This window comes from Hoeflea marina (assembly GCF_003182275.1).
Taxonomy (GTDB): Bacteria; Pseudomonadota; Alphaproteobacteria; order Rhizobiales; family Rhizobiaceae; genus Hoeflea; species Hoeflea marina.
On record NZ_QGTR01000002.1, the window covers coordinates 678,103 to 724,138 of the forward strand.

Below are 46,036 nucleotides of genomic sequence, written 5' to 3' on the forward strand. Positions count from 1 at the left end.
TCGATCCCGTCCGGCGTGGCTGCCTTGAGCTGTGCCGCGAAATCGTCGGCCTTGTGGTCGAGGCACGCGTCGAAGCCCAGGTCCTTGACGGCGTAAGCGCATTTGTCCGCTCCGCCGGCGACGCCTATGACGCGGCAGCCGAGGATCTTGCCGATCTGGCCCACCGTGGCGCCCACAGGGCCGGTGGCGGCGGCCACGCAGATCGTCTCGCCGGGCTTCGGCTTGCCGATCTGGGTCAGGCCGGCCCAGGCGGTGAAGCCGGGCATGCCCATGATCCCGAGCGCCCAGGACGGATGCGCCGGCTCGCGGCCGAGCGAGGTGACGCCGGTGCCGTCGGAAAGCGCGTAGTCCTGCCAGCCGTTGAAGCTGAGAACCCAGTCCCCCTCGCTGAACGCATCGAGATTCGACCTGACCACCCTGGCCACCGTGCCGCCGACCATAACGGCATCGATCTCCACCGAGGCCGCATAGGACTTTGCGTCGCTCATCCGGCCGCGCATGTAGGGATCGAGCGACAGGAACTCGGTGCGAAGCAGCATCTGGCCGGGGCCGGGCACGGGAACATCCACGGTCTCGAGCCGAAGGGTGTTCGCGTCCGGCTCGCCCTTCGGGCGACTGGCCAGCACGAAGCGGCGGTTGTGATCGGGGGATTGGGTCATGGGGATTGGTCCCGGAAATGAGGGCGCGGCCGGAGGCCGCGCGATTGAATCGGAGCGCGCGAGGGGCGCCGTCTAGTTCGGCAGGGCGTAGGCGATGATCGAGTCGCCCGCCTTGGTGCCGGTCGACCCGTGTCCACCGGCGACCACCACCAGATACTGGCGGCCATCGCGGCCGAGATAAGTCGCCGGCGTCGCCTGACCGCCGGCCGGCAGCCGCGACCGCCAGATTTCGGCGCCTGTCTGCAGATCGTAGCCCCGGACGTAATAATCAAGGGTGCCCGACAGGAATGCGACGCCGCCCTTGGTGACGATCGGTCCGCCGATGCCCGGGACCCCCATTTCGAAGGGCAGCGGCACCGGCGCCAGGTCGCGCACCGTTCCGTTGACGTGCTGGTAGACCGTCTTGCCGCTGGTCAGGTCAACGCCCGCGACATAGCCCCAGGGCGGCTGCTGGCAAGGCAGGCCGGTGGGCGAGGTGAATGTGCCCATCTTGGCCGCAAAGGGCGAACCGAGATTCTCGTTGAAGACGGGCTGACCCTCCGCGGTCACAACCCGTGTGGTGTCGTCCGGGCGCTTGATCATCTGCGAGGTGAAGGCGAGATAGACCGGCATGGCGAACATCACCTGCCGCTCGGGATCGACGGCGACGCCGCCCCAGTTGAAGGTGCCGAAATTGCCCGGATAGACGATGGTGCCCCTTTCGCTGGGCGGGGTGTAGCGGCCCTCGTAGTTCAGCTGGTTGAAGCGGATGCGGCAATAGAGCGTGTCGAGCGGCGTCGCCCCCCACATGCTGGCCTCCGTCAGCGGCTTGGGATTGAACGAGATGGTCGAGATCGGCTGCGTCGGGGCGGTGGTGTCGCCCTCGACGGCGCCGGCAGGGGCGGGCGCCTCGGTCACCGGCAGGATCGGCTCGCCTGTTCGGCGGTCGAGCACGAAGATCTCGCCCTGCTTCGTCGGCTGCACCAGCGCCGGAACGGCCGCGCCGTCGATGGTGAGGTCGATCAGGCTCGGCTGCGCCGGAACGTCCATGTCCCACAGGTCGTGGTGAACCGTCTGGTAGGTCCAGCGCAGTTCGCCGGTGTCGGCGTCGAGCGCGATCACCGAGGACGAGATTGCCTCCACTTCGGCGCTGCGGTTGCCGCCATACTGGTCGGGTGACTGGTTGCCCATCGGCAGGTAGACGAGGTTGAGCTCGGGGTCGTAGGACGACACGCTCCAGGAATTGGGCGCGTTCTCCGAATAGGTCTCGCCTTCGGCGATCGGCGCAGTCTGGTCGGGCTTCTTCGAATCGAAGTTCCACAGCAGTTCGCCGGTGTAGACGTCATAGGCTCGGATGACGCCCGAGGGCGATGTGGTGGAGGCATTGTCGTTGACAGTGCCGCCGACGATCACCGCCCTGGCGGTGACCACCGGAGGCGAGGTGGAATAGGCCGAGCCCGGGGTGATGTTGGGCATGTTGGCCCAGAGGTTGACGGTGCCGTCCTCGCCGCCGAAGCCCGGGCAGATTTCGCCCGTCTCCGCGCTGATCGAGATCAGTCGGCCATCGGATGTCGGCACGAAGATGCGGCGGATGCAGTCCGCTCCCGGCGCTGCGGCCGGTACGGAGGCCGGCTCGCGCTCGACCCGTGGATTGGGCGCGGACGGCGCGGCCTGGCCGGTGACGACATTCTCCGCCACGCCGGCGGCCTCCGTGGTCACGCCGGCTGCGCTTTCGTCGGCCAGGCGTGCTTCGCCGGCCGGTGTCTCGGTCGCCTGGGGAGTCCCTGCCGCCGCCGGCGCTGCGGCGGTTTCGGTCGTATCGGCTGCAATGGGGCCGGCGCCGGCCCCGGTGGCCGCAGAGCCGGTATCGGTCAGTGCGGCCCTTGCGGCATCGCTGGCGCCGTCGAAATAGCTCACGCCGCGGCAGGTCATGTGCTGCGTCGTTGCCGTCGGCGGCTGCTTGAGCAGCGGGTCGAAGCGCCATTTCTCCTCGCCCGTCACGGGGTCGAGCGCGATCACCGTCGAGAACGGGGTGCACACATACATGGTGTCGGCGACCACCAGCGGCGTCACCTCATAGGTGGTTTCCACCGGGTCGGTGTCGGCGTTCCGGACCTGTCCGGTCTGGTAATGCCAGGCGACTTGCAGGTCGGCGACATTGTCCGGCGTGATCTGGCCGAGCGGCGAATAGCGCCGCCCGTACGGGGTGCGGCCGTAGGCCTGCCATTCGCCGTCGGGAACGCCGGCGGTCTTAATCACCGGGCTTTGCTGCATGCGCTCGTCGCTGAAGGCGCCCGCGGTGTCGTGGGGCTGCTCGCGCACGGCAAAGGCAGCCACCAGGCCGGCGATGACGATTGATGCCGCAAGCGCGGCGCTCGGCAGTCCGTAGCGCCGGCGCGGCATGCCCTGCGGATGCAGCGAGCGCACCACCGGCGGTATCATGAGGACGATGCCGATGATCACCAGCAGGGTTCCCCGTGCCGACAGTGCCCACCAGTCAAGACCGACTTCCCAGACCGACCAGGCGAGTGTCACCACCAGGGTGGCGGCGTAGAGCGCAAGCGCTGCGGGGCGTCGTGTCCAGAGCAGAAAGGCGCAGGCCAGCAGCGCGAGCCCCAGGGCGATGAAAAACCACGACCCGCCGAGCCATGCCAGCCAGATGCCGCCGCCCCCCAGTGCCAATCCGATGACCATGAGGATGATCGACATGAGGGTGGTAAACATCAGCGCAGTCCTAAATTGATTTTGAACAATCACGCCCAACCGACCTGTGTCCGGGGAACAGGTTCGCGCGGCATGGCGTGCCGTGCACTCTCAACGAATGAATGAACGAAAGGTTCCGTGATCGATGGGCGGCGGCGGAAAAAGACCGTCCGCGCGCCGCGACGCGCGAAGCGCCCCCGCGGAGAGGGCGCTCCGGGTTCGGCAGGGGCGGTCCGCTCAGGCGGCGGCGCTGGCCGGCAGGTCGAGCGGCAGGGTCGGGCGGCTGGCGAGCGCCTTTTCGACGATGCCGCTCACCCGGGCGCGCTCGGCGCCCTGCAGCGGCATGCGCGGCCCGCGCACCCGGTCGTTGGACTTGATCGCGATGGCTTCGGCAAGCTTGATGTTCTGGACCAGATTGGTGGAGACATCGAGGTCGAGCAGCGGCCGGAACCAGCGGTAGATTTCGCGTGCCTCGTCGAGGCGGCCGGCGAGCACCAGGCGATGGATCGCCACGGTCTCCTTCGGGAAGGCGACGACGAGGCCGGCGACCCATCCATGCGCGCCCATCACCAGGCTTTCCATCGCCAGGTTATCGACGCCGGTGAAGACGTCGAAACGGTCGCCGAAGCGCGAAAACACGTCGGTGATGCGACGGATGTCGTCGGTGGATTCCTTCATCGCCACGAAGCGCTTGTCGCCGGCAAGTTCCTCGAACATGTCGAGCGTCACGTCGACGCCATAGGCGACCGGGTTGTTGTAGACCATCACCGGCCGATCGCCGGCCTCGGCCACGGCACGCAGATGCATGAGCGTCTCGTGCGGCGCCGACTTGTAGGGCACGCCCGGCAGCACCATGAAGCCGTCGGCGCCTGCGGCGGCCGCATCCCTCGCGCGGGAGCCTGCCCGCCGCGTGGCGCTTTCACAGATCGTCATCAGCACCGGCTTGCCGCCGGCCACCGACCTGGCGAGCTTGAGAATTTCGATTTTCTCCGATGGCTCAAGCGTCATGGCCTCGCCCAGCGAGCCGCAGACGATGATGCCGTCAACCCCGGCCTCCATCTGCAGGCCGAAGCAGCGCTCCATTTCCGCATGGTCGAGCTCGCCATCGGTTTTGAATTTGGTTGTCACGGCCGGAAAAACACCACGCCACATCTGCAAGCCCTCCATCTGGAATTGATATATCAGCAGGATGTCGAGCTTCTTGCCTTTTGTCAAGTCCTGATATATCAGTTGGACAGTCATCAGGAGCAGTCATGGAACCGACGCAATCCCACGCCCATGCAGCCTATCGCGATCTCGAGCAGCGTATCGTCACGCTGGACCTGCGCCCGGGCATGAGTGTGACCGAGCGACAGCTCATCGATCTCGTCGGACTGGGCCGCACCCCGGTTCGCGAGGCGCTGCAGCGGCTTTCCTGGGAAGGCCTGATCGAAATCCGGCCCCGCTCCGGAATCCTCGTCACCGACATCAGGCCGGAGGACTACCAGCGCGTGATGGAACCTCGCCTGGTGCTCGAGCCTGTGCTGGCGGCCAGCGTCGCCCGCCATGCGGACGCCGGCCACCGGCAGCGCCTGGCCGTCATCATCGACGCCATGGAGGACGCGGCAAGCGATGGTGATGTCGAGAGTTTCCTCAAGGCCGACAAGGCTTGCGACGAGGTGCTCGCCGATGCATGCCCCAATCCCTTCATCACCCGTGTGCTGACGCCTCTGCAGACCCATTCGCGCCGGCTCTGGTTCCGTTTCGGCGCCGCGACCGGTCCCGCCATCTCGGCCGGCCTGCACATCGCCGTGATGCGTGCGATCTGCGCGGCCGACGAGCCGGCGGCGGAGGCCGCCATGCGCGCGCTGATGCGCCATCTGCGCGACGAGGCCGCCGGCCATTTGCAATAGGTGCTGCAGAGCCTGCAAAATCCGGCCGGTCCGGCCATGCTGGCCAACATCTCCCGTTCGCAGTCCGGACCACGACGCGCGTCGGCCCTCTCGGGAGCCGGTCGATTCAATTCTCGATGGGTTCCGCGCATAAATCGGACCGGCAACGGTTGCTTTTGCCCGCTCGGGCGAGATCTGGCTCAGGAGCCGACGGAAGAGCGCGGCTGACGCAGACGTGACCCGAAAGGAAAAGAGCGATGAAGTCCACCACCCTTTTCACAGCGACCTCCTTGCTCGCGGGGGCAGTGTTAGCCCTGCCGGCCTTTGCCCAGAACGCACCGGTCGACGCCCGCCCTGCCAATGCCCCTCAGCAGCAGCCGCAATCGGCTGATCAGACCCGTGCGCCCCAACCGCAAACGTCGCCGGAGATCGCCTCCGAAGTCGTCGCCACCGGCCTGCCGCGTCTTTGGGCGCTGGAGTTTCTGCCCGACCGGCGCATGCTGGTGACCGCAAAGGCGGGCGCCCTGCACGTCATCTCCCAGGACGGCGAGGTTGGCCAGGCGATTTCGGGCGTGCCGGATGTCGATGCCTCGGGCCAGGGCGGGCTCCTCGATGTCGCGCTGGCGCCGGACTTCGTCGAGACCGGCCGGATCTTCCTGTCCTTCTCCGAGCCGCGCGACGGCGGCAACGGCACCTCGGTCGCCTCCGCCCGGCTGGTGCTCGATGACGATGGCGGCGGAAGGCTCGAGGATCCGTCCGTCATCTTCCGCCAGACGCCCACCTATGACGGACGGGCGCATTACGGGTCGCGTCTCGTCTTCGGTCCGGAAGGTGAACTCTATGTCACGGTCGGCGAGCGCTCCGACGCCGAGGTCCGCGACCAGGCGCAGGACCTGTCGAGCGGCCTGGGCAAGATCTTCCGCATCGACCAGTCGGGCGCGGCCTGGCCGGGCAACCCGTTCCTGGATCAGGAGGGCGCGCTGCCCGAGATCTGGAGCCTTGGCCACCGCAACCTGCAGGCGGCGGCGCTGGATGGCGAGGGCAGGCTGTGGACGGTCGAGCATGGGCCGCGCGGCGGCGACGAACTCAACCGCCCGCAGGCCGGCCTCAACTATGGCTGGCCCGAGGTGACCTACGGCATCGACTACAGCGGCGAGCCGATCGGCGACGGGGTGACCGCCACAACAGCCACCGAACAACCCGTCTACTACTGGGACCCGGTGATCGCCCCCTCGGGCATGGCCTACTATGAAGGCAGCCAGTTTCCCGAGTGGAAGAACGCCTTCCTGATCGGCGGGCTCGTCACCCGGGATGTGGTGGTGGTTCACCTGGACAACGACAGGGTCGCGTTTGAAGACCGCGTGCCGATCGGTGCAAGGGTCCGTGACGTGAAGGTCGGTCCCGATGGTGCCGTCTATGCTGTCACGGAAAGCCGCTCGGGCTCCTCCGAGATCCTGCGGCTGACCGCGGCGGATTGATCCTGTCGCCCCGCGTCGCGGCCTGATCGGGGCCGCTTCGCGGCAGCGCTTGCCTCGCAGCCGGATCCGGCGGCCTGCTTCGGATACAGCGGTGGTGGTTGGCGGCGGGATCGGCTAGGCTTCGGGTGAGTGAACGTGACACGAGCCGGAAGGACCGCCAGCCATGAGAGTTATCGTAATGGGGGCCGGTGTCATCGGCGTCACCACCGCCTATTATCTGGCCAGGGGCGGCGCGGAGGTGGTGGTGCTCGACCGGCAGGCCGGGCCGGGCCTCGAGACCAGCTATGCCAATGCCGGCGAACTCAGCTACGGCATGACCTCGCCCTGGGCGGCCCCGGGCGTGCCGCTGAAGGCGCTCAAATGGCTGTTCATGAAGCGTCGGCCGCTGTTCATCTGGCCGCTGATCAGCCCGACCATGTGGATGTGGGGCCTGCAGATGCTGGGCAACTGCAACGACGAAAGCTACCGCCTCAACAAGGGCCGGATGGTGCGGATCTCCAACTATTCGCGCGACGTCATGCCCGAACTGATCGCCGAGACCGGCATCGAGTATGACGGCCGCGAGCAGGGCACGCTGCAGCTCTTCCGCACCGCCAAGCAGATGAAGGATTCGCGCGCCGACCAGGAGATCCTGGCGGAATATGATTCGCCCTACGAGGTGCTCGGCCGCGACGCCTGCATCGAAGCCGAGCCGGCGCTGGCCGAGGTGCGCAACAAGTTCGTCGGCGGATTGCGGCTCACCGCCGACCGCACCGGCGACTGCCGAATGTTCACGATCGCGCTGGCGGAAAAATGCGCCGAAATGGGCGTCGAGTTCCAGTACGGCCAGTCGATCCGCGCCATCGCGGTGGAGAACGGCCGCATCGCCGGCGTCGACACCGAGATCGCCGGGCGCATCACCGGCGATCGCTATGTCTGCGCGCTCGGCAGCTACGGCCCGAAGATCCTCAACCCGATCGGCGTCAAGCTGCCGGTCTACCCGGTCAAGGGCTATTCGGTGACGCTGCCGGTCACCGACGATGCGTTCGCGCCGCAATCGACCATCATGGACGAGACCCACAAGGTCGCCATCACCCGGCTGGGAGACCGCATCCGCGTCGCCGGCACCGCCGAGATCGCCGGCTACTCCAACCGGCTCGGCCCACACGCGACCAACACCGTCAAGCATGTGATCAGCGACCTGTTCCCCAGGGGCGGCGACATTTCCAAGGCGGAAGGCTGGACCGGGCTCCGGCCGATGACGCCCGACGGCACGCCGGTTCTCGGCCCCTCGCGCTACGACAATCTCTACCTCAACACCGGCCACGGCACGCTCGGCTGGACCATGGCCTGCGGCTCCGGCCGCGCCGTGGCCGACCAGGTGCTCGGCAAGACCCCGGAAATCGATTTCGAGGGCCTGACGGCGGCGCGGTATGGGTGAGGGGGGTGGCCACGCGCGAAAGTTCATGCTGTATATCAGGTCAGAAACACTAAACGTTGTTCCTGCCTTGCCTTTCTAAGGTAGAACTGCGAACGTCGGTATCAGTATTGTAACTTCGATGGGCGGGCATGTAGAAATCTATAGCAGATTCGTGGAGAAATGGAAATTTCTGTACCCTCGGTAAACACTGCTGTTTATTTCTTGCCTATTGGCCCAAAATTCATTGGGGCGAAAAGCCGGCGTTATGTAAACTGGGGTAATAATATGAAGGATCCTATTTTTTTTGGGCATTGGCGACACATGCTTAAACTTGCAAGGGAACAGGCAAAAAATTCTCCGCGCCGCGAAGCCGACAGACTTTCATGTCATTCGGCATCAATTATACTCAGCAAGACCTGTCTTGAAATCTATCTGAATGAATTTTATTTCATTCAAATTCATGAAAGAAATTTCTCCGAACGTGATACGTATTTCTCAAAAAAAAAGAAGAGAATGACAAAACTAGGTTACAAAAACTTTGTAGATCTTCACATTTGCGAAAGACTAGAAGTTTCGCTTCCTGCGGTCTCTCCGGAGCTCATGGCGGACGTGTCTCTTCAAAACCAAATCCGAAATTACTGTATTCATTACACCGCTTCCGATGTGAAGCAGCAACTCGAGTTGGAGTTCAGAGCGCATCCCGTGCTCGGCGGTATTTTTGAGTTTGACGTAGGATCTCTGCAGGAGATGTATATAAATGATAAGACCGCGTTGTGGTGCAATAACGTTTCGTTAAAAGCGATAATTACAATCGAAGAAGGACAGTCAAAAGCAAACTCAAATTCTGAAATCTACATTCAGAATTGTCTAGAAATAATGGATAAAGGCTAACTATGGGTGATTTTGCGCAGACACTTGGTTTCTTAGGCCTCTCAAGTCCTATTGAAAACCAATTAGATACTTGCAGCTTTTGGCAGGGCCGGGAAGATACGGCATTTGATGACCGCGTAGTGAATATTCTACAGGTAAGATCTTTCTCATCGAAGGCACAGCTTGAGAGGGAGCTCGATACGGTAAAGATAATGCCATCCGCTGCTATACTTACTACAATTCAGGAGCGCGATAGAATAAAAGAAATACTTTTAGAGCGTAACATAAAGCGCGTTGATACTGAGGATGAAATCCTCTTTAGGAATGCTGAACGAAAATTTGGTAGCCGAAGTGCCTGGCCAACTGAGGAGATATATATTCAGCCAACAATCAAGGATATGAAAACGCGTGAGAATCATGATGCGACAAATGCAGTAGTTGGATGGATAAGAGCGGAAACGTCTTCGGATCGCGTCGCTATCATCACGGGGAGTGCTGGATTCGGGAAAACAACGTTTTGCAAGGAAATTGTAAATACGGTTCAATCACGAAAAAATATTACTCGTCTACCGATATATATTGACTCTAGTCATTGGCGTAAACTGGTAAATGAAAGGCGTTTTTCTGTTCGAAGCGCTTGCTCAGAGGCGGTTGCCAACGCTTATCCGAACTCCGCGATTGGTGATGATGCGATTGAGCATTTGATTTCTCGAGGCGCAATTCTACCCATCTTTGATGGCTTGGACGAGCTTTGTACGGATGCTTATACCGAGGCGTCGGTCGCTGATATTATTGATCAAATAGAGAGTCTGTTCGAGGAAGATAGTGCCGGAAAGGCTATTTTTACAAGTCGGTCAACGTTCTGGGCGGACGTACGAATGTCTGAACGAATGAAGCTTCATGAGTTTGAGGTACTTCCTTTTGATGCCGGCCAGAGAGAGGCGTTCTTGGAGCGCTGGTTCAAATTGCATTCGGGTGACCGGAAGTTCGTGGACCAAACACTTTCTATAGTTGATAGTAGCAAGGCGACTTCATCTAGTAAAAATTACGTTTCCGCCGTCCGGTTCTCACAGTCGCCATATATTCTTCGTCTCGTGTGCCTTAGTGCAACCCATCGTAAAGGGGGAGACTACGATAAAGAAGAATTCTTGAACCGGTTAGACCCACTCGACGGTATTATTATTGCGGCTGGTAACCGAGAAGTTCGAAAGAGCGGAATATCATTTCCGACCCAGTGCGGAGTTTTGTTTTCGTTGAGCCTTCTTCACGGAGATGTATTTTCGGTCGAAGAATTTACTTCTATAATGCAGCTATATGATCTTGATGAGGACGCTCTTGAGGGGATGCTTTCTCATCATTTTATCAGCAATTATGGAAATCGTAAGTCATTTCTGTTCCACGGAATGAGCGACTATCTCAGAGCGAAGGCGCTCGCTGAGTATATATTTAAGGACAATGATAATTTTATTGGAATTGACGAATATTTTTCGCAAATTAACAATCTTAAGGACACTTCGGCAGAATTGTTTTCTGATATTGCATCTTTCTATGCGACGATTTCAACATTTAAAGAGTATTTTCTGGCTGTGAGGGTCCAGCAGCATTATCGAGGGCGTTCGGCGCAGGGTCTTCTTCTTTTATTAGCCTGTTGTGGTAAGAAAACGTTCCACCTAAATCGATCGGAAGTGGGAACGCTAATTTCTGAAATATTCATGTCAGGTAAGAAACGATTTCAGAACTTGGAATTTGCATGCCATTTTGAGGGGTTTGAGTTTTCGGGATTTGAATTTTCCCATTGCATTTTTGAGAATGTTGTTTTCCGTGACTGCAATTTTGATACGGACACGAAGTTCGTAGGTTGTTCTTTTGGTGGTGACTTCGAAGTGTTGAACTGTGAGAACTTCGATGAAGTACGGGATGAAGGCTGCATCTTTAAGACGATGCAAGCACGTTCAACATTTGATAATCGGAGCTCGCGCGCATCAACCAGAAAAGTTACCATCAACGACATCAAGGTCCTTGTGCGCGAGGCGCTCCGACTTCTGAATTCGCGAGACAACACCTTCTTAGATGTCCGACGTGAAGGGGTGCTTTCTCGACTCCAGAAAAAGAACTCCTATCTGGCAGCGGAATTGTTGGAGACGATGGAGAAGTGTGGTGTTCTCAGGGTCAGGAATGGTATGAAAGGCCACCGGGCAAGGGTCGAGGTTTGCAGTATCAGCGATGTTCTCGCATTTTGGGATGACGGCGCCGAGATTGGGTCCGTTCGTGCCGCGATCTCACTCATGGCGAAGAAACACTGCCAGTAGGTCGGTCGCCCAATTTCTAAGAAGCTGCCTCAAAAAGAGGTGGGTGATTTCAACAGGTTATGATTCCTTCGGATTTGCAAAGATTCGATGGAGTTCACGATGGCCTGGACTGAAACCACCCGACGGCAATATGCCCGGCGAACGGCCCGCTACGCAACCGATATGACGGATCGGGAATGGGGGCTCGTTCAGCCCCTTTTGCCCATGCCCCGCCGCTTGGAACGCCCCCGGACCACGAATTTGCGCGAGATCATGAACGCTCTGCTTTACATCGCCACGACCGGTTGCCAGTGGCGGATGTTGCCTAAGGATTTCCCGCCCTGTTCAACCGTTCAGCGCTATTTCTACGAATGGCGGGCCCTCGGACTTTGGACACGCATCAACCATCATCTCGTGATGGAAGCACGCGAGTTGGAGGGCAAAGAGGCAAGCCCGACGGCAGGTGTCATCGATAGTCAGAGCGTCAAAACCACGGAAAGCGGCGGTATCCGGGGCTATGACACGGGCTAGAAGATCAAGGACCGCAAGCGCCATATCATCGCCGATACACTCGGCCTGATGGTCGGCCTCATGGTGCATGGTGCCGATGTCCAGGATCGCGATGGTGCTCCCGATCTTCTGAAATCCATCCGCCACAGGTGGCCATGGTTGTTGCATGTCTCTGCCGATGGTGGCTATGCGGGCGATAAGTTGAAGCGGCGGCTGAAGAAGATCGGGCGCTGGACGGTCGAAATCATCAAACGCAGCGATAAGGCGAAAGGCTTCGAGCTCCTGCCACGCCGATGGGTCGTCGAGCGGACCTTCGCCTGGCTCGGCAGATGCCGGAGACTGACCAAGGACGTCGAAAAGTCCATGCCTCAGCCGAGGCGTGGATCATGATCACCCACATCCGTCTGCTGACTAGGCGTCTCGCAAGGCATTGCTATTCCTAAATTCTTTTCGAGTCAGACTCTGAGGGGGGCGGTTTGATTTGCCGTGAGCCATAGAGCTCTCCGTAGACGCGCGCATCGAATTTTCTCTAACCACGCAAGCGAATATCGAATTTTTGTTTTGAGGCGCGTCGCTGATCAGAAAAATCATAGGAATTAATCGAGAAGTTTGGACATTCCGAAAAATCTATTAAGTTTATGTTGTCTGCCAATTTGCTTTAATGTAATTTCTTAAATCGTTGCTTGCCAGTCAGTGTGACGAACTTTGGAGGTAGCTTAATGAATTATGACAATTTGATTCGCTTGAATAAATTTGTTTACGAGAACACTGATATAAATCAGGCAGCATTTTTGATTTGTAATTATGTGGTGAAGGAATTCCCTGTTCGCGGTTGCGCAATGTACCTATACAATAGGTTGAAAGACAATTTCGAAGTCATCAGCCTTGCTGGACATGCCAATTTTCCCAGTGAGGGCGACTGTAATGATCCTGAATATAGGAATTTCATTTGCTATAGAAATTCAACAAAATGTGGATTCTTAGCGCTTGATTGTGATGTTGATGTGTCCAGTGAAATAGATTATGTTTCAAGTTTGATAGTATTGATATTTAATAGGAAATTCGTTTCGGATCTACTTGAGAAGTCAAGTGCTCCAGTCGATTATCTGCAAGATGAGTTTGACTTTTATAGTGACTTGAGAAATTTAGCGAAAGAGAGTTCTGGTATGCCTGCTGGGGCATTTCGTGCACGTCACGGTGTGGGCCTGAAAACAGTTTTTCATTGGAACGATTGGTCCGGCGAGGTTTATCAGAACTCGGACTGGGACATTGAAGATATTCGAGATACATCCGTCTGCCCGTTTTTTAAAGAGTGCTTGGATAAAAATGAAGTTGTAACAGCATCTGCCGATGACGTAAGTCATCTATTTTTCCACAGGCGGATGCAAAAAGGCGTCAAATCTGCGGTTTTTTCGCCGGTGAATGTGGGGTCTGAAACTATTGGCGTGCTATCTTTTGCTATACCTCGTGATTATGTCTTCTCCTCGCTTGAAAAATTGGGCTTTCTGAGTCTCGCAAATTCAATAGGAGTTTCATTGACGAATTTCTCCCGTTCGGCGACGGCCGCATTGGATTTGCAAGATGACGTGAGGATATCGCAAATCCTCACGGCAGTCGAGATTGCCCAAGCGGCGAGACACTCGGCGCGTGCAGACTTAGATACATTAAAGACCTATATATTAACTGCAGGCCGAATTTTGAAAGGCGATCTTGACAATAAAACCCGAATGAAAGTAAGCGGCATCCTTTCGGAGTGTGACGCATCAATTGGTTCCTGCTTCAAATCGCTAGATGATATCAAATCAGCAATCAGGCCACCTGCCCGAAAGCTAAAACGGGTGAATGTGAGTTCGCTATTTGAGAGCGCGAAGATGCAGGTCCGAGGGCGGATTGTTAAAAATAACGTAGACGTGAGGTGGATAGATAGAGATGCAGAGATAGAGTGTTACCCTGATCATCTCAAGCAGGTATTCCTTAATCTCTTGCTCAACTCTGTAGACGCTTTCGCTGGGTCTCGGAGACAAGGAAATCGAAATATTAGAGCTAGGTTGCACAACTATCAAGAAAATGCTCTTAGTGTAGCGGTTAGGTTTGAAGATGACGCTGGTGGAATTGACGTTGCAGGCCTTCGCACCAGTGCAAATGACCACGTCTCGCCTGTTGAGGACTTAGTATTTGCGAAAGATATCACTACAAAAGGAGTTGAGGGTAGTGGCTGGGGTCTGTATGTTTCGCGCAAAATTGTCGCCGACCATGGTGGCCATATGAGCTTGATCGAATATAGAGGAAAAACTGTATTCGACATTTTACTGAAGAAGGTCATTTCTATATGAGTGTATCCGTATTGCTTATTGAGGATAATGAGAAAAACTTGGCGGCTAAAAAAGGCTATCTGGAGACGTTCGGGTGTGGGCCGATACTGGGTGTACGAGATCCAGATGCTGCGATTCATGCCGCAAGATCTCTTCCGCACTTCGATTTAGTTATTGCGGATATCGATTTAAGCGAATCAAGTAAACGACGCGAAGAGCATAATAAAGGTGGAGTTGCTGTTGCTCGTTGGTTAAGAGAAACCAATTATCCGGCTTTTGTTGCTGGCTACTCAAGTTTCTTCGAGGGGGATGAAATATCAGAATCCGAACGATCAACGTTTGATGATATGGTTGATAGATCGGTTGGAAGAGAAGAACAAGAAGCAAAATTTGAGGATTGGATAGAGAGGGCGAAGCGGTCAGACCGCACATCTACTCTTCGGGCTTTGCTGTTCGAAGCCTACGAGGGCGCATCGCGAGAGAAGAAAGATTACCATGTCCCTGTGGTGTCCCTAGATACTTTGGTTGACTATGATGCGGAGCAGTTGGCGGAGTTTAGAGATTCCGGGTTCAAGCTCTCACTAATGCTGCCAACGGTAGACGACGAGATCCGAAAAGCGATACCGGTTTGGATTAAGCGAGCGAAAAATTCCTGCTACATTGAAGTCGTTGGCCAGCCCTATTTGTTTGCGGATGGAACGGATGAGCTTCAAGCAAGAGAGGCATTGAAATCTTTGATAGCGGGTTATTATGACGATCTAAGAGGTCGTGATCCGGAAAAAGAAATGGGGTCATATGTGAAATTTTTATTTAGGTTTCTGGATTCATTGTACTGATGATCAGCGAATTGAAAACAAAAGATTTGGAGAAAATATTTAGGAAATTGGAGATTTCCAGGAAATCCTGCTCACATCATGTAAGAGGATTTTTGGAAGTGAATGGTAAAGCAGTTCTTCCTGTGCACTATTCGAACGGAAACAAGGGGCTTCACGGACCAAATCTTCATAAGTTTCGAAAATCACTTCACATAGACACCCAGCAGTTTCATGATTTGGTTGGCTGCACTTTTTCACGAGAGGATTTGGTAGATGTTCTCCTGGAGAAGGGTTTGCTGTAGATGGGATTGTGGCTCGCCGTCATCGCGCTGTTGGTTTCTGGCTGTGCTCTGATTCTGAGCTTCCGCCGCATCAGACCTGAAGCTCAAGAAAATTCCGCGGGAGTGCCGGATCATGTTTGGGAGGAATTGAAGGATGCAATACCGGACGCGGACTACAATTATATTAGGACAACTAGTGCTTATATGGCGTCGTCTCCAAGTGACATGATCGCGAGACTGAACTATGTTGGCGCTGTTCACGACCCAAAGGACCCAAAACAAGTTAGGTTGACTATCCTTGAACTGAGGCTTTCGGAGCAAGACAAGAAATTAGAAACGGTGAGTTCCAGAATACCCAGCGATTTGCATATTATTTGGATGTCATTATCGTCCGTAGCCACGATTTCTTCTTTGGTGGCTCTAATATTTTATCTTCTACAAAATGGCTATTTACCTAGTAAATGACGATAGTTCGCGGTACGGGATGGCGAAGAGTATGTGTAATTCAATTGCGAGGGAGTATTAGCTTCCATGTGGGCTGCGTGTCCGATTTCGCAAGGGTCGTTTGCAAGATCTTGGTTTATTATTCGGCTGCCCAGGCCTTTGTTGGTGAAGATCTACCGCCTACGTACTCCACCACTCAATGTCAACAGCCCCCTTCACCGCTCCGCCCGGTGCTCCCGCACGATGATGAACACGCCGCTGGCGATGATGATCGCCGCGCCCGCGAAGATCAGCAGTAAGCCCCCGGTGAGGGCCGTCTTGCGGGGTTGATGCGAACATCGGAAGTCCTAGTGCAAACACTAGGAGTAGTCCTATGACCAAGCATCCAATTGAAGTCATCACATCTGTCGAGCGCCGTCGGCGCTGGTCTCGCGAGGATAAGGAGCGGCTCGTTGCAGCCTGCCTTGAGCCAGGGGCGGTTCTCTCCGAGATTGCCCGTGCGGCCGGTATCCACGTCAGCCAGCTCTTTCGGTGGCGCAAGGAGCTTTGCCAAATCGAGGAACCGAAGACCGAGACGGCGAACACCTTGGTGCCCGTGATCGTGTCGGAGGCCGCGCCGGCAGCCCAGCCCGCCGCCTTAGAAGCGCCAGCCCGATCGCAGTCCCGCCGGAAGCGTAGCGATGTGACGATTGAGCTGGGCCGCGATCGCCGTGTTCGCGTGGACAGCGACATAGACCCGGAGGCGCTTGGCCGCATTCTCGATTGTGTGCTGGGGCGACGATGATCCCTGTTCCTGCTGGTGTGAAGGTCTGGTTGGCAACCGGCCATACGGACATGCGCAAAGGCTTTCCCGGTCTGTCGCTGATGGTGCAAGAGACGCTGAAGCGTGATCCGATGTGCGGGCATCTGTTCGTCTTCCGCGGTCGTGGCGGTGGCCTGATCAAGGTCATCTGGCATGATGGCCAGGGAGCATGCCTGTTCACGAAGAAGCTGGAACGGGGACGCTTCATATGGCCGTTGGCGGCCGATGGGACGGTCGTGATTACCCCTGGGCAGCTTGGTTATTTGCTGGAAGGTATCGACTGGCGGATGCCACAAAAAACTTGGAGACCGACCTCAGCCGGATGAGCAAAAACGCTGGAATGACGGGGTCGAATATGATTCCATCAGTCATGAACGATACGGCCGAACAGCTTCCCGACGATCTTGCCAGCGCACTTGCGGCCCTGGCGGCGGAGCGTGCCCGGCGTGTTGCTGCCGAGGTAGAAGCGGCGACTGCCAAGGCGGAAGCCGCAAGCGCAAAGGCGCTCGTATCGCACTCCGAAGCGCTGATCGCGCGGCTGAAGCTGGAGATCGAGAAGGTCCGCCGGGAGCTTTACGGCAGCCGCTCTGAGCGCAAGGCGCGGCTTCTCGAACAGATGGAACTGCAACTCGAAGAACTCGAATCTGATGCAGGCGAAGACGAACTCGCGGCGGAGATGGTTGCCAAGGGCTCGACCGTCAGGTCCTTCGAGCGCAAGCGTCCTTCACGCAAGCCGTTTCCCGAGCATCTGCCACGCGAACGTGTCGTCATTGCTGCCCCAACAAACTGTTCCTGCTGCGGCTCGGCCAAGCTGTCGAAGCTCGGTGAGGATATCACAGAGACGCTGGAGGTCATCCCGCGTCAGTGGAAGGTCATTCAGACCGTGCGCGAGAAGTTCTCCTGCCGCGAATGCGAGAAGATCATGCAGCCGCCAGCACCCTTCCATGTGACGCCGCGCGGCTTTGCCGGCCCGAACCTTCTGGCGATGATCCTGTTCGAGAAGTTCGCCCAGCATCAGCCGCTCAATCGCCAAAGCGAGCGCTATGCCCGAGAGGGGATCGACCTCAGCCTGTCGACGCTTGCCGATCAGGTCGGCGCGTGTGCCGCGGCCCTGAAGCCAATCCATTCGTTGATCGAGGCCCATGTCCTGGCCGCCGAGCGACTGCATGGCGACGACACGACCGTGCCGATCCTGGCGAAGGGAAAGACCGATACGGGCCGCATCTGGACCTATGTCCGGGATGACCGGCCGTTTGGCGGGCTGTCACCGCCTGCGGCTTTGTTCTACGCATCGCGAGACCGGCGACAGGAGCATCCCGTACGCCACCTGAAGACCTTCTCCGGCATTCTGCAGGCGGATGCCTATGGCGGCTACAATCCGCTGTTCAAGGTAGATCGCGATCCCGCGCCTCTGCGCCAAGCACTCTGCTGGGCACATTCACGCCGCAAGTTCTTCGTGCTGGCCGACATCGCCGCGAACGCCAAACGTGGCAGCAAAGCTGCGCCGATCTCGCCGATGGCATTGAAGGCCGTCAAACGGATCGATGCCCTGTTCGACATCGAACGGGAGATTAACGGACTTGCCGCCGACCAGCGCCTGGAGCACCGCCGCAAGGACAGCCAGCCGCTCGTCGAAGAGCTGCACGATTGGCTCCAAACCGAGCGGGCAAAACTGTCGCGCAGTGCTCCCGTCGCCGAGGCGATAGATTACATGCTCAAGCGATGGGATGGCTTTACGTCATTCCTTGATGACGGCCGGATTTGTCTCACGAACAACGCCTCTGAGCGCGCGCTCAGAGGCTTTGCACTCGGCAGGAAGTCATGGCTCTTTGCCGGATCAGATCGCGGTGCTGATCGTGCCGCGTTCATGGCTACGCTGATCATGAGCGCCAAGCTCAACGACATCGACCCGCAAGCCTGGCTGGCGGATGTCCTTGCCCGTATCGCCGACACACCTGTCAGCAGGCTGGAGCAACTACTCCCGTGGAACTGGGCACCCAAGACGCTGAACGCTCGGGCGGCCTGACCTGCGGCCTTCGCCCGATGCTTACGTGAAGATGGGAGCCGGATGGATACCATCTTGACTGGAACAGGCTAGTGTTCTGCGGTTTTGCGCCGTAGTTTAGCAGGAATGGCCCCGTCAATACTGCTCCTTCCATGAAACCCGATACCGGCGATAACATATTCGTTTTGAAAGGCTTCGATGCCGTCACCGACACCGTGCGTGCAGAATGCCGCGTATGTATCAGTGATTTGGATCAGTTAAGAGCGATATTAGCCCCTGAAAGCGCCACTGATCCCAATCTGAAGGGCCTGTATGTTGGATTGTCAGAAATCGACATGCAACAGATCGGCGCACTGTGCATCCCACCCATCGTGCCCGATGCCATTCTTACCGGCATTAGTCGACCGTCCTTTGCGCTCGAAGCCATTCCATATCTGATCCATACCAACTTTGAACTTCCGCTTATGTTGGAAGGACGAAAGCCCTTGGCAGCGTTCCGCGATGGCTACCCGTCCGACTGGTTCGATGAACTCTTGGAGCCGTTCGAACCTTTTGTGGCTACCGGTCAAATCCTTCGCCGCATCATCGACACACCGATGCCCGACCTCAAGCAACGCGAGCCAAATCTTGATGGCCTGAGGGACGTGCTCTTCGCGCTTCCAGAACAGGAATGGCGTATTGATGTCTATATAAAAAACATCTTGAACCGAACACGCGACTGGGACGACGACCTTGAGCGCCTGCAAGGTTCATTGCTCGGGTATGAGGACTGGGAAAATGATTGGTGGATCGAGCAACGCTCGAAAGGTAGATTGGCAAATCAGAAATAGCGGCCTTCACCGGATGGTTACGATCAGCACATCTGGGGTCTCGTTCCAGAACAGCCACCCCGCGATCGTCGCCCGGATGATGGCGGAATAGTCGATCGGCGCCACGACCACGGCGGGCGGCAGGCCGAAGGCCGGATCATGGTCATGCCGGCCGTGCCGGAGACAGCGGCGATTGGCGGCAATGGCTTCGTCGGAAGGCCGGCGTGATCAGCTCCGAGGATTGATGTGGCCCCCTCCGCATCACCCTCACGAAGCTGTGACGGCGGTTGGCGGCCGATCCCGGGTCCGCGCCTTGGGATCGCCGTCAAATGCGCTTTATTTGGCGGTGACGCGACCGTGCTGTCGTCTCGGTCGATCCGCAATCGCTCGACAGGCAGGCCGCATGACCGATACCCTGACCACCCGCCGTACTCACCTCGCCGCCGCCAGCGCAACTGTGGCGACCCTGGTGGCGGGCCTCATCCTTCCCGCCCGCGCGTAAGGCGTTGCAGTCACGGCCTCGACGCCAGTCGGACGGCTGCAAACGCCGCGGCGCCATCCGCATCCCGTTGCCGCGCCGACAGAGATCCGTCTGCGTGACCCGAACCGACATGCCACCTTGATCAGGGACCGGGTGGCGGGCCGGATGATCGGGCTGGCCCCGCAGCATTGGTGCTATCCGGACGGTTCGGTCTTGTCGCACGCATCGATATAGGCGTCGGAGAAGTCGCTGGTGAGTTCGATCCACATCGGCAGATGGTCGCTCATCTTGTAGGTCCGCCAGGTCCTGTAGGAGCCTTCGCTGCGCTGCGGCTGGTAGGTGTCGCGTTCGTCCAGCCGGTAGACATGCTCGAAATAGTCGAACACACCGGCGCCGCGAATATCGACCTGCACGTGGCCGCGCTTGCGTTTGGGCTCCCAGAAGGCAATCTGGTCATAGGCCTTGGTCTTTTCGACGTTCGATCCGGGAATCTCGCGAATTTGCGGCGGAACCTCAAAACCATTGGCCTGCAGCGCTTCCATGGTTTCGTGCTCGGCGCTGATGATGTTGAAATCGCCGAGCACGGCGGTGAGCACCGGGTTGTCGGGGTCAGCCTTTATCTCCTTCGCCGCCCTGTTTCCGAGCGCCTCGGTCAGCCGGATGATCTCGTGCTTGCGCTGCGCCAGGAGTTTCTCGTTCTCGTTGTCGCCGAAATAGATATGCACGGTGGCGAGATCGATCTTGATCCAGCCGGACTGGAAGCTGACGATGAAGGGGGTGCGGGCAAATTGCTTGAAGCTCTGGTCCATCGCCTCTCCGGGAAAGCGAAGCCGAAAATTCTCGCCCGACACCGAGCCCTGCGGCACCTGCACCCCGACCTTGCCCTTGCTGCCCGGCGGACGGGTCACTTCGGTGCCCTTCGTCAAGGCCAGCGCGCTGCCAACCGGAAGGCTGAGAACCGCGCCCTCGGGAAGCGGGATCTCCAGATCCTCGTCAAGCCTGATGGTGCCGCTGCCGGCCGTTAGCGACCGTGCGTCGTAGATGCCGGACAAGTCGGCAGCCTCCGGCAACTGCAGCGCCAGACCGTTCTGCAACTTGATCCGCTCGCCGAAGCTGGCGAGCACCTTCTTTCCGTCGGGCAGGGTCAGTTCGCCGGCGATGTGGCGGAAACGCACACGGTTGCGATTGAACAGGAACACCATGCGTTCGCCATTGCCGGCCCCGCCGTCGGTCACATCGGTGGCGATGTAGTCCCAGTCCGGTCCGAGAATCTGCCGCAGGTCCAGGAATTCACGCATGTTGTCGCGCACTTCCTGGATTGCGGCGATATCGAAGTTCGAGAGGATCTCCGCCATGTAATACAGCGGCTCATAGGTGTCGCGGCCTCCGTATTTGGTGTTGCCGAATTCGCGGATGTTCCATGTGCCGATCCGCAGCGTCGCGATCCGGTCGGTGTCCTTCGGAAAATGCCCGGCCAGCGCCTCCCGCAGCCGGCGGAGCCCGGCGATGGTGCGCTTGCGCGTGGCTTCCTCGGCGGACCCGGCGCGGAAGCTCTTGCGGAGACGGCTGTAGAAAGGCATTTTCTTACTCCCCTGCCTCAACAATGCGGAGCCGACTTGTCCGTCGGAACGCGCTCCGGCATGTATTCACGTGTACTAAATCGGCGTGTCGCAAAGCTATATTTCAGTTGATAAGCAAGAGTAATTGAATTTCCAGAAAAAACAACTTGCTGATGCGGGTATGGCTTGCTGACGGATTTCGGTTCTGGTGATCTTCAGATCGAGAGGCGGACAAAATCGAAGCCTTGGACGGAAGCGCCAAGCTGTAGAGTTTGTTGGTGAGCGGGTCCGGAGGCATCCGCGATACACCGCACTCCAATGTCTGCTGCGCAACTGCGTAAAGACGCTGAAATCGGATCTTTTCATCTCCGCTGGTGGCCTACGATATCGATGCGTGCATGCCGTGGGGGCAGGACGGGGCTTGCCGAAATCGCCCGGCATGGCGACCGTGCCAGGATGCTGCTCCGCCGCGGCCGCCCTCCGCCTCACGAAGCTGTGACCGCGGTTGGCGGCCGATACCGCGTCCGCGCCTTGGGATTGCCGTCAATCGCATTATATCTGGTGATGAACGCGACCGTGCTGTCGTCTCGGTCGATCCGCAATCGCTCGACAGGAATAGCCGCATGACCGATCTCCTGACCACCCGCCGTACTCTCCTCGCCGCCGCTGGCGCAGCCGTGGCGACCGGGATGACCGGCCTCATTGTTCCGGCCCGCGCCCAAGGTCTTGCCGCCACGCCCTCGATGCGGGGTGGGTCCAACAACTACCGTCCCGGGGCGCCGATCGTCGAACGGATCGGCAGCGGCGGCTTCTGGATGACCGGCACGGTCCGGCGCGCCGGCGATGGCGCGCCGCTTCCCGGCCGGCGCATCCAGATATGGGCCCACACCACCGAGGGCAACGAACGCGACCCGCAAAGCCACGGCGCCACGCTCACCGACGCCGACGGCGTGTTCCGCCTCGAGATGCCGCAGATCGTGCCGGCCTTCGGCCAGCCGCACGGCCATCTGGCCTATGACGATGACGAGTTCGCGACCGTCTTCCTGCGCCCGGTGATGGCGAGCGCCAGCGATACCAGCCTCAGCGCCGATTTCGTGCTGCAGCCGGCCTGACCCCGATGCGGCTTGAGGCGTCCGGAAAAGTCCGGACCATCCTGACATGGTCCGCCCTCGCGGCGGCCGTTGCGGTGCCGGTGGCGGCCGCGGCGGCAAGCCCTCTGCTCGCCTGGCGCGATCCGGTCTATATCCTGGGGGGTTTTGCAGGCATTGCGGCCATGGCGCTGCTGCTGGTCCAGCCGCTCTTGGCGGGGGAACTGCTGCCGGGTCTCTCCGCCCGGCGCGGCCGGCTCGTCCATCGCTGGACCGGGGCCCTCCTCGTCGTGTTCGTGGTCGCCCACGTCGCGGCGCTCTGGGTCACCAGTCCGCCCGACGTGGTCGATGCGCTGCTGTTTGCCTCGCCCACCCCGTTCTCGGTCTGGGGCGTGGTCGCCATGTGGGCGGTCTTCGCCTCGGCGCTGCTGGCGGCACTAAGGCATCGCCTGCGGCTTCGCCCGCGCAGCTGGCGCCGCGCCCACACGGTGCTCGCCGCCGTGATTGTCGCGGGAAGCGTCGCCCATGCCCTGCTCATCGAGGGGACCATGGAAACCTGGTCGAAGGCGGCGCTCTGCGCGCTGGTGCTGGCTGCGACGGTCGCCGTCGTGATGGTGAGGATGAGGCCGCGCCAGTTCCCCTCATGGTCCGGAAGAAAAGGAACCGGCGGAATAGTGCGTGTTTTCATAGTTCTACGGAAAAAAAATCCGACAGCGTCCGACTGATCAGTTTGCCGCTCGATTTTGCATACTGAGCGAATATGTCGATGGAACACGGATCTCTCAGAATTCTATACATTAATTGCGTTCTCCCCGAATGCTCCAAAAAAACACCTCCAATTTCTTGCTAGGTCTAACATTCTGAAATGTATCGCTAAAAGCCTTGTCTAAGATAGATGGTGTAAAAATCGTTTTCTGAGATAGTATTTCAAAAAATTGCGCAATAGACAACTCTCTCTTCAAGTATTCATCTTTTTGTTGCTGTGCAATGGCCTTTCCAAAAATTGCATATCTGTCATTGGTGTATGTCTGTGTACCATTGGTGTAGCTACACCCAGGTATCGTCTTTATATTCTCAGTAATTATCTCTAAATCGCCAATGTAGTAATCGAAGCTACTTTCGCAAAACGCCTTCGCAGCGTCCGAATGATTCCCATATGACTTCACTCTAGGCTTCGATTCGCTTGGGCACGTTGCTATCCCACGTAGATAATTGACTAACTCCGTTTCGTACCGTGGCAATTCGCCCGCATCTACCAATGCTCGAATGCCGCGGCTCTCCGCAGTTGTTCCTCCGACTAACCCGATGAGCGGTTTGCTAGGATTTTGACAAGCTGATTTCGGCAGTGGAGAATCTTTCAAGGTTACATAGCTTATCCCAGTGAGGAAAAGCGGCGGCGAAACGGTTAACCCCACACGGCGATCGTTGGTAATCGTCGCTGGGTCACATAAAATGTCGAAGTGAATGCCGAGATCATTGAAGCGGGTCCCGCTTTGATCGTTCCGATTTCTGTCAATGTCAAAGATACCGATGTCGTCAAATGTCAATTTGGTGTCGGAATTCGACTCTAACACCATTTCTGCAAGGACGGCGTCGCATATTTGTATCATGTAGCCAGTGTATCCTGCCCTCGTCAGCGGTCCGCGAGGTCCGTCGGTTGCTACCGATTTACTCACCCGGCTGGCGTCAGGAATGTAGGAAAATGGTCGTGCATCGCTTCGCACGCCTATACAGAGTAATTTTCCATCACAGCCTAGTGCTGGAGAAGGATTTCCAGCGTCGCCGCTCGCTTCTATTGACATCAATACAACCAAAGCGAAAGACATAATAAGTGAAGTAAGTACGGAGAAATTCACCGTACGGCCTCCTCAATAGGCGGTGGTCTCTTGGCTTTGTAGCTTCTAATTGTGCCGCCCAATTCGGTGACCTCTAGCATTACAGCAAACATTATTAGAAAGAAAAATGCAGTTGAACTCATCACAATAGTATCACGTATTGATTCCGGGAATAATGCGTCATTTGGAGTTGGTTGGAATTGCCCGGAATATGTAAGAAAAATTGTAATCCAGACATAAGCAAAATACAAAGCTGAGAATAATGCGCTTATCAATATCGTCCCAATTGCACTTAAGTGGTCATGTTTGTCCATGTTGACGAGGGCTGCAAAAGCCAGAATAATGCCCATACCGAAGTGCATCGCGAAAAATCCGCTTGAATCCTGAAATAAAGTGATGATTTGCGCTTGTGTTGCCTCAAAGTCGGAAGCCCACCAGACATTGATTACCCCAACAGAGGCCGAGATAATGACCGCAGAAATTCCGGAGAAGAAGGAAATTGCAAGCAGTCGTAAAAACGGAAACTGATAAAATTTCCAATTTGTCTGCCATGACTGTTGCTCGATGCGGACTTCACGGCCTACGAGAACAAAAAACACGCTAACAAAAATCACAGAGCCGGACCTTATCGTATCCCATATTGTGACTTCAATTGTGCGGCTCCGCTGTGAAATCGCATATTTAATTTTATCTAGGCATTCCTCGGTGGTAGGTTCAGGACACGCTGGCGCAGTCCAAATATGCCATTGTTCGTAGACAAAGAATATAAGGATCGAACTTAACAGAATGGAGATGATGAAGCTCACTGCAAAAGAATTTTGTTCTGCATTGTATCGTTGTTCTATAAAGAGTTTGGTAGCCTCGATAGGAGTTCTGGGCGTATGTAAATCGCGTTGTCGTGAAGGGCCGTTTGTGCTGAATATAGATCTATTATTTCTTACGAATAGCACCGCGAAAACAGCCATTGTATTAGAACACGCTCGAGAAGACATCCGCTCCAACTCAGAAAATATCTCAGAAACATCTTTAGAGCTAATTGGGTTTGTTGATCCCTCCTCCTCTCTACCGAGTTCTTTATCCATCTCGTCAATTGCAAGACGTAGCGTGCCGAGTTCCGCCGCGAGTTTGTCAGACAATTCGGTGAGCGTGGCCATCCGATAGAGCGGGAAGTATAGAGTTCGATTTTTAGTGGTTGTGGCGGGCGAAAGGCAATCTATAGCTATAAGTGTCTGTTTGATATATTTTTTCTGTGCTTCATATATATTGGCTGGATCAATTTTATCGGATTTATTTATGAATTTCTGGGCAAATGGGGTAGAGTGTCCAGTCGTATACCTTTCGTAGGGAATTGCACGAAGGCTTTCTATTACCTTGTAGACACCTCGTGGAATGCCGGCCATTCGGTGTGCTAGGCTCCGCATGGTGGCTTCAATCGGTTTCACCGCGCCAATTGAGAGAAACGAGATCAACATTGCGGAGACAAAGATTGGTTTTCCATACTCAGTCGACGAGAGAACCGGGGTGTCGCTGCCAGGGAAAATGAAACCGCCCGTTGCCCCGACCTCAGTTCGGGCGTTGCTAGCGTCTAAGACAAGTTCATAGATTTCGGCAGAACCCAGCACTACGGAATAAACAATCAAATAAAGTGCTGCATAAAATGCAAAGCCCGCTATTGTCTCACCTGTAGTGCAAAGATTTCGTACTTCAACATCCTTAAGAATTGGGTGTAATTCAAAAGGATGGTGACCAGTCTGTGAATTAAAGTTTCTGAATGCCTCGATCAATAGCATCACCGCGCCTGCGGCGATAAAGCCGGCATAAATTAACCCGTTCATGGCAGCGTGCCTATGCGAATGGAATCAAATGCAAACTTGAACTGCGGGATTACATGGTCCAGCAGCCTGAGAAATACTTGTCGGAAGAATAAGAGATAACGTGATCACGAGCAATGAAGCGATAAGCAATGCGGTAATTTTATCCATTGGTTGAACTCCGATTTCCGAATTCCAATGTATAGCATATTGAATTCAAATTTACAAACCGTTAGGTCGAGAAGTTAAATTGAACTTTGAAATATACAAAATATGTAGCATTATCATATAAATATATGATCTGTCGGTCCTTGATTTTTTGCGCATGCTTGGTTGGTTGCTCGAATGCTTGCGGCTCGTGTTATGAGGAATGTAGCATCACTGCTGAGGCTCTTTCTCTTGTTTTTTGCGCTAACAACATCTTGCAAAGGCTCTTTTCTTACCCTTCCGCCCGGTGCTCCCGCACGATGATGAAGACGCCGCTGGCGATGATGATCGCCGCCCCCGCGAAGGTCAGCGCGTCCGGGATCTCGTTCCAGAACAGCCAGCCGAGGATCGTGGCCCAGATGATGGCCGAATAGTCGAGCGGCGCCACCACCACGGCGGGCGCCAGCCGGAAGGCCTGGGTGATCATGGTCATGCCGGCGGTGCCGAAGACGGCGATGGCGGCGAACAGCCACAGGTCCTCGGGTGCGGGGGTGATCCAGACGAAGGGGACCAGGAACAGGCTCAGCGCCGCGCCGGTGCCGGTCATGTAGAGAAGCAGCGTCCAGACGCTCTCGCGGCTGTCCACGAAGCGGGCCGAGAGCATCAGCAGGGCGTAGACGAAGGCGGTGGCGACCGGCAGCAGCGAGATGGCCTGGAAGGCGGCCGTGCCCGGCCGCACCGCGATGAGCACGCCGATGAACCCGACGGCGATGGCGAGCCAGCGCCTCCAGCCGACCTGTTCGCGGAAGAGCAGCGCGGAGAGCGCGGTGATGAACAGCGGCGCCACGAAGATCAGCGCGGTCGCCTCCGCCAGGCCCATATAGGTGATGGAGGTGAAGAACAGGATCGTGGCGCCGATCCAGAGCCCGCCGCGCGCGAGATGCGCCAGCGGCCGATGCGAGCGCAGCGCCGCCGTTCCGCCCATCCGGTGGGCGATCAGGATCGCGAAGGGCAGGGCGATCAGGTTGCGCAGGAACAGGATCTGGATCGGCGAATAGCCGGCCGTCAGCGTCTTGGCGATGGCATCGTTGACGCAGAGGCTGGCCACGCCCGCGCACATCAGGACGATGCCGACCGACATGCGCGATCGCGGCTGCTTCGTGGCTGGCTGCAAGATTCTCGCTCCCGGGGCTGCTGGCGCGACCCTAATGCATGGCGCGCGAATGTGTGGGGCTTTTTTGCGACAACGACATGTCGGACCGCAATGGCCGCGCCGCACGGCCATCCGGGGGATGTGACACGCCGAGACCGGGGTGACTTCTCCTGCCCGGCCGGCGGCTCGGGGCCGCTGGTTGCGGTTCGGATGGGCCCTGGCCGGTCCGCAAAGCAGATCGCGTGAGTGCGGATTCACGCGATCTGCTTCGGGCCTTGTCATGAATCAGTGGGTCCGGCCTTCCAGCCATCGGTGCCAGCTGTCGGCGGTTCCGTTGAACACGTTGAGGTCGATCTGGGTCTCGTGTCCATGCGCGAGCCCGGTGCCAGAATACTGCCAGAAGGCGAATTCGCGGCCGGGATAGACCTCGGAAGGATGCGCCGCGACCGAGCGCAGCCAGAAGGAATGGTCCCTGAACTGGCCCTTGAGATTGTCCTCGTAGAAATCAGGCGCCGTGTAGATGACCGGCTTCTGGCCGTAGTGGCGCTCGACCATGTCCATGAACACCTTCATCTTCTCGAGCACAACCTTCTGCGAGGGGCGCTTGCGGCAGGTCTTGGAATCGCCGTTCCACTCGACGTCGACCACCGGCGGCAGCGCGCCCTTGACCTTCGGCACGTTGCGGATGAACCATTCGGCCTGTTCGGAGGCGACCCGGCACCAGTAGAAGAAGTGATAGGCGCCGCGCGGAATGCCGGCGGCCGCCGCCCCGTTCCAGTTGCGCATGAACGCCGGATCGAGATGGTCGCCGCCGTCGGTGGCCTTGATGTAGGCGAAGTTGGCGCCGCGGGTCCTGAGTTCCGCCCAGTCGATCTGGCCCTGCCAGCGCGAGACGTCGACCCCGTGCACTTCGAAGGGCTTGGGTGACTTGCGGCCGAAGTCGATCGGCTTGGCGTCGCCGAAGCTGGCGCGATAGATGGTCCGTTCGCCCTTGCTGATCACCTCGGGCATCCTGCCGCGGGTCGGATCTTCGGCCCGCAGCATCGCCAGCTCGACCTTTTCGGGAGCGCGGGCTGCAGCGGGTTTCGGCACGCCGGCCCTGGCGAGGCCAACCGGCGGCATCGATGGCGGTCGCACCACCGAGCCGGTGGTGTTCCTGTCGACCGGAACCTTCAGTCCGAGATCGTCGATCCCGGAGGAGGATGTGCATCCGGCCAGAAACCCGGCGCACACCAGTGCGGCAGTCAGTGAAATTCGCATGGCACCCGCTACTCAGAACAATGGGTCGGCACGGCTTTCGATGAGCGATCCGTGACTTGCGGCAATTGTAAATGGAAAATGACCAAGAAAGATTGAATCCGGATCAAATTTTCCGAAAGTTTGACGGGATTCTTGGTTTTTGGTTAACGTCGGCGTCGTTGGTCCGCCCTGCGCAGGGCATCATGGAAACCGCTTGACCTTCCAGTGACTGGAAGGACTAGATGGGGTCAGCCAGTGACCCGAGAGCGAAGCATCATGACCGACAAGACGCCGAAATCCGACGATAGCGGCCGCGCAGAGCCCGGTAGCGAAGCGCATGTGCACGGCCCCGGCTGCGGCCACGCTGATGCAGGCACGGCCGGCGCCGGCCAGGCCATCGATCCGGTCTGCGGCATGACGGTGCAACTCGGCAAGGGCAAGCCGACGCTCGTCTACAAGGGCACCGACTACCATTTCTGTGGCGGCAAATGCCATGACCGCTTCGAGGCGGATCCCTATTTCTATCTCTCCGGCAACAAGGCGCGGAAGAAGGCGCCGGCTGCCCGGTCGACGAAATACACCTGCCCGATGGATCCCGAGATCGTCCAGGACGGCCCGGGGACCTGCCCGATCTGCGGCATGGCGCTGGAGCCGATGGGTGGCGTCGCCGAGGGACCGAACACCGAGCTCCTCGATTTCACCCGCCGGCTCTGGGTGAGCGCGGGTGCAGCCATTCCGCTGCTGATCCTCACCATGGGCCCGATGCTCGGCCTGCCGGTGCGCGAGTGGCTGGGCGAGCGCACGGCCGTCATCCTCGAGTTCCTGCTCGCCACCCCGGTGGTGCTGTGGGCTGCGCGGCCGTTCTTCCACCGCGGCTGGACCTCGGTCCGCACCAGGCATCCCAACATGTGGACGCTGATCATGATCGGGGTCGGCACGGCCTATCTCTATTCGGTTGTCGCCGCCTTCCTGCCCGGCCTTTTCCCGGCCGGCATGCGGATGCACGGCGGCCACATGCCGGTCTATTTCGAGGCTTCGGTGGTGATTGTCGCCCTCGTCTTCGTCGGCCAGGTGCTCGAGTTGCGCGCCCGAGAACGTACAGGCGACGCCATCCGCGCGCTGCTGGACCTCAAGCCCAAGACCGCCCGCCGCATCACCCCCGACGGCGACGAATGCGACGCGCCGCTCGACAACATCATCGAGGGCGACCGGCTGCGCGTGCGTCCCGGCGAATCCGTGCCGGTCGACGCCACGGTGATCGAGGGTCGCTCCTCGGTCGACGAGAGCATGCTGACCGGCGAACCGCTGCCGGTCGAGAAGACCGGCGGCGATCAGGTGACCGGCGGCACGCTGAACGGAAGCGGCACGCTGGTCATCGAGGCCCGCCAGGTCGGCGACGAGACCACGCTGGCGCGCATCGTCGCCATGGTCTCCTCCGCCCAGCGTTCGCGCGCCCCGATCCAGGGACTGGCTGACCGGGTGGCCGGCTGGTTCGTGCCCGCCGTGGTGTTCACCGCCGCACTCGCCTTCGTCATCTGGCTGGTTTTCGGACCCGACCCGTCCTTCGTCTTCGCCATCGTCGCCGCCGTCTCGGTGCTGATCATCGCCTGCCCCTGCGCGCTCGGTCTGGCGACCCCGATGTCGATCATGACGGCGACGGGCAGGGGCGCCCAGGCCGGCGTGCTGATCAAGGACGCCGAGGCGCTCGAGCGCATGGCTCGGGTCGATACGCTGATCGTCGACAAGACCGGCACGCTGACCGAGGGCAGGCCGAAACTCACCGACGTGGTGGCATTTGCGGGCGCCGGCGAGGACGAGGTGCTCGCCATCGCCGCGAGCCTGGAGGCCGGCTCGGAGCATCCGCTGGCCGAGGCCATCGTCGGCGGTGCGGTCGCCCGTGGCCTCAAACCGCCAAAGGCGGGCGACTTCGATGCCGTCACCGGCAAGGGCGTCACAGGCACCGTCGACGGCGCGAAGGCGTCGCTCGGCAACGCCGCGCTGATGCAGTCCGTGGGCATCGATCACGCCGGGGCGGATGAGGCCGCCGACCGGCTGCGCGCCGACGGCAAGACCGTGATGTATGTCGCCTCGGGCACCCGGCTCCTGGGCCTCGTGGCGGTCGCCGATCCGGTCAAGGCCTCCACGTCCGATGCCATCAAGGCCCTGCATGCGCTGGGACTGCGGGTGATCATGGCCACCGGCGACAACGAACTGACCGCCCGCGCCGTGGCCGGCCGGCTCGGTATCGACGAGGTCCATGCGGGCATCCTGCCGGAGGACAAGAAGGCGCTGGTCGACCGGCTTCAGGCCGAAGGCCGCAAGGTGGCCATGGCCGGCGACGGCGTCAACGACGCACCCGCGCTTGCCGCCGCCGAGGTCGGCATCGCCATGGGAACCGGGGCCGATGTGGCGGTGGAGAGCGCCGGCATCACGCTTCTGTCGGGAGATCTCACCGGCATCGTCCGCGCCCGCCGGCTGTCGAAGGCGACGCTGAGGAACATCCGGCAGAACCTGTTCTTCGCCTTCGCCTACAATGCGGCCGGAATTCCCGTGGCGGCGGGCATTCTCTATCCGATCACCGGCACCATGCTCTCGCCGATGATCGCCGCCGCCGCCATGAGCCTGTCCTCCGTGTCGGTCATTTCCAATGCGCTGCGCCTGCGCGCGGCGAAGCTGGACGGGTGATCCCATGAACATCGGAGAAGCAGCCCTTCGGGTCCAACTGCCGACCAAGACCATCCGCTACTACGAGGAGATCGACCTGCTGAGGCCCGGCAGGGCCGCCAACGGCTACCGCGACTATTCCGAGCAGGACATCCACCGCCTGCAGTTCCTGCAGCGCTCGCGCAGCCTCGGCTTCTCCATCGAGGAGTGTCGCCTGCTGCTCTCGCTCTACCAGGACAGGAACCGCGAGAGCGCCGACGTCAAGGACATCGCGCTGGCCAAGATCGCCGAGATCGACCGGAAGATCGGCGAGTTGCGCGGCCTGCGATCGACCTTGAGCAAGCTCGCCGACCATTGCCATGGCGACAATCGCCCGGATTGCCCGATCATGGACGAGTTGTCGGGGGAGGAACACGCATGAAGAGGGAAAGCGCGCTCGGGCCGGTCGCCCCGCTCATCCTCAGGGCCCTCGGCATCCGGTCAACCGAGCCAACTGCCCGGGCCCGGACCACCGACGCCCCTGAAGTCAGACCGATAGTCACCCATGTCCGCAAACTGCAGCGCGCCAGCGGGATGCGCTGACCTCATTCTCTCAACCGGAGCACCGTCCATGAAGCGACCATTCCTGATCATTGCCGCCGCGGCCCTCATGGCCTCGCCGGTGATGGCGGCCGGCGACCACGCGTCCGGCCATGACCATGCGGGGATGCCGGCGGGCAGCCCAGGCAGAGCGGAGGATGTCTCGCGCAGCGTCGAGGTGGTGATGACGGAGACCGACGATGGCGGCATGGCCTTCGAACCGTCCTCCATCGACGTGAACCGTGGCCAGACCATCCGGTTCGTCCTGGTCAATGCCGGCCAACTGGCGCACGAATTCGTGCTCGACACCCATGACGGGATCCTCGAGCACAAGGTGATGATGGAGGCTATGCCCGACATGCGGCATGACGACCCGAATACCCTGCGGCTGGAGCCGGGCACCAGCGGCGACCTCATCTGGAGCTTCTCGGGCCATGGAGCCCTTGAATTCGCCTGCCTGATTCCGGGTCACTACGAACTTGGCATGAAGGGGACACTCGTCGTCGCGACCCCCTGATCGTCCCCGACACCTTCGCGCATCAGCGTTATGTGAAACGCGACCTGAAAGGCAAGCTGCGGATCATCAGATCATGACCCGCTCGGAGCCGTGGCCCGACCTCATCCGAAAGTCATTGAAACTCATCGGTAGGCAATGGTAGTATTGGGTAGTAGCGACAGGATCACCATGAACACGGAAAAACTCAGTATCAGCCTGCCGCTCGACATGGCGCGCATGGTGCGCCGTCAAGTCGAGGATGGCGGCTATGCCTCAAACAGCGAAGTTATCCGCGACGCGCTGCGCCTGTGGCAGCAGCGCGAGCAAGAACGCGGCGAGCGCCTCGACACCATCCGCGCCAGCCTTGATGCCGCCGCTGCCGATCCGGTGCGCCACAGCGCGGAGGCGGTCAGCGCGCATTTTGACCGCCTTCTCGATGAAGCGGAGAAGACGTCGAAATCGTGAACCGGGAGCTCGTTTACACGCCGGCTGCACTCGCCGACCTGGAAGAGATATTCTGGTTTATCGCCGCCGATAATCCGCCCCGGGCACGCAGCTATGTCGCCGAAATCGAGCAGGCTTGCCGAAATCTCTGCGGCACGCCACTGATGGGCAGAACAAGGTCGGACATCCGACCCGGACTTTACGTCTTCCCGCTCTGGCGGCGGATCGTCATCGCGTATGAACTCCCCGATGACCGTGTCGATGTCCTGCGCATCTTTTCCGGCGGGCGGGACTATGAAGCGCTCATGGCTGGGGATTAGGATTCAGCATCGCGCCGGCAAATCGCGACCGGCAAGAAACTCAACACCAGCGCAATGAAACATGATCATTGGGTCACCAGCGCTGCATTCAATCAGGATGGCAGCCTGCTCGCGATCGTTGCCGATCCTTCTTCGATCTGGCGGTTCAGTGCTGAGCTGGTGCTGGGTTGCGGTCAGGTCGCGTGCGTGTTTGCGACTTTGATATGATCGACTGTTGACGCTGTGCTATTGACTGCGAAGGCCCAGGTGAGGCGTGGTCTCTTCCACGCAGTCGTCGGCATCCACCCCAGCCACCCGCCCAAGCTTCATCGGCTCCGACCAGTTCATGGCCGCTTCCGCCGGCTGCCGAGCAGTTCCGAACCGATGCGCTGGCGCACGTCGGGGGCTTCGCGGGCGATCACCCGCAGGACGGTGTCGAGGTCGTGGCGGACGCCGTGCAACTGGTCGATCAGCGAGATAACCACTCCGAGCGCGTCGCCCTCGAGTTCGAAATGCTCGTTGAGTTCGCACAGCAGCTCCAGCCGCGCCACGTCGACCTCCAGATACATCGGGCCCTGCTCGCTCTCCATCGGCGAGACCACTTCGGCCTCGACGAAGGCCAGCAGCCGGCTGCGGGTCAGGCGGTGGACCGTGGCAATGACCTGGTCCTCGGTGTAGCGCACGATCATGACGGCATCCCCTTGAATGCGGCTTTGCGCGGGTCATGGGCGTGGGTCTTGCGCCACTCCTCCATGAACGTCTTCAACTCTTCGTCGATGCTGGGCGGCGCGACGATCTTCAGTTCCACCCGCTGGTCGCCGCGCTTGTCGGACTTGCCGGCCTTGATGCCGCGGCCGCGCAGGCGCAGCGTCTGGCCGCTCGAAGCCCCCGCCGGGATCGTCAGATTGACCGGTCCGTCGATGGTGGGAGTTGCCACCTTGCCGCCGAGCACGGCCTCGTCGAGCGTGATCGGCAGCGTCAGCACGATGTCGTCGCCCTCGCGGCGGAACACCGGATGCGGCCGGACGGAGATGGTGATCAGCGCGTCGCCGGCCGGCGCGCCGCCGTGCCCCGCATCGCCCTTGCCGCGCAGCCGGATGGTCTGGCCGTCGGCGACGCCCGCCGGGATCTGCACCTCGAGGCTGGCGCCGTCGGGCAGCGTGATGCGGGTCTTCTCCCCGCGCACCGCGCCGAGAAAGGCCACGTCCAGCGCATAGCGTCGATCGGCACCCGGCATCGCAAATCCCTGTCTGCCGCCACCGGCGCGCGCTCCTCCGCCGGCCTGGCGCCGGAGGATTTCCTCGAAAATGTCGCCGGCGCCGCCAAGATCGCCGAACCCCTCGAAGCCCTGGAAGCCGCCGCCGCCGCGGTAGCTGTTGCCGGGAGCGTCGGCATAGTCGCGGTAGAAGCGCCGGTCCGGCTTTTCCTGGCCGCTGGCGTCGATTTCTCCGGCGTCGAAGCGTGCCCGCGTCTTCGGGTCCTTGAGCAGGTCATAGGCATTGGAGATCCGCACGAACCGCTCCTTCGAGCCCGCGTCATCCGGGTTGATGTCGGGATGGCTGGTGCGCGCGAGCTTCCGGTAGGCCTTCTTGATCTCGTCCGCGGTGGCGGTCTTCGACACGCCGAGAATGCTGTAGGGATCATCACTCATCAGGATACTGCTCTTTCGGATTGGATTGACCGCACTTGGGCAGGCCGTTCCGGACCCTAGCCCGTCGCGCCACGCCCGGCCACACTTGCAAAATCATATATGCATGCATTGATCTGCAACAAGGCGGGACGTGGAATTCCACCCAGGTTGAGAACCGAGGCGGGAGCCGTGCCGGCAACAGGTTGTCGCCGCATCGGTCGGTCACCGCTACCCCGCACCATGCCACTGAATCCAGGAGAGGCTCATGACCTATACCATCAACCGTCTGTTTCCATCAGGTGATTTCCAGGATATCGACGGCCGCACCCGCGCAGCCCTTGCCGCCAGCGGCTTTGGCGTTCTCACCGAGATCGACGTCCAGGCGACGATGAAGAAGAAGATCGACGCCGACCTGCCGGCCTATCTGATCCTCGGCGCCTGCAATCCGAAGATGGCGTTCGAGGCGATCCGGATGGAGCCGCGGGTGGGAGCCATGCTGCCGTGCAATGTCATCATCCGCCAGCTCGACGGCGGCGTCGAGGTCAGCGCCATCGATCCCGCGGCCTCCATGTCGGCCATCGACAACGCGGCTCTGCACGCGGTCGCAGGCGAGGTTCGCGACATGCTGGCCGAGGCCATTGCCCGGATCTGATTCCGGCCCGCCGCCACGTCCTCCGCCTGACCGTCAGGCCGGCGGCTGGAGCGCTTTTGCTTTTCGTTGAATCGCGGACGCGCTCCAGGTTCTTGATTTGCCGCATTGTCCTACGGCCAAGTAAAATTCACTTCCTCTGGAAATGCGCTAGCGCACCAGTACGATCGGCACCCTGCAGGAACGGATCATCTCGGTGGTGGTCGAGCCGATGACCAGGCTGCGGATGCGGGAATGGCCATAGGCGCCCATCACCACAATGCCGAAATTGGCGTCGGTGACCATCCGGGCGAGCGCCTTTTCGGGCTGGCCGCCGATCACCGATGTATGGGCGTCGAAGCCGGCCGAGGCCAGCATGGCGCGCGCCATGGCCAGGCCGTTCTCTGTTTCGGCCGATGACTGGCCGACGGTCACCACATGGACTTCGAGCCCGGCATAGGTCCGGGTGCGCGCCACATGGTCGATGGACCGCATGCTCGACAGGCCGCCATCCCAGGCGATCAGCAGTTTCGAGATCGGCTTGAAGGCACGCGAGGCGACCAGCACCGGCTTGTGGCTGGCGCGCGCGATGCGCTCGACATTCGAGCCCAGATGCAAGGCCGCGGCATCGGCGGCCTCGCCGCGCTTGCCGATGACGATCATCGCGGCGTCGGCTTCCTGCAGCGCCACCGCCTCGAGCAGGTCGCCATGGCGCAGCATCGCCCGCACATCTGCCACGCCGTCGCCCTTGAGGATCTCCGTGGCGTCGTCGAGGATGGCCCGGCCGCGCTGCTTGAGCAGCTTGGCGCGCTGTTCGTCCACCGCCGCCAGTTGCTCGAGCAGCGCCGTGCGCGCGCCGAGCGCGATCGCGCCGGAGAGATCGGCATTGTCCGGCTGGTCGCGGCGGCCGAGCACATGCAGCAGTTCCACGGCGGCGCCGGTGCGCGCGGAGGCCCAGGCGGCGTGGTCGCAGACGCTTTTCGAATAGGTCGAGCCGTCCACCAGCGCGATGATCTTGTCCGTCATGTCATTCCCCTTGTCGCAGTGTCCGCGCCGAAGCGGCGTCCTTGTCTGGACATCCCTAGTGCGCGGTCAGCGTATCCATGGCGCCCGGCTTGTCGTGAATCGCCAGCCGGTCGACAATCGTCTCGGAGGCCTGGTTGAGGCCGACGATGTCGACTTCGGCACCGTCGCGGCGGAATTTCAGCACAGCCATGTCGAGCGCCGCCACGCTCGATATGTCCCAGATATGGGCGCGGCTGACATCGATGGTGACCTTCTCCAGCGCCTCCCTGAAATCGAAGCCGCGCATGAAATCCTCCGCCGAGGCAAAGAACAGCTGGCCCTCGACGACATAGGTGCGGTGCCTGCCGTCGCCCGACAGCATCGAGGTGACGGCGAAAAGCTGCGCGATCTTCCAGGCGAAGAAAATGCCTGACAACAGCACGCCGACGAGCACGCCGATGGCGAGGTTGTGAGTGAAGACGACGAACAGCACCGTCGACAGCATCACCACCGACGAGCTCCTCGGGTGGCTGCGCAAATTCCTGATCGACGACCATGAGAAGGTCCCGACCGAGACCATGATCATGATCGCCACCAGTGCGGCCATCGGAATGCGGGCCACCCAGTCGCCAAGCACGACGATGAAGAACAGCAGCATGGCGCCGGCGACGAAGGTCGACAGCCTGCCGCGGCCGCCCGACTTCACGTTGATGATCGACTGGCCGATCATCGCGCAGCCGGCCATGCCGCCGATGAAGCCGGTGGCGGTGTTGGCGATGCCCTGGCCGATGCATTCCTGGTTGCGGTCGCTCGACGTGTCGGTGAGATCGTCAACGATGGTCTGCGTCATCAGCGATTCCAGCAGGCCCACCGCCGCCACCGCGACCGAATAGGGCAGGATGATCATCAGCGTCTCCAGCGTCAGCGGGATCTGCGGAATGAGGAAGATCGGCAAGGTGTCGGGCAGGGCGCCCATGTCGCCCACCGTGCGCAGGTCAAAGCCGAAGAACAGGGTGACGGCCGTCAGCACCACGATGGTGACCAGCGGCGAGGGCACCGCCTTGGTGATCATCGGAAACAGATAGATGATGGCAAGCCCGGCAGCGACCATCACATAGGTGAGGGAAGGCACCCCGACCAGTTCGGGCAATTGCGCCATGAAGATCAGGATCGCCAGCGCATTCACGAAGCCCGTCATCACCGACTTGGAGACGAAGCGCATCACGTATCCGAGCCTTAGCAATCCGGCGACCACCTGGATGAGGCCGGCGAGTACGGTCGCGGCGAGCAGATACTGCAGTCCGTGGTCCCTGACCAGGGTGACCATCAGCACCGCGGTGGCAGCCGTCGCCGCCGAGATCATGCCCGGCCGTCCGCCGACGATCGCGGTGATCACCGCGATCGAGAACGAGGCGTAGAGCCCGACCTTGGGATCGACGCCGGCGATGATCGAGAATGCGATCGCCTCCGGAATCAGCGCCAGCGCCACGACAAGCCCGGAGAGGATGTCGCCGCGGATATTGCCCGTCCACTGGGCGCGGTAGGTGTCAAACGTCATCATCGGCATGGAAATCCTTGGCGGCTCGGACAGGCATGCCCGGAAATAGTGGGTCGGCATCCGCCTGTCCGCGGCAGAGGAGACGGTCGGAAGCGCGGATTGGAACAGTGTCCCGATAGTGTCCCGCGGCGACAGGCGGCACGGCAGGTTCGGCTCTTCTAGCGGCTCGACGGGTCGATGCCAACCCTGCCGCGGCGTTCCACTGCGTGCCGAAAGCCTTGCGCGGCCTCGCCCAACGGCCGACCGTGCCAAGCCCTTGCGGCATCGCTTGCTTGACAAGACAGCTGCCGATCATGCTGAATGAATTCGAAAAGTCGCATTTATTCAAGGCGGCGGCCGGCACGGTCGGCCAGGATGCGGGTGCATCCTTGAATTCTGTGCGGTGGATGGTCGGGGGACCAATGGCGGATGCGATCTGGTTTGGAGTTGCAGGTGTCCTGCTCATGGCGGGCACAGCGGCAGGCCATGTGATATGGAAGCGGCGGCTGAACCTTGCCGGCATCACCACCTTGCCGGGCCTGCTGATCATATCGACCACGGTGGGCGGCTTTCTCGCAGCCCCGTTCTGGTGGTTCGACCTGCCCGCAAGTTTCGCCTGGGACCTGCCGCCGCTCGCCGCGCGAATGCTGTCGGCCGCTTCCCTGGCCTTTGGCGTGGCCGGCCTGCTCGTCCTGCGCCGTCCGGAGCAGGGACCCTGCCGCTTCTACAACACCATGCTCGCCTTCTGCCTGGTGCCGTTGGCCATGGCGGCGGTGATCTTCGACATCGAGCGCTTTGATTTTGGCCTGCCGGTGACCTACGGCTTTTTCGCCGTCGTCCTGGTGCTGTCGACCAGTTCCCTGTCGGCCCTGTTTCCGCCGATGGAAATCGTTCGGGTTCCCCGCGCCGCCAAAGCCCCGGAACCTCCGTCACCGTCCCTGCGGACAGGTTTCGTGTTTCTGGCTGCGGCTTTCGGCGTCTGGGGTGTTGCCCTGTTCGTGCTTCCCGATGAACTCTCCGGCCTCTGGTCGCTGTGGCCGGGCGACACGCTGACCTCGCGTCTGAATGCCGCAACGAAGCTGGCGCTCGCGGCCGCCTTCGCAATGGCCGTGCGCGACCGGCAGCATGTGGCCCCGGCGCTGCTGTTCGCATCGGTCTACGGTTTCGGGGTTCTCGCCGCCTGCCTGGTCAGTCTGGTGGAAGGCGATACCGGGCCGCGGGGCTTTGCCGCTGTTTTCGGCGCGCTGGGAGCGACATCGACGGCCATGCTGGCTGCCCGGCATCGCTCCCGGGACAGCGCCCCCTGAGGCGCGGAAACAGGCGCCACCATGCCGGATCGGCAAGGGTCGGCATTTTTTGCCTCATAGCCACTTTCACAATTCGTTGCGGCACGGTACCTCTATGGCGATGGCAAACACCGATACCAATGACGACTACAACATGCTGCTCTCCCGGGTCGCCCTCGGCGACCGGAAGGCATTTTCCCAGCTTTATAAATCGACCAGCCCGAAACTATTTGGCGTGTGCCTGCGTATTCTCAGGGACAGGGCGCAGGCCGAGGACGCATTGCAGGAGATCTATGTGAAGATCTGGCGGCGTGCGGGCGGTTTTGCGACCGATCGGGCAAGCCCGATGGCCTGGCTGGTGACGATTGCGCGCAACCACTCCATTGACGTGGTTCGAGCCCGTCGTCCGGCGACGGTCGATATTGATGAGGAATTCTCGCTGGCCGATCCAGGGCCAAATCCGGAAAGCCATGCACTCAACAGGAGTGATGGCCGACAGATCGAAAATTGTCTCGGGGAATTGGAGGCCGACCGGGCGCAGGCAGTCGTTGCTGCCTACGTGGAAGGCTCGAGCTATCATGAGCTGGCGGAGAAATACGCCGTCCCGCTCAACACGATGCGAACATGGCTGCGCCGCAGCCTGTTGAAACTGAAGGAGTGCATGGAAAGATGAGCCCGTCGAGCCAAACACGCCATGATGAGTCCGGACGCGACATCGCGCTGGCGGGCGAGTATGTGCTCGGCGTTTTGCCGTTCGCCGAGCGCCGCGCCGCCGAGGACCGGATGCTGTCCGACTCCGATTTTGCCGCCCTGGTTGCCCACTGGCAGGCCGACTTCGCGGAGTTGAACCCCAGTTATGCCCCGGAACCGGTTCCTGCGCGGCTGGCCAGGGTGATCGAGGCGCGGCTGTTTGGCGATGCTCCGTCCCGCACGCCCGGCCTGTGGGGTTCGCTGGTCTTCTGGCGCGGACTGTCGGTGGCTGCGATCGTCGCGGCCGTCGGTCTCGCTGGCCTGAGTTCCGGTCTGTTTCCGTCCGGAACGGGCGGCCCTGCCGCTCCTCTGGTGGCCCAGCTCTCCGGCCCCGACAGCCCGATCGGTCTCATCGCCACGCTCGACCCCGGCTCGGACACGCTCAATTTCGTCCCCGCGGCGTTTGTGCCGGACGGCGAGAAGTCGCTGGAACTCTGGCTGGTGCCGTCCGATGGCTCGGCGGCGATTTCCATGGGTCTGGTGCCGCCCGACGGCGGCGCGGTGAAGATCGACAAGCGGCTGGTTTCGCAACTGGATGATGGCGCACTGCTGGCCGTCAGCCTCGAGCCGCCGGGCGGCTCGCCCACCGGCGTTGCCACCGGGCCGGTGCTGGTCTCCGGCAAGCTGCTCGCGAAATAGCGCGAGACCGGTCGCACCCGAAGCTTTCATCGCAATAGTCATGGCCGGGGGGTGCGCCCCGGCCATGTCCGTTTCCGTGGCGGGCGGTCTGCCGGTCTGCGGTGCCCTCTCGCCGCCGGCCTGGATCAGGCGGCTGCCGCCTTTGTGCTGCCGGCGTCGCGCGCGGTCTTCAGGGCGGAGGTCCACCAGGCAAGATCGTCGAGAAGCTTGGTGCCGGAGTCGTTGAGGAACTCGAAGTCGGCGATCGCCTTCTCTCCCTTCATCACCGCCATCATCGGCTCCATGCCGATGTGCACGGCCGTTCGCAGCGGCGCCAGCTGCAGTTCCACCGCCACCAGTCGCAACTGCTCCACGGCGCGCGCGCCGCCGACCCCGCCATAGGCAACGAAGGCGGCCGGCTTGCGGTTGTACTCGTAGTAGCCATAGTCGAGGGCGTTCTTCAGCGCCCCGGCCATCGAGTGATTGTATTCGGCGGTGATGAAAATGTAGCCGTCGAGATCCGCCATCTTGGCATTCCAGCGAAGCGCATTCGGATCGGTCGGCGCGCCATAGGCGGGCGAGCGCATCTCCTCGAAGAACGGCATCGGATATTCCGCCAGGTCGAAGATCTCCACATCCATGTCGTTGCGCGTGCCGGCAAGGGCCTCGATCCAGGCGGCCGGACGGTCGCCGAAGCGCGCCTTGCGGGTGGTGCCGATGATGATTCCGATTTTGAGCTTGCTCATTGTGACCTCTGGTGAATGAAACCACCGGCTCTCGGAGAAGAGTCGGTATACAATAGTGACAAAGGCTACATAGGTGACTATCTGTTGGGTGAGAAGAAGGCACTTTTTCGTGGGAGAGTTACCGGCGTGAAACCGATCCAGCACACTCAGTCGAGCTGCCGTCCGGTGGTGGAGATCCTCGATCGCATCAGCGACAAATGGACGGTGATGGTGGTCAATCAGCTCGGCGGCAGGACCATGCGGTTTTCCGAGCTGAAGCGGGAGATCGACGGCATCTCGCAGAAGATGCTGACCACGACCTTGCGCGGCCTCGAATATGACGGTCTCGTCACCCGGACGGTCTATGCGGTGGTTCCGCCGCGGGTCGAGTATTCATTGACCGATCTCGGGCGTGAATTGCAGGTTCCGCTGATGGAGCTCGGCAAATGGGCGATCGACAACCGGGACCGGATGCTCGCGGCCCGCGACCGGTTCACCGAGCGCGAATCGACGGTCAGGTAGCGCGCGGGGCATCGCAGGGGCCCGCGTCAGCGATCAGCCCGCGTGATCGGCGGCAACCGCCTGGCCCTTGGGGCTGAGCGCATAGACGCCTGTCTGCACCTTGTCGAACCAGCCGTAGTGATTGTCGGCCATCAGCCGCCGGGCGGTCTCGACATGCGAGAGTTTCGCCACTGCAGCCGCTTTTGTCGGTCCGTTCTCATGCAGCACCAGCAGGCATCGGAGCGCGTCCTGCCGGTAGGCGGTGACGAGGCCCTGTCTGGTGGCGCCGCCGAGATTGGGGTCGCCCGTGCGCCTGGAGAATTCCTTGAGCAGCCGTGCCTTTTCGGTCTTGGCCACCCGCGGCCGATAGGGGGCCGGGTCGAGATGGATTTCGACCAGCGCGTCCCTCAGCCTCACCGTGATGAGGCCGAGCCCAAGCCGGCGGCAAAGATGCGTGTTGTTCTTGAGCGAACGGGAAAATGCCGCGCCGCTGCCGCGGGGAACGGCGACATAGACCGAGTCGGTCAACCGCTGACGCTCGGCGGCCTGATGAAACAGCGACAGCGAAAAGCCGGTCTTCAACTCGACGATCACCGGGTCGTCGCCGGCCCGCAACGCCATCAGATCGGCTGCGCCGATCTCGCCCTTGACCTCGTAGCCCTGGCCCTCGAGCAGCGCCTTGATCGGCGGGTACAGGTCGGTTTCTCGCAATCCCGGCTTGGCCATGGGCAGATTTCCTCTCGGCCATGGCCGCTTCGTTCGGTAATCACTGAGTCCGATTCTGGATTAAAAAACGCTTAACCTGAAACTTTCCGGCCGCCGCGTCCGTCTGTCAGTCTGTAGCCGCCGCGATACTGCGAGCGGCCTGAACAAAAAGCCGGGCCAATCCGGCTGGATCAAACAAAGAGGTCGTCCCATGAAAACTCTTCTCCGTACACTCGCAGCAAGTGCCATTCTCTTCACCGGCGTTTCCGCTGCCTACGCTGAAAATCCGATGGTTGGCGGCGCTGCCATGTTTGCAGACAAGAACATCGTCGAGAACGCCGTCAATTCCGCCGACCACACCACGCTGGTCGCCGCCGTGAAGGCAGCCGGCCTCGTCGAAACTCTCTCCGGCCCCGGCCCCTTCACTGTGTTCGCGCCCACCAACGAAGCCTTCGCGGCCCTGCCGGACGGCACCGTTGACACGCTGCTGAAGCCGGAAAACAAGGATCAGCTCACCAAGGTCCTGACCTGTCACGTTGTCGGAGCCAAGGCAATGTCGGGCGCCATCGCCAAGATGGTCGCCGACGACGGCGGCGCTCACATGGTCAAGACCGTGGGCGGCTGCATGCTCAAGGTCACCACCGATGGCGACAAGGTGATGATCGAGGATGAAACCGGCGGCGTGGCACAGGTGACCATCGCTGACGTCGAACAGTCGAACGGCGTCATCCATGTGATCGACAAGGTGCTTCTGCCGAAGAGCTAAGCCCGCCGGACCCGCGCGGGAGGAGACTTTCGTCTTGTCCCGCGCGTCTCAGGCCTCCAGCCATGCCCCCGGCTGGAGGCCGTATCTCGCCGCACCGTTCACGCGCTCTTGAAGAACCGTGCTTTGCCTCCGCAGGCGCACGGTCCTATGTCTGTTCGAGCCAGGAGAAACGCCATGAACCGCCAGAAAATGTCCCGCCGCCAGATCCTCACCGCCGGAGTCGCCGGTTTTGCAGTGGTCGCCTTGATCCCGCTCTCACGTTATATGGGCTCCCCCGCGATCGCAGCGGAAGGTGATTTCGAAGTGCAGATGAGCGAGGCTGAATGGCGCGCCAGACTCACGGCGGAGCAGTTTTCCGTCCTGCGCGAGGAAGCCACCGAGCGCGCCTTCACCAGCCCGCTCAACGACGAGCACCGCGCCGGGATATTCCACTGCGCCGGGTGTGATCTTCCCGCCTATGCATCGGATGCCAAGTTCGACAGCGGCACCGGTTGGCCGAGCTTCTGGCAGTCGCTGCCCGATGCGATCGGCACCAAGGAAGACAATTCGCTTTTCGCCACCCGCACCGAGGTTCACTGCCGCCGCTGTGGAGGCCACTTCGGCCATATCTTCGACGATGGCCCGCCGCCCACCGGCAAGCGACACTGCCTCAATGGGGTGTCGCTGAAATTCGTCGCCGCCTGAAGATCTGCTCCTTGCCCGGCCCGCATTGTCTCCGACAGTGCGGGCCTTTTGCTGTTCCGGTCAGGAACAGCGACACGTGGCTGTCGCGCCTCCATCGGCAGCGCCCAGTTGCCGTCCGGGCGCGGGAAGGGAAGTTGAGGCCGCGTTGGAAGCCGCGGGCTTCAGCGCTTGGAGCTCTTGCCCGTGACCGTGACCCAGTTGGCGCCATTGGTCGGCGCCTGCATCTTGACGAAGCTCATTGCGACCTTGTCGACAGAGACAACCCTGTCATTGAGATTGTCGAGCACGAAATCTCCATCCCGGGTGCGCACCACCAGCACGGTGTGCGCCTGCCCACCCTTGTAGGCCATGGTCAGCAGCAGGTCGGAGGCGCGGAAGCCGCGCCGCTTCAGCGCCGCGCGCTTGGCGAGCGCGAAATCCTCGCAGTCGCCGGCCTTGGTGTTGGAAGTCCAGTATTCGGGCTTGCCGAACTGCCGGATGTCGGAGACCGGCTTGATCGCCTTGTTGACAGAGGTGTTGATGCTTTGGAGCAGCGATAGGTTGGAGGCAGACAGCGAACCGCCCGGCTTGTGTCGCCGGCAGTCATTGGGTTGTCTTGCACAGAATTCGATATGACCGAACGGTCGGCTGGTCATGGCTCCGGTTGTCAGCCATGTGGCGGCATATGCCGCGGGCGCTGACAACAGGCCTGCGATGGCGGCGACTGAGAGGCACAGTATCGATCTTGCCAAATTCATCTCCTCAAGCGGCTGGATGGGCCGACACCAGGTCAGCCCGCCCCGATTACCCTGGTGATGTAAGCGGAATAAGACAGAGCGCGCAAGCACACATGTTAACCAATTGAAAAGAGGGGGTGCGTCATGGACGCACCCCCTCCGGGCAGTGTCGGTCGGTCCTGGAGGTAACCGAACGACTGTCGTCTGGCTGCCGGCGCTCAGAGCTCGCGCGGCGAGGCTCCGAGCGGCTGGGTTCCTGCCTGGCCGGCGATGGACGCAGTGGCATTGTAGTCGACGCCGCCAAGATAGACGGGCGACCCGTCGCCGAGGCGAACCTGCTCGACCTGCTGGTTGCTGGCGCCGGTGGCCAGAGCGACCGCGCCCTGCTGGGCGGGGAACTGATAGGCGTCGAGCGCGGAGGAATCGGCGAAGGCGGCGGTGGAGGCTGCCAGGCTGATGCCGAGCGCGATGATGATCTTGTTCATGACGGTAGTTCCTTCAAAATCTGAGAATTGGTTGGTCTGGTCTCGCGGTCGGCAATCAGAGCGCGCGTGGCGAGGCGCCGAGCGGCTGGGTGCTTGCCTGGCCGGCTATGGACGCAGTGGCATTGTAGTCCACGCCGCCGAGATAGACGGGCGACCCGTCGCCGAGGCGAACCTGCTCGACCTGCTGGTTGCTGGTTCCTGTGGCCAGAGCGACCGCGCCCTGCTGGGCCGGGACCTGATAGGCGTCGAGAGCGGAGGAATCGGCGAAGGCGGCAGTGGAGGCTGCCAGGCTGATGCCGAGCGCGATGATGATCTTGTTCATGACGGTAGTCCCTTCAAAGACTGAAAATCTGGTTGGTTTTGGTCTTGCGGTCGGCAATCAGAGAGCACGCGGCGAGACGCCGAGCGGCTGGGTGGTTGTCTGGCCGCCGATGGAGGCAGTGGCAGTGTAGTCGACGCCGCTGGCTGCGGTTGCGCCGGTGTAGACCGGGGAGCCGTCGCCGAGGCGGGCCTGCTCGACCTGCTGGTTGGTGGCGCCGGTGGCCAGAGCGATCGATCCCATTTCCGACGGGAAGTAATAGGCGTCGAGAGCGGAGGAATCGGCGAAGGCGGCGGTGGAGGCTGCCAGGCTGATGCCGAGCGCGATGATGATCTTGTTCATGACGATAGTCCCTTCAAAGACTGGAAATTTGATTGGTTTTGGTCTTGCGGTCGGCAATCAGAGAGCGCGCGGCGAGGCTCCGAGCGGCTGGGTGGTTGTCTGGCCGCCGATGGAGGCAGTGGCAGTGTAGTCGACGCCGCTGGCTGCGGTTGCGCCGGTGTAGACCGGGGAGCCGTCGCCGAGTCGGGCCTGCTCGACCTGCTGGTTGGTAGCGCCGGTGGCCAGAGCCACCGAGCCCTGCTGGGCCGGGACCTGATAGGCGTCGAGCGCGGAGGAATCGGCGAAGGCGGCGGTGGAGGCTGCCAGGCTGATGCCGAGC

45 protein-coding genes and 1 pseudogene (1 of these 46 cut by a window edge) are annotated in these 46,036 nt (G+C 60.3%); 27 read left to right on the forward strand and 19 right to left on the reverse strand.

All coding sequences use genetic code 11. From position 1 onward, the window contains the following. The 3 genes from DFR52_RS09615 to DFR52_RS09625 form a co-directional block, all read right to left on the reverse strand. Window positions 1-659: the 5' portion of an NADP-dependent oxidoreductase gene (locus tag DFR52_RS09615; RefSeq protein WP_110031713.1), read on the reverse strand. It extends 397 nt beyond the left edge of the window; only the first 659 of its 1,056 coding nucleotides appear in the window; its start codon is at window positions 657-659; its stop codon lies off the left edge, out of view. Window positions 660-731: 72 nt separating this feature from the next. Then, window positions 732-3,362 carry an outer membrane protein assembly factor BamB family protein gene (locus tag DFR52_RS09620; protein WP_110031714.1) on the reverse strand — a complete coding sequence of 877 codons (2,631 nt, stop codon included), beginning with the start codon at window positions 3,360-3,362 and terminating at the stop codon, window positions 732-734. A 216-nt stretch (window positions 3,363-3,578) separates the two neighbouring features. After that, window positions 3,579-4,493, reverse strand: coding sequence for a dihydrodipicolinate synthase family protein (locus DFR52_RS09625; RefSeq protein WP_110032047.1), 915 nt, complete (start codon window positions 4,491-4,493; stop codon window positions 3,579-3,581). 101 nt (window positions 4,494-4,594) lie between these two features. Between DFR52_RS09625 and DFR52_RS09630 the strand changes: the two genes are divergently transcribed. From DFR52_RS09630 to DFR52_RS24700, 13 genes and pseudogenes are all read left to right on the forward strand, one after another. Beyond that, entirely contained in the window at window positions 4,595-5,233 is a 639-nt protein-coding gene (locus DFR52_RS09630) for a GntR family transcriptional regulator (protein ID WP_110031715.1), read from the forward strand. 236 nt (window positions 5,234-5,469) lie between these two features. Then, window positions 5,470-6,690, forward strand: coding sequence for a PQQ-dependent sugar dehydrogenase (locus tag DFR52_RS09635; RefSeq protein ID WP_110031716.1), 1,221 nt, complete (start codon window positions 5,470-5,472; stop codon window positions 6,688-6,690). Between the two features lie 163 nt (window positions 6,691-6,853). Beyond that, window positions 6,854-8,110, forward strand: a complete 1,257-nt coding sequence (locus DFR52_RS09640) for a D-amino acid dehydrogenase (RefSeq protein ID WP_110031717.1) — start codon at window positions 6,854-6,856, stop codon at window positions 8,108-8,110. A 159-nt stretch (window positions 8,111-8,269) separates the two neighbouring features. Further along, window positions 8,270-8,980 carry a hypothetical protein gene (locus tag DFR52_RS24220; RefSeq protein WP_146215575.1) on the forward strand — a complete coding sequence of 237 codons (711 nt, stop codon included), beginning with the start codon at window positions 8,270-8,272 and terminating at the stop codon, window positions 8,978-8,980. A 2-nt stretch (window positions 8,981-8,982) separates the two neighbouring features. Next, complete coding sequence (locus DFR52_RS09650) at window positions 8,983-11,268, forward strand: NACHT domain-containing protein (RefSeq protein ID WP_110031719.1); 2,286 nt, start codon at window positions 8,983-8,985, stop codon at window positions 11,266-11,268. A 99-nt stretch (window positions 11,269-11,367) separates the two neighbouring features. Continuing rightward, a pseudogene (locus DFR52_RS09655) lies at window positions 11,368-12,200 on the forward strand (IS5 family transposase). A 276-nt stretch (window positions 12,201-12,476) separates the two neighbouring features. Next, the gene (locus tag DFR52_RS09660; RefSeq protein WP_110031720.1) at window positions 12,477-14,090 is read left to right on the forward strand and encodes an ATP-binding protein; all 1,614 of its coding nucleotides are present in this window, start codon (window positions 12,477-12,479) and stop codon (window positions 14,088-14,090) included. Beyond that, complete coding sequence (locus DFR52_RS24225) at window positions 14,087-14,905, forward strand: response regulator (protein ID WP_146215576.1); 819 nt, start codon at window positions 14,087-14,089, stop codon at window positions 14,903-14,905. Before DFR52_RS09660 ends, DFR52_RS24225 begins: the two co-directional genes overlap by 4 nt. A 281-nt stretch (window positions 14,906-15,186) precedes the next feature. After that, a complete protein-coding gene (locus tag DFR52_RS24230; RefSeq protein WP_146215577.1) occupies window positions 15,187-15,630 on the forward strand; it encodes a hypothetical protein in 444 nt (147 codons plus the stop codon). A gap of 352 nt (window positions 15,631-15,982) precedes the next feature. Next, complete coding sequence (gene tnpA, locus DFR52_RS24845) at window positions 15,983-16,393, forward strand: IS66-like element accessory protein TnpA (protein ID WP_245415266.1); 411 nt, start codon at window positions 15,983-15,985, stop codon at window positions 16,391-16,393. Then, complete coding sequence (tnpB, locus tag DFR52_RS09675) at window positions 16,390-16,737, forward strand: IS66 family insertion sequence element accessory protein TnpB (protein ID WP_110031722.1); 348 nt, start codon at window positions 16,390-16,392, stop codon at window positions 16,735-16,737. The genes tnpA and tnpB overlap by 4 nt, the downstream gene beginning before the upstream one ends. A 44-nt stretch (window positions 16,738-16,781) precedes the next feature. Continuing rightward, window positions 16,782-18,437, forward strand: a complete 1,656-nt coding sequence (tnpC, locus tag DFR52_RS09680) for an IS66 family transposase (RefSeq protein WP_110031723.1) — start codon at window positions 16,782-16,784, stop codon at window positions 18,435-18,437. A 131-nt stretch (window positions 18,438-18,568) separates the two neighbouring features. After that, a complete protein-coding gene (locus DFR52_RS24700; protein WP_210205811.1) occupies window positions 18,569-19,246 on the forward strand; it encodes a hypothetical protein in 678 nt (225 codons plus the stop codon). Between the two features lie 654 nt (window positions 19,247-19,900). On the opposite strand, the gene DFR52_RS09690 is transcribed toward DFR52_RS24700, so the two are convergent. Then, window positions 19,901-21,286, reverse strand: a complete 1,386-nt coding sequence (locus DFR52_RS09690) for an endonuclease/exonuclease/phosphatase family protein (protein ID WP_110031724.1) — start codon at window positions 21,284-21,286, stop codon at window positions 19,901-19,903. Window positions 21,287-21,888: 602 nt separating this feature from the next. Here DFR52_RS09690 and DFR52_RS09695 point away from each other — a divergent pair. Then, entirely contained in the window at window positions 21,889-22,377 is a 489-nt protein-coding gene (locus DFR52_RS09695) for a peptidase associated/transthyretin-like domain-containing protein (RefSeq protein ID WP_110031725.1), read from the forward strand. A 5-nt stretch (window positions 22,378-22,382) separates the two neighbouring features. Next, entirely contained in the window at window positions 22,383-23,078 is a 696-nt protein-coding gene (locus DFR52_RS09700; RefSeq protein ID WP_110031726.1) for a ferric reductase-like transmembrane domain-containing protein, read from the forward strand. Window positions 23,079-23,150: 72 nt separating this feature from the next. On the opposite strand, the gene DFR52_RS09705 is transcribed toward DFR52_RS09700, so the two are convergent. The 4 genes from DFR52_RS09705 to DFR52_RS09715 form a co-directional block, all read right to left on the reverse strand. After that, the gene (locus DFR52_RS09705; RefSeq protein WP_146215578.1) at window positions 23,151-24,209 is read right to left on the reverse strand and encodes a type 2 periplasmic-binding domain-containing protein; all 1,059 of its coding nucleotides are present in this window, start codon (window positions 24,207-24,209) and stop codon (window positions 23,151-23,153) included. Further along, window positions 24,206-26,023, reverse strand: a complete 1,818-nt coding sequence (locus DFR52_RS24235) for a hypothetical protein (RefSeq protein WP_146215579.1) — start codon at window positions 26,021-26,023, stop codon at window positions 24,206-24,208. Before DFR52_RS24235 ends, DFR52_RS09705 begins: the two co-directional genes overlap by 4 nt. A gap of 415 nt (window positions 26,024-26,438) precedes the next feature. Further along, window positions 26,439-27,320, reverse strand: a complete 882-nt coding sequence (locus DFR52_RS09710; RefSeq protein WP_245415267.1) for a DMT family transporter — start codon at window positions 27,318-27,320, stop codon at window positions 26,439-26,441. Window positions 27,321-27,584: 264 nt separating this feature from the next. Next, on the reverse strand, window positions 27,585-28,559 hold the full coding sequence (locus DFR52_RS09715; protein WP_110031729.1) for a glycoside hydrolase family 25 protein: 975 nt from the start codon (window positions 28,557-28,559) through the stop codon (window positions 27,585-27,587). Window positions 28,560-28,814: 255 nt separating this feature from the next. On the opposite strand from DFR52_RS09715, the gene DFR52_RS09720 reads away from it, so the two are divergent. The 5 genes from DFR52_RS09720 (at window position 28,815) to DFR52_RS09740 (ending at window position 33,041) form a co-directional block, all read left to right on the forward strand. Then, window positions 28,815-31,223 (forward strand): heavy metal translocating P-type ATPase, encoded by a 2,409-nt coding sequence (locus tag DFR52_RS09720; protein WP_110031730.1) that lies wholly within the window; start codon window positions 28,815-28,817, stop codon window positions 31,221-31,223. 4 nt (window positions 31,224-31,227) lie between these two features. Next, entirely contained in the window at window positions 31,228-31,623 is a 396-nt protein-coding gene (gene cueR, locus DFR52_RS09725) for a Cu(I)-responsive transcriptional regulator (protein WP_110031731.1), read from the forward strand. Window positions 31,624-31,812: 189 nt separating this feature from the next. Then, window positions 31,813-32,298: a cupredoxin domain-containing protein gene (locus tag DFR52_RS09730; protein WP_110031732.1), complete on the forward strand. Its 486-nt coding sequence runs from the start codon at window positions 31,813-31,815 to the stop codon at window positions 32,296-32,298. 168 nt (window positions 32,299-32,466) lie between these two features. Then, the gene (locus DFR52_RS09735; protein WP_110031733.1) at window positions 32,467-32,742 is read left to right on the forward strand and encodes a type II toxin-antitoxin system ParD family antitoxin; all 276 of its coding nucleotides are present in this window, start codon (window positions 32,467-32,469) and stop codon (window positions 32,740-32,742) included. Further along, window positions 32,739-33,041 carry a type II toxin-antitoxin system RelE/ParE family toxin gene (locus DFR52_RS09740; protein WP_110031734.1) on the forward strand — a complete coding sequence of 101 codons (303 nt, stop codon included), beginning with the start codon at window positions 32,739-32,741 and terminating at the stop codon, window positions 33,039-33,041. The genes DFR52_RS09735 and DFR52_RS09740 overlap by 4 nt, the downstream gene beginning before the upstream one ends. Before the next feature lie 323 nt (window positions 33,042-33,364). On the opposite strand, the gene DFR52_RS09745 is transcribed toward DFR52_RS09740, so the two are convergent. Together DFR52_RS09745 and DFR52_RS09750 are read right to left on the reverse strand one after the other, a co-directional pair. Beyond that, complete coding sequence (locus tag DFR52_RS09745; protein WP_110031735.1) at window positions 33,365-33,709, reverse strand: hypothetical protein; 345 nt, start codon at window positions 33,707-33,709, stop codon at window positions 33,365-33,367. Next, window positions 33,706-34,671: a DnaJ C-terminal domain-containing protein gene (locus DFR52_RS09750; protein ID WP_110031736.1), complete on the reverse strand. Its 966-nt coding sequence runs from the start codon at window positions 34,669-34,671 to the stop codon at window positions 33,706-33,708. Before DFR52_RS09750 ends, DFR52_RS09745 begins: the two co-directional genes overlap by 4 nt. A 244-nt stretch (window positions 34,672-34,915) precedes the next feature. Here DFR52_RS09750 and DFR52_RS09755 point away from each other — a divergent pair, with 244 nt between their 5' ends. Further along, the gene (locus DFR52_RS09755; protein WP_110031737.1) at window positions 34,916-35,302 is read left to right on the forward strand and encodes a DUF302 domain-containing protein; all 387 of its coding nucleotides are present in this window, start codon (window positions 34,916-34,918) and stop codon (window positions 35,300-35,302) included. 147 nt (window positions 35,303-35,449) lie between these two features. Here the strand turns inward: DFR52_RS09755 and DFR52_RS09760 are convergent, their stop codons facing one another. After that, the gene (locus DFR52_RS09760; RefSeq protein WP_110031738.1) at window positions 35,450-36,304 is read right to left on the reverse strand and encodes a universal stress protein; all 855 of its coding nucleotides are present in this window, start codon (window positions 36,302-36,304) and stop codon (window positions 35,450-35,452) included. Window positions 36,305-36,359: 55 nt separating this feature from the next. Then, window positions 36,360-37,844: a SulP family inorganic anion transporter gene (locus tag DFR52_RS09765; RefSeq protein WP_110032049.1), complete on the reverse strand. Its 1,485-nt coding sequence runs from the start codon at window positions 37,842-37,844 to the stop codon at window positions 36,360-36,362. 440 nt (window positions 37,845-38,284) lie between these two features. On the opposite strand from DFR52_RS09765, the gene DFR52_RS09770 reads away from it, so the two are divergent. From DFR52_RS09770 to DFR52_RS09780, 3 genes are all read left to right on the forward strand, one after another. Next, a complete protein-coding gene (locus DFR52_RS09770) occupies window positions 38,285-39,127 on the forward strand; it encodes a hypothetical protein (RefSeq protein ID WP_146215580.1) in 843 nt (280 codons plus the stop codon). Window positions 39,128-39,227: 100 nt separating this feature from the next. Next, entirely contained in the window at window positions 39,228-39,779 is a 552-nt protein-coding gene (locus DFR52_RS09775) for a sigma-70 family RNA polymerase sigma factor (RefSeq protein WP_110032050.1), read from the forward strand. After that, window positions 39,776-40,495 carry an anti-sigma factor gene (locus DFR52_RS09780; RefSeq protein ID WP_110031740.1) on the forward strand — a complete coding sequence of 240 codons (720 nt, stop codon included), beginning with the start codon at window positions 39,776-39,778 and terminating at the stop codon, window positions 40,493-40,495. Before DFR52_RS09775 ends, DFR52_RS09780 begins: the two co-directional genes overlap by 4 nt. Window positions 40,496-40,620: 125 nt before the next feature. Here the strand turns inward: DFR52_RS09780 and DFR52_RS09785 are convergent, their stop codons facing one another. Beyond that, a complete protein-coding gene (locus tag DFR52_RS09785; protein WP_110031741.1) occupies window positions 40,621-41,220 on the reverse strand; it encodes an NADPH-dependent FMN reductase in 600 nt (199 codons plus the stop codon). Window positions 41,221-41,346: 126 nt separating this feature from the next. Here DFR52_RS09785 and DFR52_RS09790 point away from each other — a divergent pair, with 126 nt between their 5' ends. Then, the gene (locus DFR52_RS09790) at window positions 41,347-41,721 is read left to right on the forward strand and encodes a winged helix-turn-helix transcriptional regulator (protein WP_245415269.1); all 375 of its coding nucleotides are present in this window, start codon (window positions 41,347-41,349) and stop codon (window positions 41,719-41,721) included. 33 nt (window positions 41,722-41,754) lie between these two features. Here the strand turns inward: DFR52_RS09790 and DFR52_RS09795 are convergent, their stop codons facing one another. Beyond that, window positions 41,755-42,426, reverse strand: coding sequence for a DUF2161 domain-containing phosphodiesterase (locus DFR52_RS09795; RefSeq protein ID WP_245415270.1), 672 nt, complete (start codon window positions 42,424-42,426; stop codon window positions 41,755-41,757). Window positions 42,427-42,616: 190 nt separating this feature from the next. On the opposite strand from DFR52_RS09795, the gene DFR52_RS09800 reads away from it, so the two are divergent. Next, window positions 42,617-43,171 carry a fasciclin domain-containing protein gene (locus DFR52_RS09800; RefSeq protein WP_110031743.1) on the forward strand — a complete coding sequence of 185 codons (555 nt, stop codon included), beginning with the start codon at window positions 42,617-42,619 and terminating at the stop codon, window positions 43,169-43,171. Window positions 43,172-43,345: 174 nt separating this feature from the next. Then, entirely contained in the window at window positions 43,346-43,855 is a 510-nt protein-coding gene (gene msrB / locus DFR52_RS09805; RefSeq protein ID WP_425351157.1) for a peptide-methionine (R)-S-oxide reductase MsrB, read from the forward strand. 161 nt (window positions 43,856-44,016) lie between these two features. On the opposite strand, the gene DFR52_RS09810 is transcribed toward msrB, so the two are convergent. The 5 genes from DFR52_RS09810 to DFR52_RS24490 form a co-directional block, all read right to left on the reverse strand. After that, window positions 44,017-44,490, reverse strand: coding sequence for a transglutaminase-like cysteine peptidase (locus DFR52_RS09810; RefSeq protein ID WP_158284921.1), 474 nt, complete (start codon window positions 44,488-44,490; stop codon window positions 44,017-44,019). A 299-nt stretch (window positions 44,491-44,789) separates the two neighbouring features. After that, window positions 44,790-45,056 (reverse strand): hypothetical protein, encoded by a 267-nt coding sequence (locus DFR52_RS09815; RefSeq protein WP_110031745.1) that lies wholly within the window; start codon window positions 45,054-45,056, stop codon window positions 44,790-44,792. A 55-nt stretch (window positions 45,057-45,111) separates the two neighbouring features. Then, window positions 45,112-45,378: a hypothetical protein gene (locus DFR52_RS09820; protein WP_110031746.1), complete on the reverse strand. Its 267-nt coding sequence runs from the start codon at window positions 45,376-45,378 to the stop codon at window positions 45,112-45,114. A gap of 57 nt (window positions 45,379-45,435) precedes the next feature. Continuing rightward, window positions 45,436-45,717, reverse strand: coding sequence for a hypothetical protein (locus tag DFR52_RS09825; RefSeq protein WP_110031747.1), 282 nt, complete (start codon window positions 45,715-45,717; stop codon window positions 45,436-45,438). Between the two features lie 57 nt (window positions 45,718-45,774). After that, on the reverse strand, window positions 45,775-46,036 hold a 262-nt coding region (locus DFR52_RS24490; protein WP_158284922.1), incomplete at its 5' end, for a hypothetical protein.

Bases quoted from the DNA above. Each gene is read 5' to 3' on its own strand.
- DFR52_RS09690 (WP_110031724.1), bottom strand. From the start codon at position 21,286: ATGCCTTTCTACAGCCGTCTCCGCAAGAGCTTCCGCGCCGGGTCCGCC.
- DFR52_RS09715 (WP_110031729.1), bottom strand. From the start codon at position 28,559: ATGCGAATTTCACTGACTGCCGCACTGGTGTGCGCCGGGTTTCTGGCC.
- tnpC (WP_110031723.1), top strand. From the start codon at position 16,782: ATGAACGATACGGCCGAACAGCTTCCCGACGATCTTGCCAGCGCACTT.
- DFR52_RS09765 (WP_110032049.1), bottom strand. From the start codon at position 37,844: ATGATGACGTTTGACACCTACCGCGCCCAGTGGACGGGCAATATCCGC.
- DFR52_RS09780 (WP_110031740.1), top strand. From the start codon at position 39,776: ATGAGCCCGTCGAGCCAAACACGCCATGATGAGTCCGGACGCGACATC.
- DFR52_RS09630 (WP_110031715.1), top strand. From the start codon at position 4,595: ATGGAACCGACGCAATCCCACGCCCATGCAGCCTATCGCGATCTCGAG.
- DFR52_RS09760 (WP_110031738.1), bottom strand. From the start codon at position 36,304: ATGACGGACAAGATCATCGCGCTGGTGGACGGCTCGACCTATTCGAAA.
- DFR52_RS24220 (WP_146215575.1), top strand. From the start codon at position 8,270: ATGGAAATTTCTGTACCCTCGGTAAACACTGCTGTTTATTTCTTGCCT.
- tnpA (WP_245415266.1), top strand. From the start codon at position 15,983: ATGACCAAGCATCCAATTGAAGTCATCACATCTGTCGAGCGCCGTCGG.
- DFR52_RS09650 (WP_110031719.1), top strand. From the start codon at position 8,983: ATGGGTGATTTTGCGCAGACACTTGGTTTCTTAGGCCTCTCAAGTCCT.
- DFR52_RS09720 (WP_110031730.1), top strand. From the start codon at position 28,815: ATGACCGACAAGACGCCGAAATCCGACGATAGCGGCCGCGCAGAGCCC.
- DFR52_RS09795 (WP_245415270.1), bottom strand. From the start codon at position 42,426: ATGGCCAAGCCGGGATTGCGAGAAACCGACCTGTACCCGCCGATCAAG.
- DFR52_RS24225 (WP_146215576.1), top strand. From the start codon at position 14,087: ATGAGTGTATCCGTATTGCTTATTGAGGATAATGAGAAAAACTTGGCG.
- DFR52_RS09800 (WP_110031743.1), top strand. From the start codon at position 42,617: ATGAAAACTCTTCTCCGTACACTCGCAGCAAGTGCCATTCTCTTCACC.
- DFR52_RS09730 (WP_110031732.1), top strand. From the start codon at position 31,813: ATGAAGCGACCATTCCTGATCATTGCCGCCGCGGCCCTCATGGCCTCG.
- DFR52_RS09825 (WP_110031747.1), bottom strand. From the start codon at position 45,717: ATGAACAAGATCATCATCGCGCTCGGCATCAGCCTGGCAGCCTCCACC.
- DFR52_RS09700 (WP_110031726.1), top strand. From the start codon at position 22,383: ATGCGGCTTGAGGCGTCCGGAAAAGTCCGGACCATCCTGACATGGTCC.
- DFR52_RS24230 (WP_146215577.1), top strand. From the start codon at position 15,187: ATGGGATTGTGGCTCGCCGTCATCGCGCTGTTGGTTTCTGGCTGTGCT.
- cueR (WP_110031731.1), top strand. From the start codon at position 31,228: ATGAACATCGGAGAAGCAGCCCTTCGGGTCCAACTGCCGACCAAGACC.
- DFR52_RS24700 (WP_210205811.1), top strand. From the start codon at position 18,569: ATGAAACCCGATACCGGCGATAACATATTCGTTTTGAAAGGCTTCGAT.
- DFR52_RS09755 (WP_110031737.1), top strand. From the start codon at position 34,916: ATGACCTATACCATCAACCGTCTGTTTCCATCAGGTGATTTCCAGGAT.
- DFR52_RS24235 (WP_146215579.1), bottom strand. From the start codon at position 26,023: ATGAACGGGTTAATTTATGCCGGCTTTATCGCCGCAGGCGCGGTGATG.
- DFR52_RS09640 (WP_110031717.1), top strand. From the start codon at position 6,854: ATGAGAGTTATCGTAATGGGGGCCGGTGTCATCGGCGTCACCACCGCC.
- DFR52_RS09695 (WP_110031725.1), top strand. From the start codon at position 21,889: ATGACCGATCTCCTGACCACCCGCCGTACTCTCCTCGCCGCCGCTGGC.
- tnpB (WP_110031722.1), top strand. From the start codon at position 16,390: ATGATCCCTGTTCCTGCTGGTGTGAAGGTCTGGTTGGCAACCGGCCAT.
- DFR52_RS09735 (WP_110031733.1), top strand. From the start codon at position 32,467: ATGAACACGGAAAAACTCAGTATCAGCCTGCCGCTCGACATGGCGCGC.
- DFR52_RS09620 (WP_110031714.1), bottom strand. From the start codon at position 3,362: ATGTTTACCACCCTCATGTCGATCATCCTCATGGTCATCGGATTGGCA.
- DFR52_RS09625 (WP_110032047.1), bottom strand. From the start codon at position 4,493: ATGTGGCGTGGTGTTTTTCCGGCCGTGACAACCAAATTCAAAACCGAT.
- DFR52_RS09810 (WP_158284921.1), bottom strand. From the start codon at position 44,490: ATGACCAGCCGACCGTTCGGTCATATCGAATTCTGTGCAAGACAACCC.
- DFR52_RS09785 (WP_110031741.1), bottom strand. From the start codon at position 41,220: ATGAGCAAGCTCAAAATCGGAATCATCATCGGCACCACCCGCAAGGCG.
- DFR52_RS09820 (WP_110031746.1), bottom strand. From the start codon at position 45,378: ATGAACAAGATCATCATCGCGCTCGGCATCAGCCTGGCAGCCTCCACT.
- DFR52_RS09815 (WP_110031745.1), bottom strand. From the start codon at position 45,056: ATGAACAAGATCATCATCGCGCTCGGCATCAGCCTGGCAGCCTCCACC.
- DFR52_RS09775 (WP_110032050.1), top strand. From the start codon at position 39,228: ATGGCAAACACCGATACCAATGACGACTACAACATGCTGCTCTCCCGG.
- DFR52_RS09635 (WP_110031716.1), top strand. From the start codon at position 5,470: ATGAAGTCCACCACCCTTTTCACAGCGACCTCCTTGCTCGCGGGGGCA.
- DFR52_RS09750 (WP_110031736.1), bottom strand. From the start codon at position 34,671: ATGAGTGATGATCCCTACAGCATTCTCGGCGTGTCGAAGACCGCCACC.
- DFR52_RS09770 (WP_146215580.1), top strand. From the start codon at position 38,285: ATGGCGGGCACAGCGGCAGGCCATGTGATATGGAAGCGGCGGCTGAAC.
- msrB (WP_425351157.1), top strand. From the start codon at position 43,346: ATGAACCGCCAGAAAATGTCCCGCCGCCAGATCCTCACCGCCGGAGTC.
- DFR52_RS09745 (WP_110031735.1), bottom strand. From the start codon at position 33,709: ATGATCGTGCGCTACACCGAGGACCAGGTCATTGCCACGGTCCACCGC.
- DFR52_RS09660 (WP_110031720.1), top strand. From the start codon at position 12,477: ATGAATTATGACAATTTGATTCGCTTGAATAAATTTGTTTACGAGAAC.